This window comes from Microbacterium sp. 2216-1, from assembly GCF_046507855.1.
GTDB classification, from domain to species: domain Bacteria; phylum Actinomycetota; class Actinomycetes; order Actinomycetales; family Microbacteriaceae; genus Microbacterium; species Microbacterium esteraromaticum_C.
In genome coordinates this window covers 1,483,923-1,540,751 of record NZ_JBKFTM010000001.1, presented here as the reverse complement: position 1 = coordinate 1,540,751, position 56,829 = coordinate 1,483,923, and the positions used below count along the sequence as shown (strand labels likewise).

Here is a 56,829-nt window from a genome sequence, read left to right as displayed (position 1 = left end):
CGCGGATCGGCCCGGCCCTGGCCCAGCGCATCATCGACTGGCGCGAAGAGAACGGACGGTTTCGCTCGGTCGACGACCTGCAGGCGGTGCCCGGCATCGGTGAGAAGCTGCTGGCCGGTGTGCGCGACAAGGTGCGCGTGTGAACGACCTGCGCAGTTCGGTGCTCGCGCTCGTGCTGTGGGGTGTGGCGCTCGCGCTGGTGTACATGCCCGGATCGGCATGGGCGACCGCAGGCGCGGCAGCAGGCCTGGCGGCGCTTGGTGCGATGGCCCTGCGCCGCCGCAGCGGAGCGGGCCTCATCGTTCTTGCCCTGTTGTGCGGGGCCGCCGTGGCCACGACGGTCGCGGGCGCCCAGCCGCAACGGGAGATGCTCGCCGAGAACGACGGGCACGTGGTCGAGGCGCTCGTCGAGGTGACTTCGTCGACCACCATCGGAAGTGATGGTCGGTTGTGGTTCGACGCGCAGACCGTGAACATCGGTCCGCCGCAGCAGGCGGAGAACACCTCGGCGCCGGTGCGCGTGGGCATTGAACCGATCGACGGCGCTGTCCTGGGTGCGCAAGTACGAGTCACCGGGCAGGCCAAGGCGACGGATGCCGGAGAACGCGCCGCGCTGGTGATCTTCGGCACGCGCGCAGAGATCGCCCGGCCCGCGACGGGCATCTTCGCGATTGCGGCAACGACGCGCGCCGACTTCATCGTCCGCGCCACCCGGCTGCCCGAACCCGGTGCAGGGCTCCTCCCGGGACTCGCCGTCGGCGACACACGTGCGGTCTCGAACGAGCTGAACGCGGCGATGCTGGCATCCGGACTCAGCCACTTGACCGCGGTCAGCGGCGCGAACTGTGCCATCGTCGTCGCCGCGGTGTTCTGGGTGGTGTCGTTGCTCGGGGGAAGCCGCCGTCTGAGAGTGGGGCTCGCGCTGCTCGCTCTCGGGGCGTTCGTCGTGCTCGTAACCCCCGAGCCCAGCGTGATCCGCGCCTCGGTGATGGCCGCGCTGGCGATGCTGACCATCTTGCTCGGGCGCCCGAGCGCGGGCCTGGCGATGCTGTCGCTGGCCGTGTGCGGACTGCTGGTCGCCGACCCCTGGTTGGCGGCAACGCCCGGCTTCGCGCTGTCGGCGGCGGCGACCGGGGCGCTACTGGTGCTTTCTCGTCCGCTGATGCGCGGCCTCGGTCAATGGATGCCCCAACCGCTGGCGCTGGCGCTTTCGGTACCGCTGGCGGCGCAGGTGGTCTGCGGGCCGATCGTCGCGTTGTTCTCCGACCAGCAGTCGATCGTCGGCGTCGCCGCGAATCTGCTCGCGGCGCCGGCCGCGCCCGTCGCCACCGTGATCGGGCTGCTTGCCTGTCTCGCCGCTCCGGCACCCCTGCTGGCCGACCTGTTCGCGGCGGCCGCGTGGCTGCCGGCGGCGTGGATCCAGACCACCGCGACGGTCAGCGCCAGCCTTCCCGGTGCGGCTGTCGGGGTCGTCGCCGGTCCGCTCTCAGCGGCGGTCGTCGCGGTGCTCAGCATCGCGGCGACCCTCGTGCTCGTGCGACCGCGCTCGGTGCTGCTCAGGCGCAGCGCCGCCGCGGTCGTCATCGTCGCGCTCGCGATCGCCGGAGGGAGGGCGTTGCTGGCGGGGCCGCTCGCGGCGATGCGCACACCACAGGCATGGTCGATCGCGATGTGCGATGTGGGCCAGGGCGATGCGCTGCTCATCCGCTCGCAGGGACGCACCGCGCTGGTCGACACCGGACCCGATCCGACCGCGCTGCAGAAATGCCTCGCCGCGACGGGCACGACGCGCATCGACCTGCTCGTGATCACCCATTTCGATCTCGATCACGTCGGCGCCGCCGGGACGCTCGAAGGCCGCGTCGGCACGGTTCTGCACGGCCCATCCGCAGAAGCGCAGGATGAGCAGACGCTGCAGCGTCTGGCATCCGCTGGTGCGACGCTGGTTTCCGCCGCCGCGGGGATGCACGGCCGCCTCGGCGACGCCGAGTGGCGCGTGCTGTGGCCGGAACGCGCCTCGGCGGCGTACCCGCCGGGCAACGACGCCAGCGCGGTGATCGAGATCGGTGGCGGGGGAGTACCGCGGATGCTGATGCTCGGCGATCTGTCCGCGGCACCGCAGCGTGCGCTGTTGGCCCGTGGGATCGGACGCTATCCGGTGGTGAAGGTCTCACATCACGGCAGTGGTGATCAGGAGCCTGCGCTGTACGCCGCTGTTGGTGCGCGGGTGGCGTTGATCGGTGTCGGCGAGGACAACGACTACGGGCACCCCCGGGACGACACGCTGCGCATTCTTCAGGCGACCGGCACCCGCGTGCTGCGCACTGATCACCACGGCCTGGTACTGCTCGGGCAGGATGACGGGCGCATCGCGATCTGGGCCGAGAACCACGGCCGGGAGTAGGGCCCCGCGCCGTGGGGTGTCGGCACCCGCCGGTAGGCTGGATGTCATGCCTGCCGCTCGCTCGTCCGCCCGAAGCTCCGGGGCGCGCGCCGGCGCGGCCAAGGGGACGAAGATCCCCCAGGTGCCGTGGCGCGAGCCGCGTCCGGCATCCATCGTGTTGGTCTCCGGGCCTGAAGAAGTGCTCGCCGAGCGGGCCATCGCCGGCGTGCGTGACTATCTGCGGACCGAAGATCCCGCCGTCGAAGTCAGTGATCTGCGGGCCGATGACTACGAAGCCGGCACCCTGTTCGCGCTCACCTCACCCTCGCTGTTCGGCGAGCCGCGCCTGGTGCGCGTGTCGGGGGTCGAGAAGTGCTCGGATGCCTTCCTGATTGAGGCGCTGAAGTACATCGAGCACCCCCAGGAGGGTGCGACCGTCGTGCTCCGTCACACCGGTGCGACGGTGCGCGGCAAGAAGCTGCTCGATGCCATCCGTGCGGGCACGGGCGACGGCATCGAGATCCCGTGCGCCGCGGTCAAGCGCGACAGCGACCGAGTGGACTTCGCCGCGGGCGAGTTCAAGGCCGCACGCAAACGCATTCAGCCGTCGGCACTGCGGGCCCTGGTCTCAGCGTTCGCCGACGACCTCACCGAACTCGCCGCTGCCTGCCAACAGCTCATCGGCGATGTTGAGGGTGACATCACTGACGACGTGATCACGAAGTACTACGGCGGCCGCGTCGAGGTCTCGGCCTTCGTCGTCGCCGACACGGCGATCGCCGGGCACCACGGCGAGGCGCTCATCGCGCTGCGGCACGCCCTGGCCTCGGGCGCCGACCCCGTGCCGATGGTGGCCGCCTTCGCCATGAAACTGCGCACCATGGCACGTGTCGCAGGCAACCGTGAGCCGAGCCGGCAACTTGCGCAACGCCTGGGTATGAAGGACTGGCAGGTCGACCGCGCGCGCCGCGACCTCGCCGGCTGGAACGACCGTTCTCTCGGCATGGCGATTCAGGCGACGGCCCGCGCCGACGGCGAGGTCAAGGGCGCTGCGCGCGACCCGATCTTCGCTCTGGAGCGCATGGTCACCGTCGTGGCGACGCGACAGTCGTACGGCGCCTGATCCGATACACGGCGCGCCGGTAGCATCCGACGTCCTCGACGTGCGCCGATGCCACGGGGCGGAAACGCAGAAGGCCCGCCCCCACCGGGGACGGGCCTTCAAAAGTCTCTGTGGACTCAGAGCGCGGCAACCTGCTTGGCGATCGACGACTTGCGGTTCTTCGCCTGGTTCTTGTGCACGACACCCTTGCTGACGGCCTTGTCGAGCTTGACGGACGCGACCTTCAGCGAAGCCTCAGCGGCCTCCTTGTCGCCGGCTGCGACAGCCTCGCGGGTCTTGCGGACGAGGGTCTTCAGCTCGCTCTTGACGGCGCGGTTGCGCTCCTGAGCCTTCAGGTTGGTCTTGTTGCGCTTGATCTGCGACTTGATGTTTGCCACGTGTGGACGCTTTCTGTCTGGATTGTATTCGGATGCTGCCGACGGGAGAGGGGCGTCGCACAGCGGTCGTGAGGGACAAACCCACACGCAAGCCAAGAGTCAATGTTACCAGCAACGGGCCTGCTCCGGTGCCAGCACGCAGACCACGGAGCGTCGCGATGACTCAGTTCGCCTCGCTGACGACCGCCAGCGCCAGCTGCAGCACCGCATTGAAGACCCGCGGGCGCATCGCCGTGACGAGGTGCGAGGTGCGCGGCACGACAATCAGTTCGGCCTGCGGAGCAAGCCGGGTGAACAGCGACTCATGGGTGCGCAGCTGATCGAACTGCCCGTTGACCAGCCACAGGGGCACATCGATGCGGCCCAGCGCGCTGGTCAGATCCAGCGAGGCGAGACTCCTGAGCGCGACATCCTGCGCATCGAGCGCGTAGCCGCCCGCGGCGAAGTCGGGGCGCGTCTCGGGCGGGATCGTCGCGTTGAGCACCTGCTCGGCCAACCAGATGCCGCGATCAGGCAACCGGTCCAGCGCCCCGGCGAGTGTGCGATAGGTCTGCAGGGCGGCACCGCGGGGGAGTGCAGTGCACGAAGCCGCGATCAGACCGGCGACCGGCGGCCGAGACTCACTCCCGACGTACTCCAGGCTCAGCAGGCCGCCCATGGAATGCCCGACGAGCAGCACGGGTCCGCGCGTGGCGGCCTCGCGCACGGCATCATCGATCGTCGCGAGCGCGCTGTCGAGGGCGAAGGGCTCGGCCATGCGGGTGCCGTGCCCGGGCAAATCGACAGCATGAGCCGGAACGTCGTGCTCGGTCAGCCACGTCAGTTGCGATCGCCACATCGTCGCCGACGTGCGGATGCCGTGTACCAGGACGACCTGGACGGGCTGATGGGGAGAAGCGCTCACCCCACCAGCATAGGAACCCGTCACCGCCAACAGAGAAGCGGGGCCGGTGGATGAACCACCGACCCCGCTTCGGGAAGAGCGAAGTGCTTACTTCTCCCAGCCCATGTTCTCGACCGGCTGAACGCCGAACAGGTCAAGACCCGTGTAGGGCTCGGGGGTCAGGTTGGCCAGACCCTCCTTGACCGCCGAGATCGACGGACCGTTGTACAGCGGGATGATGCCCCAGTCCTGGAAGATCTCGACCTCGAGGTCCATCGCGGCCGCGGTCTGCTCGACCGGGTCGGTGATCGACTCGACCTCGTTCTTGATGCGCTCGTCCATCTCAGGCGTCTGCACGCCCGACAGGTTCAGGCCCATGTCCTGGCAGTACAGCTGGCAGAACCACGCAGCACCGAACGGGTCGGAGGAGGTGAAGCGCAGACCGGCGACATCCCAGTTCTTCGAGGTGTAGTCCTCGGCGAACTTGTTCGAGGGGCGCACGTCGACCTGAAGGTCGATGCCGACAGCCTTCTGCATGGTCTGCAGCGACTGCGCGAGCGCCTTCTGGGTCGGGTCGTCGCTGAAGATCGGGTAGACGACAGACAGCTTCTCGCCGTCCTTCTCGCGGATGCCGTCTTCGCCCTCGGTCCAACCGGCTTCATCCAGCAGGCCCTTGGCCTTCTCGACGTTGAACTCGTAGCCGGCCTTCTCCAGCGAGTTGTGGTAGCCGGGCTGGAACGAGAACAGCGTGAGCGAGCCGGCCGGGTCCTCGGTGTAGTCGAGGCCGTTCCAGGCGATCGTCTTCTGCTGCTCGATGTCGATGGCGAGGAAGAACGCCTCACGCACCTTGACGTCCTCGAACTGCGGCTTGTCGGCGTCAACCTCGAGCAGAGTGTTCGCGGTCTGCTGCGCACGGTGGATCGTGATGCCGTCCATGTCGGCGACCTGTGCCAGACGGTCCTTGGTGCCGACGCTGACCATGTCGACCTCGCCGTTCTTGAAGGCGTTGATCGAGGCCTGGGCTTCCATGCCGGTGAACGTGACCTTGTCGAGCAGCGGCTTCTCGCCCCACCACATCTCGTTCGGCTTGAACGAGATGTAGTCCTTGTTCGCGTCGAACTCGTCGACCGTGTACGGACCGGCGCCCCACTCGGCGTGCGGGTCGTCGATCATGCCGTTGTTGAAGTTCTCGGGGTCGGCCATGTCGGGGTGGATGACGCCCGTGAGGAACGGCATCTGCGGCCAGGCGAACTCGCCCTTGAAGGTGACGATAGCGGTCTTGGGGGTGTCACCCTGCTCGACCGTCTCGATCTCCTTGTAGCCGTCGGTGGCGTTGGGCACGAAGCCCTCGTCCGTCGAACGGCTGGCCTTCCAGGTGGCGTCGATGGCGGTCCAGTCCATCGGCGTGCCGTCGTTCCAGGTGGCCTCTTCGGTGAAGGTGAAGGTGATCTGGGTCTTGCCGTCGACCGTCTCGATCTTCCACTCGTCGAGGTACGCGTCGTGCTTGTACGGCGTGCCGTCCGGCTCCTGCAGCAGGATCTGCGGCTTGTACCAGGCAGAGACGCGCGCGGTGTCGGCGCTGCCGTCTCCGTGGAACGAGTTCAGCTGCTCGGGGATCTCGTTGATCGGGAAGTTGACCGTGCCGCCTTCCTGAAGGTTCTCGCGGGGCTGGGGGTTGTAGTCCGCGGCCGACGTCTCTGCCGACTGCCCTCCGTTGTCGCCATTGTCACCGGTGTTGCCGGAGTCAGTGGCGCAGCCCGTCAGGACGAGTGCGAAAGCGCCGGTGAGTGCCAGCGCTCCCATCAGCTTCTGCTGCTTCATGGTGCTCCTTTCGCCTTGCGGCGTGTCATAAGGGGAGAATAGTTCGCGATCTCGGGGTTCACGTTCGGTGAGAGTGAATCCCGCCTAACTGTTATCGGACGGTGATGCGTCGTTGCACGACGGAGATCCCCGCGTTACCCGATGGTGACCTCAGGCGTTCGCGGGCTTGGTCGTCATCGTCTCCGGATCGAACACCACGCGCTGACGGGTGCGCTCGATGTCGGGGTCCGGCACAGGGATGGCTGACAGTAGTGCCTGGGTGTACGGGTGCTTCGGGTTGTCGAAGACCTCGTCCACGTCGCCGTGCTCGACGAACTCGCCGAGGTACATCACGGCCACACGGTCGGCGATATGACGGATCACCGACAGGTCGTGCGCGACGAACAGGTACGACAGCCCCAGCTTGACCTTCAGCTCGTCGAGCAGGTTGATCACGCCGGCCTGGATCGACACGTCAAGGGCCGAGACCGGCTCATCGAGCACGATGATCTTCGGGTTGGTCGACAGCGCCCGAGCGATACCGATGCGCTGGCGCTGACCACCCGAGAAGGCACCGGGGAAGCGATCGCGATGCGCGGGGTTCAGACCCACGAGGTCCATCAGCTCCTGCACGCGCGCGAGCACCTGGTCCTTCGGCATGCCGATGGCGCGCATCGGCTCGGCGATGACATCAGTGACGGTCATACGCGGATCGAGAGCGCCCATCGGGTCCTGGAACACGATCTGGATATCGCGGCGCAGCGCACGCTCGAGCTTGCGGTCGTGCAGACCGTTGATGCTCGTGCCCGCGATGACGATGTCGCCCTCGGGCTGCTTGACGAAGTCCATGATCTGCAGCAGTGTCGTGGTCTTGCCCGACCCCGACTCGCCGACGATCGCCATCGTCTCGCCCTCGCGCACGTCGAAGCTGATGCCCTTGACCGCGTGCACCTCGCCGACCTTGCGCTTGAGGAAGGCCCCCTTGGTCAGCGGGAAGGTCTTGACCATGTTGCGCACTTCGAGCGTCACCGGGCGCTGCTCACGCGGAGTGTGCAGCAGGTCGCTGTCCGGAGCCTTCTGCACCGGGTAGACGGGCAGGCCGCCGATCATTCCGTCGTCATCGATTTCTTCGGCACGGATGCACGCGGCCAGGTGCGGGTCACCGCTACCGGTGGTGACGGGCGCCAGATCGGGTTCACGCGTGGTGCACGCCGCGACGGCGATCGGGCAACGCGACGCGAACGGGCACGCATCGGGCAGGTCGATCAGCAGCGGCGGGTTGCCCTTGATCGGGGTCAGCGGCTCCTTCTCGACCTTGTCGACACGCGGGATCGCCCCGAGTAGACCGATGGAGTAGGGCATCCGGGTGCGGTGGAACAGCTCGTGCGCGGGTGCGTGCTCGACCGGACGACCGGCGTACATCACCATCACGTCGTCGGCGGTGCGCGCGACCACGCCCATGTCGTGCGTGATCATGATCACGGCGGCGCCCGACTCACCCTGCGCCTTCTCGATCAGGTCGAGGATCTGCGCCTGGATGGTGACATCCAGCGCCGTCGTCGGCTCGTCGCAGATGATCAGGCGCGGATTGTTGGCCATCGCGATGGCGATGACCACGCGCTGGCGCATGCCGCCGGAGAACTCGTGCGGGAACGACTTCATGCGCTTGACCGGCTCGGTGATGCCCACCAGCGAGAGCAGCTCAAGCGAACGGTCCCACGCCTCCTGCTTGGACATGCCGCGGTGCACGGTGAGTGCCTCGATCAGCTGATCGCCGATGGTGAACACCGGCGTCAGCGAGGTCAGCGGGTCCTGGAAGACCATCGCCATGCCGTTGCCGCGGATCACCGACATCTGCTTGTCGGTCTTGCCGAGCAGCTCCTGACCCTCGAACTGGATCGAGCCGGTGACCTTCGCGTTCTCATCGAGCAGACCCATGATGGCCAGCGATGTGACCGACTTGCCGGATCCGGATTCGCCGACGATGCCGAGGGTCTTTCCCGCTTCGAGGTCGAACGAGACACCGCGTACGGCGTCGACACGGCCGGCCTCGGAGGCGAAGCTGACCTTCAGGTCGCGGACGGAGAGGACGGTGTCCTTCGTGGTGCTCATGCGCGGCCTCCTGCCGAAGAAGTGGGATCAAGGGCGTCGCGCAGGCCGTCGGCGACGAGCGCCATCGAAACGGTCAGCAGCGTGAGCGCGGCGGCGGGGAAGTAGAACAGCCACGGCGCGCTGGTCACGCTCGCCGCGCCCTCGCCGATCAGCGACCCGAGCGATACGTCAGGGATCTTCACGCCCATGCCGATGAACGACAGTCCGGTCTCAGTCATCACGGCTGCCACAACACCGAGCGTGAAGTTGATCACCAGCAGCGAGCCGATGTTCGGCAGCAGGTGACGCATGACGATGCGCATACCGCGCACGCCCATGTAGCGGGCGGCGTGCACGTACTCGCGCTCGCGCAGCGAGAGCGCCATGGTCCAGATAACGCGGGCGGGGAAGAACCAGCCGACGAAGATCAGCGCCATCGAGATGACGCGCCAGTCGCCGCCGGAGTCGTTCGAGACGAGGGCGAGGATCAGGAAGGTCGGGATCACCATGAAGAAGTGGATGATCACCAGCGTGACCCGCTCGAAACGACCGCCGAAGTAGGCGGCCGCGGTGCCGACGATCGCCGAGATCGCAGTGATGCCGACCGAGACGATCACCGCGATCATGAGCGAACGCTGAAGACCGACGAACGTCTGGGTGAACGTGTCGTTGCCCGACGCGTTCGTGCCGAACAAGTGCTCGGTCGAGGGGCCGGTCGACAGGTTCAGGAAGTCCATGTCGGTGACGGTGTACCGCGACACGAGCGGAACGATGATCGAGCACAATGCCAAGATCACGAAGATGATGATGCCAGCGACAGCGGGCTTGTTGCGCATGAAGCGACGGGTGTACAGCGTCCACTTGGACAGCTGCTTGGCGGGAATGCGCTCCGCCGTCGTGTCGGGGCCGACGGGCGGCTGCACGGACGGGTCAATGGTGTCGGCGCTCATATCAGCTCACCCTCACTCGCGGGTCGAGAACCACGACGGCGATGTCGGCGAGGATGGCGCCGATGGCGGTCAGCAGGGCGCCGAAGGCCGCGACGGCGACAACGCCGTGCACGTCGTTGGTGTTGATGGTGGTCAAGAAGTAGCGGCCCATGCCCTGCCACGCGAAGATCGTCTCGGTCAGCACCGCACCGGTGAAGATCGCGGGGATCGAGAAGGCGACCTGCGTGGCGACCGGGATGAGCGAGGTGCGCAGCGCGTGCTTGCGGATCGCCTGCTGCTTGGTCAGACCCTTCGCCCGCGCCGTGCGCACGTAGTCGGCCTTGATGTTGTCGAGCAGCAACGACCGCTGCAAGAAGTGCGTTCCCGCGTAGCTGATGATCACCAGCGCGATGGTCGGGAGGATGAGGTGCTGCAGCGTGTCGATCAATACGGGGAAGAACCCGGTGACGCCGGGGCTCGACGAACCGGTGACGTAGAACACGCGGGTGCCGACCCAGTTGTTGAAGTTGATCGCGAGGATCACGATCGCCAGGCCCGCCACGATGATGTTGATGTTCATCGTCACGATCGACACCGCCTGCCACACGCGGTCACCGAGCTTGTACTGGCGTGATGCGGTGTAGACACCGATCCAGATACCGAGCAGCGTCGCGATGATCGTGGCCCCGAGCACCAGCTCGGCGCTGACCCACATGCGGTACGCGACCTCGTCGTTCACCGAGCCGCCCGTGGGGCTCACACCCCAGTCCCAGCGGAAGAGGATTCCCGAGAACCAGGTCCACCACCGTTCGATCAGCGGTGTGGACTCGCTGAGATTGCGAGGCCCGAGCAGACCTTCCATCTGCTCTTCGGTCAGGGGAGGCCTTCGGCCTACGTAGTTGCTGCGGGGATCCAGGAACGACCACGCCAGGAAGTAGGTGACGTTGGTCGCGACCACGATCATCAGCAGCCAGCCGAGTGCCCGGCGCACGAGATACTTGATCAAGGTGTTGATTCTTTCTCTTCTACAGCCGTGCCCGGGATCTCCGACGCGCCGCTGAGTCGGGAACACATTCAAGCATCATCCCGCGCTCAGCGCACATCGAGATCACCGACGGCCGTGACGGAGTTCGTCTGCCCGAAACGGGGGGATTTTCGCCCGGGCAACTTCGCGAGACTATCATCGGTCGCGCCGCCGGGCCGACGACTGGGGGAACCGGGCCCCGGAACGTAGACTGATCTGAACCTGCTCTGAAGCATCAAGGACCACATGTCACCCCGCGCTCTCACTCCCTTGTCACCCGCCGCGACCCCGGCCACGCAGATCCGCAACTTCTGCATCATCGCCCACATCGATCACGGCAAGTCGACGCTCGCCGACCGCATGCTCCAGGTCACCGGATCGGTAGCCGATCGTGACATGCGTGCGCAGTACCTCGACCGCATGGACATCGAGCGCGAGCGCGGCATCACGATCAAGAGCCAGGCAGTGCGGATGCCGTGGTCGACCTCCCCATCCGACGGGGAGGGCCTTGAGACCTTCGCGTTGAACATGATCGACACCCCCGGGCACGTCGACTTCACCTATGAGGTGTCGCGTTCGCTTGCCGCATGCGAGGGCGCGATCCTGCTCGTCGATGCCGCACAGGGCATTGAGGCGCAGACGCTCGCGAACCTCTATCTCGCTCTTGAGAACGACCTGCACATCATCCCCGTGCTCAACAAGATCGACTTGCCCGCGGCCGACCCCGACAAGTTCGCCAAAGAGCTCGCCGACCTGATCGGTGGTCGCCCGGAGGACGTGCTGCGCGTCTCGGGCAAGACGGGCGTCGGCGTGGAAGAGCTGCTCGATCGCATCGTGCGCGATATCCCGGCCCCGGTCGGTGACCCGGATGCTCCGGCGCGCGCAATGATCTTCGACTCGGTGTACGACTCCTATCGCGGAGTGGTCACCTACGTGCGCATGGTCGACGGACAGCTCTCGCCGCGCGAGCGCGTGCAGATGATGTCGACCAAGGCGACGCACGAGCTGCTCGAGATCGGTGTGTCCAGCCCAGAGCCGATCCCGTCCAAGGGTTTGGGCGTCGGCGAGGTGGGATACCTCATCACGGGCGTGAAGGACGTACGCCAGTCGAAGGTCGGTGACACCGTCACGACCGTCCGGGGCCCGGCATCCGACCCTCTCCCCGGCTACACCGACCCGAAGCCGATGGTGTTCTCGGGCATCTATCCCATCGACGGCAGCGACTATGCCGAGCTGCGCGAGGCGCTCGACAAGCTCAAGCTGTCAGACGCGTCGCTGCAGTACGAGCCCGAGACCTCGGTGGCGCTCGGGTTCGGCTTCCGCTGTGGCTTCTTGGGACTGTTGCACCTCGAGATCATCACCGAGCGGCTCTCGCGCGAGTTCGGTCTCGACCTGATCACCACCGCACCGAGCGTGATCTACGAGGTCACCACCGACACCGGTGAGACCGTAACGGTGACCAACCCGAGCGAGTACCCTGACGGGCGCGTCGCCTCGGTCTCGGAGCCGATGGTCAAGACCGCGATCCTGCTGCCCAAGGACTACGTCGGCACGGTGATGGAGCTGTGCCAGTCGCGCCGTGGCGCCCTGCTGGGTATGGAGTACTTCTCTGAGGAGCGCGTCGAACTGCGCTATCGGATGCCGCTCGGTGAGATCGTGTTCGACTTCTTCGATCAGCTCAAGTCGAAGACACAGGGCTACGCGTCGCTCGACTACGAACCGGACGGCCGCCAGGAGGCCGACCTGGTCAAGGTCGACATTCTGCTGCAGGGCGACAAGGTCGATGCCTTCAGCTCCATCGTGCACCGCGACAAGGCCTACAGCTACGGCACGCTGATGGCGGAGCGGCTGCGCAAGCTCATTCCCCGACAGCAGTTCGAAGTGCCCATCCAGGCGGCGATCGGTGCGCGCATCATCGCCAGGGAGACCATCCGTGCAATCCGCAAGGACGTGCTCGCCAAGTGCTACGGCGGTGACATCAGCCGAAAGCGCAAGCTGCTCGAGAAGCAGAAGGAAGGCAAGAAGCGCATGAAGATGGTGGGCCGCGTCGAGGTGCCCCAGGAGGCGTTCATCGCCGCACTGTCGGGTGACGTCGAGGGCAAGGAAAAGAAGTAGGGGAGCGGGCGATCACCCAGGTTCGCCTGGGTAGTCTGGAAAACATGCGTCGCGGGACATTCCGAGAAGGCACGGTCGACTATGCCGCGGTCGGGGCCACCCATGCCCCAGACCTCATGCAGTATCCGCCGGAGCGCAGCACCCCCGCCGAGGAGTCCTGGCGGATCGGCAGCGGAGAAGAGCGATTCCGTTCGGCGGCCGAGTCGTTGTTGTCGTGGACGGCGCAGCGCGCCGCCGGACTGCAGATCTCAGACGTGCGCCCGGCTGCGGGTGGCGCGTACACGGGGATCAGCTTCGACGCCGAGGGTGCGCCGATCGCGCCGAACCGCAACCAGCACGAGCAGCGGTTCGACGCCGAGGGCACACCGTTCGCCGCACCCGGCATGACGTTGAAGCTGCACGGACGCGTCAAGGGTATGCGCGCTGACGCCGAGTTGCGGGTGATCTCCGTCACCGAGGAGCGGCGCCGCGTCGGGTTCGTGCTCGGAACCGTCGGCGGTTCGGTCGTCAGTGGCGAGGAATCGTTCGACCTGGACTGGCGTGAGGACACCGACGAGGTGTGGTTCACCGTGCGCGCATTCGACGCGCCCACGGCGGCGCTGTACCGCCTTCCCGGAATGGTGCGCCGGCGTCGTCGCGAGTTGTTCGCGCGGTATCTGCGGGCGATCTCGCCCCTGTACGCGACGCCGATCTGATGCCGGGGGCTCTGCCGCTGGGGGATCCCGCACCCGCTGACGGACGCCTGCCCGCCGATCTGGAGATCGACGCGACGGCCCCGTTCTCGGCCTATCTGCACGTGCCGTTCTGCCGAGTGCGCTGTGGCTACTGCGACTTCAACACCTACACCGCGACCGAACTGCGCGGTGCCAGGCAGGACGAGTACGCCGAGACGTTGATGCGCGAGATCGACCTCGCCCGCGACGTCCTGGACGCAGCCGGTGGGATTCGCCCGCTCGACACGGTGTTCTTCGGTGGCGGAACCCCCACCCTGCTGCCGCCTGGCGATCTGGCGCGCATGCTGGAGCACGCTGTGGACGCCTTCGGCATCCGGAACGGCGCCGAGGTGACGGTCGAGGCGAATCCGGACACCGTGTCGCCGGAGGTCGTGCGGACGCTGGTGGATGCCGGCGTGAACCGCCTGTCGATCGGGATGCAGTCCGCGGTGCCGCACGTGCTGGCGGCTCTGGACCGCACGCATCGTCCCGAGAACGTCGAGACGGCGGTGCACGCGGCGCGCGAGGCGGGTCTCGATGTCAGTGTCGACCTCATCTACGGAGCACCGGGGGAGTCCCTCGCCGATTGGGAGGCCTCGCTCGACGCGGCCCTGTCGCTCGAACCCGACCACATCTCGGCGTACGCCCTGATCATCGAGGACGGCACCAAGCTCGCCCGGCAGATCCGCCGCGGCGAGGTGCCCGCGCCCGATGACGACCTGCAGGCCGATATGTACGAGCTCGCCGACAGCCGTCTCGCCGCGGCGGGTTTCGACTGGTACGAGGTCAGCAACTGGGCGCGTGGCTCCGAGCAGGGGAGCGTCTCGTCGCATGCCTCGCGGCACAACCTGGCCTACTGGCGGGGCTCGGACTGGTGGGGTTTCGGGCCTGGAGCGCATAGTCACGTCGCCGGACTTCGCTGGTGGAATGTCAAGCACCCGGCGGCGTATGCGCAGCGCCTGCACGCGGGGGAGTCACCTGCGGCGGGACGTGAACGGCCTGATCACGAGGCGCAGACGCTCGAACGTGTGCTGCTGCAGAGCAGGCTCGCCGAGGGTCTGCCGATCTCTGAGATCGCCGAGAGCCACCGCTCCCGGGTCGCCGAGCTGATCTCGGACGGACTGGTCGATGCCGCCGCCGCCGTGCGCGACCGCCGCGTGCGGCTCACGTTGCGCGGGCGGCTGCTGGCGGATGCTGTCGTGCGCGCTCTGACGGAGTGACTCCGCGCTAGGACGAGTGCCGGGCGTGTGCCCTGCTCAGTCGGGGAGCAGGTCCAGGCCGGTGGTACGTCGCTGCGGAACCGTCGCGCTCTGTGCGTCCAGCACCCGGGTGCTGCGCTCTGCGCCGAAGGGGGCCCACCCGGGGTCGCCGGTCGTGATGAACGCGATCCACGCGTCGCGCATCTCGTCGGCGAGGTGCTGAGGGGCATCCGACCCTGCCATGCGCCGGGCTTCTGCCGAGGCGAGTTGGTCGAATACGAAACCCAGCTCGAGCGCGTGCGCGGCGCGCAGATCGCGCACCGGACTGCGCCAGGCGAACTCGTACACGTAGGTGGGCGCCGGGCGGGATGCGGCCGCGCGGGTCAGCGGGGCCCGCAGCAGCAGGTCGGTGGCGACCTGACCGTAGATCTCGCCGGTGGACGCCCCGGGGAATGCTGCTCGGTAGGCGGCGATCGCGCGGCGGGGAATGCGCAGGGCGAGCCGGGCGAGCAACAGATGCCAGGATGTGAGCCTGCTGAGCTGCTCGGGGGTGAACCACAGGCGGTACTCGTCGGTGTTGCTGCCGATCAGCAGCGGAACGTCGGACTCACCCAGCACGTCATGTGGAGACCGCGGCAGGGTCTCGGCGTCGATCGCGAACTGGAAACCCGGGGCTCCGCCGAGCGGCGAGGAACCGGCTGCGTGGGTGCGTCGAGCCTCGAGGAGCTGGTCTGGCGTGACGGCGGCGAACGCCTCGCGCTCCGCGGGGATGCCCAGCAGCTTCGCCAACTGCGCGGTCACGCGTCCGGCCTTCTTCCGCGGCTGGGCCCGCAACGGACCCGACTGGATGATTCCTCGTGCGATCATCGGCCGCGACGTGTCGAGCGCGAGCAGACCCGCCACGAGGGCCCCGCCCGCCGACTCGCCCATCACGGTGATCTGAGTGGGGTCGCCCCCGAACGCGGCGACCTCTCGATGCACCCATGCCAGGGCGGCGGCCGCATCGAGCAGACCGAGGTTCGCCGGGGCATCGGACAGCACCGAGAATCCCTCAGAGCCGAGGCGGTAGTTGACCGAGACGAAGACGATCCCGGCGCGGGCGAACACGGCGCCGTCGTAGAGCGGGATGGCCGCGGTGCCGCGTTCGAGCGCACCGCCGTGCAACCACAGCACCACTGGGGCCAGCTCTGCCTGTGCCGGAGCCCAGACGTTTGCGGTGAGCACATCGTCGCCGTCGATGATCACCGACCCGAGCAACTCGCCGATCGGACCGGCGTAGGGAACCTGCGGCGACGTGGGCCCGAACGCGGTGGCCTCGCGTACGTCGTCCCACGGGGCGGGCGGTTGCGGTTCCCGGAACCGGTTCTCGCCAAAGGGCGGTGCGGCGTAGGGGATACCAAGGAATCGGTGCACTCCGTCGGCGACGGAGCCGCGGACGGCGCCGTCCGTGAGGGTGGCGATGGGGGCGTCGCTCATGAGCGTCATCCTAGGGGCAGAGCCACCGCGTTCGGCAGGTGCTCGGCTGGGCGGGGTAGGATTGGCACTCGGTAGGTTCGAGTGCCAGTGGGAGGGGCGATGGTCACAGAAAGAGGACTCGAAGTCCTCCGCGCGATTGTGCAGGACTACGTCGAGACCCACGAGCCGGTCGGTAGCAAGTCGATCGTCGAGCGGCACGCTTTCGGCGTGTCGGCGGCGACCATCCGCAACGACATGGCGCTGCTCGAGGACGAAGACCTGATTGTCGCGCCGCACACCTCCTCGGGTCGAGTGCCGACCGATAAGGGGTACCGCGTCTTCGTCAACCACCTGGCGCAGTTGCGTCCCCTCTCGGCGGGACAACGCAGCGCCATCGAGTCCTTCCTCGGCGCTCCCGGTGATCTCGACGACATGATGGCCCGCACGGTGCGCGTGCTCACGCGCCTCACCGGCCAGGTGGCACTCGCGCAGTACCCGTCCTTCGCGCGGGCGAGCATCACGCACGTCGAGTTGGTCGCCCTCGCACCGAACCGGCTTCTGGTGGTGCTCGTCACCGATGCCGGCGGAGTGTCGCAGCGCATCGCGCAGGTACCGATCGACCTCGATGAGAACGATGTGGGGCTCCTGCGGGCGCAGCTGCTCGCCCTCATCGCCGGTCGTGCGGTCAGCGAGGCCACTGAGCGGGTTCGCTCGCTCGGCGAGCCCGCCCCGGCCGAACACCCCCGTCGGCTGCATCCTGCGCTCAGCGCGCTGGCGGCCGTGATCTCGGAAGAACTGGCCGAGTTCCGGCAGGAACGACTGGTGATGGCGGGGGCAGCGACCCTCGCCCGGCGCGAGCAGGACTTCCGCGGTAGCATCCACCCTCTGCTCGAGGCGATCGAAGAGCAGGTGACCCTGTTGCGGTTGATGAGCGAGATGGTCACCGACGAGCACGGCCTGGCGACCAGCATCGGTACCGAGAACGCGCCCTTCGGGCTCGGCGAGGCATCGATCGTCGCGAGCAACTATGACGCGCCGGGCGGCACCGCGCGCGTCGGCGTGATGGGCCCTACCCGCATGGACTATTCGAGCAATCTCGCGGCGGCGCGGGCGGTCGCCCGCTACCTGTCGCGGTTGCTCGAAGACGACGAGGCCGCCCGTTGACGCCGGCGGTCGTACAGAACACACAGACAGACGCACACGCACGCGCAGAAAGGTGATCGTGGCGGACCACTATGAGGTTCTCGGGGTGTCGAAGGACGCTTCGCAGGATGAGATCAAGAAGGCTTACCGCAAGCTGGCGCGCCAGCTGCATCCGGATGTGAACCCGGGAGATGAGGCCGCCGAGCGGTTCAAGCTCGTCACGCACGCGTACGACGTGCTCAGTGACGAGGACTCCCGGCGACGCTACGACATGGGCGGAGACGCGAACGGCGGCTTCGGAGGGTTCGGCGGTTTCGGCGACATCTTCGAGACGTTCTTCGGTGGTGCCGGCGGTGGGCGCGGGGCACGACCCCGCTCGCGTCGCGAGCGCGGGCAGGACGCCCTGGTGCGGGTCGACCTCGACCTGGGCGACGTCGTCTTCGGAGTGCACCGCGATATCGAGGTCGACACGGCCGTGCTGTGCGAGACCTGCGAGGGTGCGTGCTGCCAGCCGGGGACATCGCCGGTCACGTGTGACGTGTGCGGCGGTACCGGTCATGTTCAGCGTCAGGTGCGCAGCCTGCTCGGCAACGTCGTCACCACTCAGCCGTGCGGCAGCTGCGAGGGCTTCGGCACGACCATTCCCTACCCCTGCGGCTCGTGCGCCGGCCAGGGACGGGTGCGTTCGCGCCGCACGGTCGCGCTCGACATCCCGGCCGGTGTCGAGACCGGCCTGCGCCTGCAGCTGCCCGGATCGGGTGAGGTCGGCCGCGCGGGTGGTCCGAACGGCGATCTGTACGTCGAGATCTCGGTCGCCCCGCACCCGGTCTTCAGTCGGGAGGGCGACGACCTGCTCGCCACGCTTGAGGTCTCGGTGACGGATGCCATCCTCGGCACCACCACGACGATCGACAGTCTCGATGGCACCGTCGATCTCGAAGTGCGCGCCGGGGTGCAGTCCGGTGACGTGCTCACGATCAGCGGGCGCGGCATCACACCCCTGCGCGGAACCCAGCGCGGTGACCTGCGCGTCGGCGTGCAGGTGGTCACCCCGACCCGGCTCGACAGCGCGCAGCGACGCCTCATCGAGGAGTTCGCCAAGAAGACGAAGGCGCCGGCTCCCAAGCTCGCACAGTTCCAGCAGGGGCTGTTCTCGAAGCTGCGCGACCGCTTCCGCTCGCACTGATCTCAGAAACGGACCGACATGGCGCTGCACTTCATCGTCCCCTCGTGCTCCGAGGCCGGTGAGGGTGATCTGATCACCCTCACCGGTGCCGAGGCGAAGCACGCCTCGGCCGTGCGCCGCGTGCGGGTGGGAGAGCACATCACGATCGGTGACGGCACGGGCGTTTGGCTGGAGGGTTCCGTCGAGGATGTCTCGGCCGCCGAGGTCACCGTGCGGATCGCGTCGCGCATCACCAGTGAGCGACCCGCATCGCGGATCACCCTCGCTCAGGCGCTGGCCAAGGGCGATCGCGACGAACTCGCCGTGCAGACGGCATGCGAGCTCGGCGTCGACGAGATCGTGCCGTGGCAGGCGGCGCGCAGCGTCTCGCGTTGGGAAGGGGCGAAGATCGCCAAGGGGCGGGAGCGCTGGGCGACGATCGTGCGCGAGGCCGCCAAGCAGGCGCATCGCGCCTGGGTCCCCGAGGTCGCCGAGCTGAGCAGCACCGCGCAGCTGGTTGCGCGCGCCGCTGAACATCGGATGCTGGTGCTCGACCCCACAGCGGACGTCCCGCTCACCGGCATCCGCGATGACGGTCGCGACATCATGCTCGTGGTCGGGCCGGAGGGTGGCATCAGCGCCGAGGAACTCGCGCGGTTCACGGATGCCGGCGCCGAGCGCGTGCGCCTGGGCGACACGGTGCTGCGCACCTCGACGGCAGGACCGGCGGCGATCGCTGTGCTCTCGGGGGTGCTCGGTCGCTGGTGAGCCGGTGTCCGTCGCCCGGGCCCCCAAACTAGACTGACTGATATGAGTGAACCCTCGATCTTCACGCGCATCCTGAACGGGGAGATCCCCGGTGAGTTCGTCGCCCGCACGGAACGGGTGTTCGCGATCCGCGACATCAACCCGCAGGCGCCGTTGCACGTGCTGGTCATTCCGGTGACCGAGCAGTACCGCGACGTCACCGAGCTCGCCGCCGGTGACCCCGGACTGCTCGCAGAGATGGTGGCCCTGGCCAAGCAGATCGCGGCGGAGCACGCGGGCGGCGAGTATCGACTGATCTTCAACAACGGCGCCACGGCCGGACAGACCGTTTTCCACGTCCACGCGCATGTGCTCGGCAACATCGAGGAGGGCAAGCTCGTTGGCTTCTGACGAACCGACACCCCAGTTCCCCGCTCAGCCCGAGCACACCGATCGCGTCTTCGTCGACGGTGTGGCGATGGTGCAGTTGCTCGGCCCGCAGGACCGTCTATTGCGGATGCTCGAGAAGCAGCATCCTCGGGTGCAGGTGATGGTGCGCGGCAATGAGATCGTGCTCGGCGGCGCCCGCGATGACGTCGCGTCGGCGCGTCGGCTCGTGGACGAACTGATCGAGATGACCCGCTCAGGCCATCAGCTCGCGCCCAGCGACGTGGAGCAGTCTGCTCGCCTGCTGCAGCGTTCTGACGGTCCCCGCCCGAGCGAGGTGCTCGGCGAGGCGATCCTGTCGACGCGTGGCCGCGTCATCCGTCCGAAGACGCTGGGGCAGAAAGAGTACGTCGACGCGATCGAAGAGAACACGATCGTGTTCGGCATCGGTCCCGCCGGAACCGGCAAGACCTACCTCGCGATGGCGAAGGCCGTGCAGGCGCTGCAGCGCAAAGAGGTGCAGCGGATCATCCTCACCCGGCCCGCGGTCGAGGCAGGGGAGCGTTTGGGGTTTCTGCCGGGCTCGCTCAACGACAAGATCGACCCGTACCTGCGCCCGCTGTACGACGCGCTCAACGAGATGATGGACCCCGAGGTGGTGCCCCGGCTGATGGCCACCGGTACCATCGAGGTCGCGCCGCTTGCCTACATGCGCGGGCGCACGCTGAACGACTCGTTCGTCGTGCTCGATGAGGCGCAGAACACGACGCCCGAGCAGATGAAGATGTTCCTGACCCGCCTCGGGTTCGGCACGAAGATGGTCGTCACCGGAGACATCACTCAGATCGACCTTCCGACGGGATCGTCCGGCCTGCGGCTGGTGACCCGTGTGCTCAGCGACATCGATGACATTCACTTCTCGCGCCTGACCAGTGACGATGTTGTTCGGCACTCGCTGGTCGGACGTATTGTCGACGCCTACAGCGAGTACGACGAGAAACGCGTCGCCGAGCGTCACGAGCGCGAGCAGGCGCACCAGTTCGCCAACCGCGCCGACCGCCGCGGCGGCGCGCGCCAGAACCCCAGAGACCGGATGCCGAAGCGAGGCCTGTCATGATCGAGATCAACAACGAGTCGGCGATCGACGTCGACGAGACGGTGCTGCAGCGCCTCACCGACTTCAACCTCGCGCAGCTGAACGTCAGTCCGGACGCCGAGGTGGCGATCGTGCTGGTCGATGAGGGCGCGATGGAGTCCCTGCACGTGCAGTGGATGGATGAGCCCGGCCCCACGGACGTGCTCAGCTTTCCGATGGACGAGTTGCGCCCCGGTACTCCCGACAACCCGACTGCACCGGGACTGCTCGGTGACATCGTGCTGTGCCCGCAGGTCGCGGAGTCGCAGGCGCAGACGGCCGGCCACACGCTGCAGGACGAGCTGATCCTGCTGACCACTCACGGGCTGTTGCACCTGCTGGGATTCGACCATGCCGAACCCGAAGAGGAGCGTGAGATGTTCGGGCTGCAGCGGTCGCTGATCGAAGGATTCGCTCAGGTCGAACGACGACGATGACCCCTGCCATTCTGCTGGCGGCCGCAGTTCTGCTGGTCGCCTTCGGCGGTCTCATGGCCGCGGTCGACGCCGCGTTCTCGGTGAGCTCTACCTCGGACCTCGAGTCGCTGGCCTCAGAGGGGCGCAACGCGTCAGCGTTGTCGCGCATCGCTGAGGACCCCGCCCCGCACGTCAATGCCGTGGCGTTCATGCGTGTGCTCGCCGAGACCACCGCCGCCGTGTTCGTCACCGTCGCGCTGGATGCGCTGCTGCCCAGTATCTGGTGGGCGATGCTCGCCGCGGCGGTTCTGATGACGGGGATCACGTTCGTGCTGGTCGGCGCGAGCCCGCGCTCGTTCGGCCGACTGCACGCGGCGTCGATGCTGCGGACGTGGGCGCCGGTCGTGCGTGGCATGCGCATTCTGCTGGGGCCACTCGCGCAGACCCTCGTCCGGGCCGGACAGCGCGTCACCCCGGGAGCGGGACGCACGTCGTTCGCGTCGGAGGAGCAGCTGCTGAGCATGGTCGACGAGGCCGCCTCGCATGATCTGATCGAGCAGGACGATCGCGACCTGATCCACTCGGTGTTCGAGTTCACCGATCAGGTGGTGCGCGCTGTGATGGTTCCGCGCACCGAGATGATGACGGTCGATGCGGCAACCACGGCGACCGAGGCCATGGCGCTGTTCCTGCGCACGGGGGTCTCGCGCATGCCTGTCGTCGATGGCGATGCCGATGACGTCGTCGGGGTGCTGTATCTGAAGGACCTCGTGCAGTTCGCGTACCGCGACGAGAGCGCCTGGCGCACCAGGCCCGTGCGGCCGATCGCCCGACCCGCCGTCTTCGTTCCCGAATCGATGCGTGCCGAGAGCCTGCTGCAGCAGATGAAGCGCGACGCCGTGCACGTGTGCATGGTCATCGACGAGCACGGTGGTGTGTCGGGGCTCGTCACGCTTGAGGACCTGATCGAGGAGCTCGTCGGTGAGATCGCCGACGAGTACGACCGCGGGCCCGCCGACTTCGTCGACCTCGGTGACGGGCGATTCCGGGTGAACTCGCGGTTGCCGCTCGAAGATGTCGGCGACCTCTTTGGGTTGGAGCTCGACGATGAAGACGTCGACTCGGTCGGCGGGCTGCTGGGCAAGGCGCTTGGTCAGGTGCCGCAGCCGGGTGCCACGGCGACCGTCAAGGGCCTGGTGCTGACCGGCGGCGCTTCGCGCGGCCGCGGCCGTGGCATCGCCACGGTGTTCGTGGAGCGGGCGCCGTACACGATGCCGATCGATGTGCGCGATGGAGGAGAACAGCATGACTGAGCAGACACGCAGTGGATTCGTGACGTTCGTGGGCCGGCCGAATGTCGGCAAGTCCACGCTCACCAACGCGCTGGTCGGTGAGAAGATCGCTATCACCAGCGAGAAGCCGCAGACGACTCGTCGGGCGATCCGCGGCATCGTCAACCGTCCCGACGGACAGCTGGTGATCGTCGACACGCCGGGCATCCACAAGCCGCGCACGCTGCTCGGTGAGCGGCTGAACGACCTCGTCGAGCAGGTGCTCGGCGACGTCGACGTGATCGGCTTCTGCGTGCCGGCGACCGAGAAGGTGGGCCCCGGCGATCGTCGCATCGCCGCGTCACTGGACGGCTACCCGCGGGCCAAGAAGGTCGCGATCGTCACGAAGACCGACGCCGCCGACAAGGACGACATCGTCGAACGTCTGATGGAGGTCGACTCGCTGCGCGAGGACTGGGCCGCGGTCATTCCGTTGTCGGCTCTCACCCGCGAGCAGCTCGATGTGCTCGCCGACGAGATGCTGCAGCTGATGCCGGTGGGCCCGCGGCTGTATGACGAGGGTGTGGTCACGGACGAGTCGACCGACGACCGCATCGCCGAGATGATCCGTGAGGCCGCGCTGGAGGGCGTGCGCGACGAGCTGCCCCACTCGATCGCCGTCGTGATCGACGACGTCGAGCCGCGTGAGGACTCCGATCTCACCGATGTGTATGCGTCGATCATCGTCGAGCGCGACAGCCAGAAGGCGATCATCATCGGGCACAAGGGCTCCCGCCTGCGATCCGTGGGCGCGACAGCCCGCGCAGGCATCGAGGAGCTGCTCGGCACGCGGGTGTTCCTGAAGCTGCACGTCAAGGTCGCGAAGGAATGGCAGCGCGACCCCAAGCAGCTCGGGCGCCTCGGCTTCTGAGACCGATGTCGATCGCGCACCGCTGGCTCGCGACGGATTGGGGACCGCCGGAGCACTGGCGGTTCGCACCGTTCACAGTGTCGGCGCCGAGGGCGGGCGAGGTGACGATCCGGGTGCGCGCGGCCGGCGTGAACCCTGCGGATGCCAAGCACGTCGCGCGTGCGCGGCCGGGTACGGAGCTGCCCGTCGCCATCGGGTACGAGGTCTCCGGGACGGTCATCGCCGTCGGGCCGGACACGCGAATCGTGACGGGACCGGTGACCGTCGGCGACGAGGTGATCGCGTTCCGTGTGCGTGGCGGCTACGCCACCGAGCTCACGGTGCCTGCCGAGAAAGTGCTGCGCAAACCGGCGCCGCTCAGCCACGCACAAGCCGCGAACCTGCTGCTGGCCGGGACCACGGCTGCAGAGATGCTGCACACGGTCGGCGCTCGAACGGGGGAGACGGTGCTTCTGCACGGTGCCTCCGGCGCCGTCGGTGTCAGCGTGCTGCAGCAGGCGGCGTTGCGTGGCATCCGCGTCATCGGCACGGCGCGCAGCGCCCGCCTCGAGACCGTGCGACGGGTCGGCGGGATCGCCATCGAGTACGGAGCGGGGCTCACCGACCGGATCGCCGCGTATCTGGCATCCGAGGGCATCGCCCGGATCGATGCCGCGCTCGATGCGGCGGGAACGGATGAGGCGATCGCGACGTCCTCGGCGTTGGTCGCCGATCCCGGCCGCGTCGTCACGATCGCGGCGCCCCGCGCGGCGTCAGAGCAGGGTTTCCGCGCGATCGCGGGGTCGATGCCCGAGAGTGCGCGTTTCCGGGACGAGGCGCGGGCACCCCTCGTCGCACTGGCAGAGAGCCGCCGACTGACGGTACCGGTGGGGGCGGAGTTGCCGCTGGAACAGGCGCCAGAGGCGCACCGCATGCTCGCGGCAGGGAGTGTCGAGGGAAAGCTCGCGCTGATTCCGTGATCGCGAGGACACCTCCGTGGTGAGCAGAATGCGAAGTCGGATGCTACGATCGACGCATGCTCTTGGGCGGTCTGCTTCTTCTTAGCTGCCGCGGCGAGTCCTGATCTGACAGGCCTTCTCGTCGCGGCGTTCGTGTTGGCCTGACACACAACTCCTGACGAAGAAGAAGCCTCACCATGAAGAACACCCAGAAGCCCTCGTCGATGCCGGTCCACAAGTACCGGCCGTATCACGAGCAGATCGTCTTCGACCTGCCGGACCGCACCTGGCCCGGCAAGCGGATCGCCGAAGCACCCCGCTGGTGCGCCGTCGATCTGCGCGACGGAAACCAGGCGCTGATCGACCCCATGTCGCCCGAACGCAAGCGGGTGATGTTCGAGCTGCTGGTCAGCATGGGCTACAAAGAGATCGAGGTCGGTTTTCCCTCGGCCAGCCAGACCGACTTCGACTTCGTGCGCCAGCTGATCGAAGAGGGGCTGATCCCGGATGACGTGACCATCCAGGTGCTGACCCAGGCGCGCGAGCACCTGATCGCGCGCACCTACGAGTCGATCGCGGGCGCCAAGCAGGCCATCGTGCACTTCTACAACTCCACGAGTGTGCTGCAGCGCGAGGTCGTCTTCCGGTCCGACCGTGAGGGCGTCAAGCAGATCGCGCTGGAGGGCGCCCGCCTGTGCCGTCAGTACGAGAAGACCATCCCCGGCACCGAGGTCTACTACGAGTACTCGCCCGAGAGCTACACCGGTACCGAACTGGAGTACGCCGTCGAGGTGTGCAATGAAGTACTCGAGATCCTGGAGCCGACGCCCGACCGCAAGGTGATCATCAATCTGCCGGCCACGGTCGAGATGGCGACGCCGAATGTCTATGCCGACTCGATCGAGTGGATGCACCGCCACCTGGCACACCGAGAGAACGTGATTCTGTCGCTGCACCCGCACAACGACCGAGGCACCGCGGTCGCGGCCGCCGAACTGGGTTACCTCGCCGGTGCAGATCGGATCGAGGGCTGCCTGTTCGGCAACGGTGAGCGCACCGGAAACGTCGATCTCGTCGCGCTGGGCATCAACATGTTCACGCAGGGTGTCGACCCGCAGATCGACTTCAGCGACATCGACAACGTCAAGCGCACCGTCGAGTACTGCAACCAGCTGCCGGTACCCGAGCGCAGCCCGTGGGCGGGCGACCTGGTGTTCACCGCGTTCAGCGGCTCGCATCAGGATGCCATCAAGAAGGGCTTCGAAGCGATGGCCGCGAAGGCCGCGGCTGAGGGCGTCACGGTCGACGACATCGAGTGGGCCGTGCCGTACCTGCCGATCGACCCGAAGGACCTGGGACGCTCGTACGAAGCCGTCATCCGCGTCAACTCGCAGTCCGGCAAGGGGGGCGTCGCGTACCTGCTGAAGGCCGACCACGCACTGGATCTGCCGCGCAAACTGCAGATCGAGTTCTCGGGGGTCGTGCAGGCCAAGACCGACGCCGAGGGTGGCGAGGTCACCAGCGAGCAGATCTGGTCGATCTTCCACGACGAGTACCTGCCGGCCGACGACGCCGAAGCCAAGTGGGGCCGGTTCGAACTGCTCGGCACCCAGACCCGCAGCGACATGACCGGCGATGTGTCGCTGGACGTGGTGCTGCGTGATGGCGACGAGTCGGTCGCGACCGCCGGCACTGGCAATGGCCCGATCGCGGCGTTCATCGAGGTGCTGCGCGAGCGCGGCTTCGAGATCTCGCTGTACGACTACGTCGAGCACACGATGTCCAGCGGGGGCGACGCTCAGGCGGCGGCCTACGTCGAACTGCAGGTCGGCGACCAGCGGCTGTGGGGCGTCGGCATCGACGGCGACATCTCGACGGCGAGCCTGAAGGCGATCGTTTCGTGCGTGAACCGTTCCATTCGTAGCCGCGAGACGGCACCGGAGCTCGCAGCGGTCTGACGCGGCCCCGAGGACGCTGACGCCTGATGTCGGGGGAGCGGGGGATAATCGAGAGGTGCCCACCTATCGAGACGAAGCGGTGATCCTGCGCACCCACAAGCTGGGTGAGGCGGACCGCATCGTCACGATGCTCTCCCGACGTCACGGCAAGATCCGCGCGGTCGCCAAGGGCGTGCGGCGCACGTCGTCGAAGTTCGGCTCCCGCCTGGAGCCGTTCATGGTCGCCGATGTGCAGCTGTACCAGGGGCGCACGCTCGATATCGTGCAGCAGGCCGAATCGCTCGGTGCGTACGGTGCCGATATCGCCGTCGACTACGAGCGGTTCACCGCGGCCAGTGCAATGGTCGAGGCCGCCGACCGGTTGAACGAGGCCGAGGCGACGACCGAGCAGTACCTGCTGCTCGTCGGCGGCCTCCGCTCACTTTCGCGGGGAGAGCACGTGGCGCGCAGCATCCTCGATTCCTATCTGCTGCGGGTCATGGCGCTGTCGGGCTGGGCGCCCGCACTCGACCACTGCGCCCGCTGCGCTGCACCTGGTCCGCATGCGTTCTTCGGCGCACAACTGGGCGGATCGGTGTGCGCGGCATGCGCCCCGGCCGGCAGTCCGCAGATCCCGGGCACGGCTCTCGCCCTGTTGCGCGCGCTGATGGGTGGGGACTGGACGCTGGTCGACGCGGCCGCGCACACCGATCTCGCTGCGGCATCCGGCACCGTCGCCGCGTATGCCCAATGGCACCTCGAACGTGGCATCCGCTCGCTCGAACACGTGACCCGGCCGCCCCACGCGGTCTCCCGTCCCCTCTCGACCCCGCAAGGAGCCCGGTGAGTCCCAAGCCGTACACCCACAAGGACGCCGTGCCGTTCCGCCCGCTCGACTGGACGGGAGCGCAGCCGCCCGCGTTCCCCGCCGTGCCGAACCATGTCGCCGTCGTCATGGACGGCAACGGCCGATGGGCCAACCGCCGGGGCCTCAACCGCATCGAGGGGCACAAGGCGGGAGAGGAAGTGCTGCTCGACGTGGTCGCCGGTGCCATCCAGGCCGGTGTGAAGCATCTGTCGGTGTACGCGTTCTCGACCGAGAACTGGGCACGTTCGCCCGAAGAGGTGCGGTTCCTGATGGGGTACAACCGCGACGTGCTGCACCGCCGGCGTGACCAGCTCAACGAATGGGGTGTGCGGGTGCGCTGGGCCGGTCGCAAGCCGCGGCTGTGGGGATCGGTGATCAAAGAGCTTCAGTTCGCCGAGCAGCTCACCCGTGACAACGACGTGCTCACACTCACGATGTGCGTCAACTACGGCGGGCGCGTCGAACTCATCGACGCCATGCGCGCGATGGCCGAGGACGTCAAGGCCGGGCGCCTCAAGCCCAGTGCGATCACCGAGAAGCAGCTGCGCAAGCACCTCTACGTGCCCGAGATGCCCGATGTCGACCTGTTCCTGCGCAGTTCGGGCGAGCAACGCACCTCGAACTTCCTGCTGTGGCAGTCGGCGTACGCCGAGATGGTGTTCCTCGACACGCTCTGGCCCGACTTCTCGCGCGAAGAGCTGTGGCGTGCGATCGGCGTCTACCTGTCGCGCGACCGCCGCTTCGGGGGCGCGATCGACACCCCCGACGCCACCAACTGAGGCCTTACCGGCCGAGGCGTCCCAGCCAGCGCTCGGTCTCTGTCGGGTCCCCGAGGCGCACGAACCTCAGATGCGGAAAGCGCGCCTCATGCCCCGGCATCCGCTCCCGCCACACATCACGGGTCTTCGTCTGCCACCGCAGCACGTTCTCTTCGGGCGCGGTCGTCGTCGCCAGCCGCCAGATGTTCGGCTCGCGATTGCCGTTCCACAGCTCGCGGCGCAGGATGCTGCGGGCGAGCGTCCGGCGCCACAGGCGTGCGCGCACCAGGCGATCCGGATAGTCCAGCCACACGCACAGGTCGGCGCGGGGAGGCAGGATCTCACTGACACCCTTCGACGTGTACTGCCACTCAGTCACCCACCGCTCGGAGGCTGCGAAGGCGCGGACATCGTCGAGGAACTCGGGCCGCGGCGTCCACTCGGGGCCGTGATGCAGGGCGTCGAGTTCGTGCCGGGGAAGATTCAGCAACCGGCTCATGCGCGTGACGAGCGTGGTCTTTCCCGCACCCGAGACGCCGCAGACCAGCACCCGCGATGGGCGGAAGGGCAGGACGTCATCGCAGGTGAGCACCTGTAGATGCTAGACGAGGAATACACGCGACATGCATGCGGTTGGATGAGAACGTGAGCGAACCCATCTCTATCGACATCTGGTCCGACATCGCCTGCCCCTGGTGCTACATCGGCAAGCGCAATCTTGAAGCGGGCATTGCGGCGACCGCGTCCGACGAGGACGCCCCGCAGGTCAACATCACCTTCCACTCGTTCGAGCTGGCCCCCGATACCCCGGTCGACTTCGACGGCGACGAGATCGACTTCCTCTCCGGACACAAAGGCATGCCGCGTGAGCAGGTCGAACAGATGCTGGCGCACGTCACCGATGTGGCGGCCCAGGCCGGCCTGCAGTACCGCTTCGATCTGCTGCAGCACACCAACACCGTCAAGGCCCACGAGGTGCTGCACTTCGCCAAGAGCAAGGGACTCCAGCACGAGATGGAGGAGCGCCTGATGTCGGCCTACTTCACCGAGGGGCGCCACGTCGGACGCATCGACGATCTCGTCGCGCTCGCTGTCGAGGTCGGCCTCGATGAGGACGAGACCCGCACCGCACTGGAGTCGAACGCGCACCTCGACGCCGTGCGCGCCGACCAGGCGCAGGCACGCGCCTATGGCATCAACGGCGTGCCGTTCTTCGTGATCGACGGTCAGTACGGCGTCTCGGGGGCTCAGCCGGCCGAGACCTTCGCCAACGTCCTGCGCGATCTGTGGGCCAAGCGCGGCGTCGAGACGCCGGTCGCCTGACGCCGACCTGATCAGCGGACGAGCGCTGCCTCGATCGCCGCGACGATCTCGGGGGAATCCGGCTTCTGCTTCGGGCGGAACCGCTGCACGGCGCCGTCGGGTGCGACGAGGAACTTCTCGAAGTTCCAGCTCACGCGACCGGCGGAGCCCTCGGCGTCGGGAGTCTGCTTGAGCGCCTTGTAGAGGTCGGCGGCGTTCTTGCCGTTGACCTTCACCTTCTCGTTCACCGGGAACGAGACGCCGTAGGTGGTGGAGCAGAAGTCGAGGATCTGCTCCATCGATCCCGGCTCCTGACCCAGGAACTGGTTGCACGGGAATCCCAGTACCGTGAAGCCGCGGTCGGCGTACTCACGCTGCAGCTGCTCGAGCTGCGCGTACTGCGGTGTCAGACCGCACTTCGACGCCACATTGACCACGAGCACCACGTCGGCGCCCACGTCATCGAGGGTCCGCTCCGCTCCGGAAGCATCGACGAACGGGATCTGACGCACAGGAAGATCACTCATATCCACAGCCTATGTCTGTGCGGACCGGCGCAGGCGCGGTCTGGGACAATGGAAGGAATATGACTGCTGCCACTGCCCCCGCGACCGCCCTGCGCATCGGCCCGATCGAACTCGACGTGCCGGTCGTCCTGGCACCCATGGCCGGGATCACGAACACCGCGTTCCGCAGGCTGTGCCGTGAGTACGGTGCCGGCCTGTATGTCAGCGAGATGATCACCTCGCGCGCACTCGTCGAACGCAACGCGATCACGATGCGGCTGATCCAGCACCACGAGTCGGAGACGCCGCGTTCGATCCAGCTCTACGGCGTCGACCCCGGCACCATCGCCGAAGCCGTGCGGATCATCGTCGCCGAAGACCACGCCGACCACATCGATCTGAACTTCGGATGCCCGGTCCCCAAGGTCACCCGCAAGGGCGGTGGCGCGGCGTTGCCGTGGAAGATCGGTCTGTTCTCGGACATCGTCGACCAGGCCGTCAAGGCCGCCGGCTCGGTGCCGTTGACGGTGAAGATGCGCAAGGGCATCAACGACGACCACCTCACCTTCCTCGAGGCGGGGCGTGCGGCCGAGGACGCCGGTGCCGCAGCCGTGGCGCTGCACGCGCGCACCGCTTCGCAGTACTACTCCGGGCACGCCGACTGGAACGCCATCGGTGAGCTCAAGCAGACCGTCACCAGCATCCCCGTGCTCGGCAACGGTGACATCTGGTCGGCCGATGACGCCGTGCGGATGCTGGCGCAGACCGGCGCCGACGGCGTGGTCGTCGGCCGCGGATGCCTGGGGCGACCCTGGCTGTTCGGCGAACTCGCCGCGGCGCTCGGCCCGAAGGACGCGGTGACGGCACCGCCGGTCGATGCGACCCTGCAGTTCGTGGCATCCGCCTTCCGGCGCCACGCCGAACTGCTCGTGGAGTTCTTCGAAGACGAGGACCGCGGATGCAAGGACGTGCGCAAGCACGTCGCCTGGTACTTCAAGGGATACCCCGTCGGTGGTGAGCTGCGCGCGGCGCTGGCGAAGGCGTCGACGCTGCAGGAGATCGATGATCTGCTCGGTACGCTCGGCGACGCGCCGTACCCAGGCGTCGGCGCCGAGGGGCAGCGCGGACGCGCCGGTTCGCCGAAGCGCACGGCACTGCCCGAGGGGTGGCTCGATTCGCAGGAGATCGGCGAGGGCATCGGAGAGATGATGCGCGGAGCGGAGACCGAGAACGATGGCGGCTGACTCCTCATCAGCACCGGTGGGACACACGGCCGGCGGGTACACGGGCGCTGATACGGAACGCTTCTTCGCCGAGACGCACCGCTCCGAGCGTGATCACTTCTCGCGCGACCGCGCGCGGGTACTGCACTCCGCCGCGTTGCGTCGCCTGGCGGCCAAGACACAGGTGTTGAGCCCCGCGAGCACCGCCGACTTCGCCCGCAACCGGCTGACGCACTCGCTGGAAGTCGCGCAGGTCGGCCGCGAGCTGGCCGCGGCGCTGGGCGTCTCGGCCGACGTGGTCGACACGGCCTGCCTCAGCCACGATCTCGGGCATCCGCCCTTCGGACACAACGGCGAGCGCGCGCTGAACGAATGGGCGGAGCCCATCGGCGGTTTCGAGGGCAACGCCCAGTCGTTGCGTATTCTGACGCGGCTCGAGGCGAAGGTGCTCGATGATCGTGAGCACTCCGTCGGGCTCAACCTGACCCGGGCGACGCTCGACGCGACGTGCAAGTACCCGTGGACCGTGGATGAGCCGATGCCCGATCCGGGCGGACGTCTGAAGTTCGGTGTGTATCCCGAGGACGAGGCCGTCTTCCGGTGGATGCGCGCGGACGCCCCCGGGCGCATGCGGTGCATTGAGGCCGAGATCATGGACCTCTCGGACGACATCGCCTACTCGGTGCATGACTTCGAGGACGCGATCGTCAACGGCTACGTCGACGTCGCTCAGCTCTCTGATCCCGTCGAGCACCACCCGCTGGTCGGTCGCATCCAGCAGTGGGTCGGATACGACTTCACGCGCGAGGAACTCGCCGATGCGCTGTACCGGCTGACCCGGCAGCCGATGTGGTTGAAGTCCTTCGATCGTTCGCGGCGAGACCTGGCGAAGCTGAAGAACCTGACCAGCGACCTGATCGGCCGGTTCGCTCGTGCTGCGGTGACCGCGACGCGGGAGGCCTATCCCGGAAGCACGCTGGCGCGCTACAGTGCGCACGTGGTCGTACCGCGTGTCGTCGAAGCCGAGATCGCCGTTCTCAAGGGCATCATGGGGCAGGCCATCGTGACCCTCGACGCCCGCCGCGGCGTCTACAAGGAGCAGCGGCGTGTTCTCGTGCGGTTGGCGGATGCGCTGTGGTCGACTGATGCGCTCTGGTCGGCGGGAGCCGATGTGCTCGAACCCGCTTTCGAGGCGGATTTCCTCGCCGCAACGTCGGATGCCGAACGTGCCCGCGTCGTGGTCGATCAGGTCGCCAGCCTCACCGACCAGACCGCCGTCGACTGGCACAACCGGCTGGTCGGCGAGATCGATCCGGCCGAGGTCGGAATCTGGACGCCGCGCCACGCCCGCCCGGGCGGGCACCGTCATCCGCATCCCCAGCCTCAGGTGGTCGTTGAAGGAGCGCGCTGATGCCGCGGATTCTTCAGGCGGACGTCGAAGAGGTCAAGACGCGAACGAACATCGCTGACATCGTCGGCGAGCGCGTCGCCCTCAAGTCGGCGGGGGTGGGGTCCATGAAGGGTCTGTGCCCCTTCCACGACGAGAAGAGTCCCAGCTTCCACGTCCGTCCCCAGGTCGGCTACTACCACTGCTTCGGCTGCGGCGCCTCGGGAGACGTGTACTCGTTTCTGCGCGAGATGGATCACGTCAGCTTCACCGAGGCGGTCGAGCGGCTCGCGGCTCGCGTCGGATACTCGCTGCATTATGAGGACGGCGGTGCTGCGCCCGAGAGCAGCGGACGCAGCCGTCTGTATGCGGCGAACTCGGCGGCGGGGGAGTACTTCCGCTCGCAGCTGCTGAGCCCGGAAGCGGAGACGGCGAGGCGGTTCCTGGGCGAGCGCGGCTTCGACGCCGGTGCGGCGGCGCACTTCGGCGTCGGATATGCCCCGCGCGGCTGGGAGAACATGCTCAAGGCGCTGAGCGCGCAGGGCTTCACCCGTGATGAACTGACGGCGGCGGGACTGGTCTCTGCCGGCCAGCGCGGCGTCTACGACCGATTCCGTGGGCGTCTGGTGTGGCCGATCCGTGACGTCACCGGGCAGACCATCGGCTTCGGCGCGCGCAAGCTGTACGACGACGACCAGGGGCCGAAGTACCTGAACACCCCCGAGACGCCGATCTACAAGAAGGCGCAGGTGCTGTACGGACTCGATCTGGCAAAGCGCGACATCGCGCGCGGCGACCCGCGCCGGGTGGTCGTCGTCGAGGGGTACACCGACGTGATGGCCTGTCACCTGGCCGGGGTGACGACGGCGATCGCCACTTGCGGCACGGCGTTCGGCGCCGAGCACATCAAGGTGCTGCGCCGGGTGATGGGTGATGACTCGGCAGCCGGCGAGGTCGTCTTCACTTTCGATGGTGACGAGGCCGGTCAGAAGGCCGCGCTGCGTGCCTTCTCGGAGGACTCCCGCTTCACGGCCCAGACGTTCGTGGCGGTCGCTCCCGACGGTCTGGACCCGTGCGATCTGCGCTTGCAGCGCGGGGATGCCGCCGTGCGCGGCCTGATGGACGCCAAGGTGCCGATGTTCGAGTTCGCGATCGACCGTAAGCTCGCCGCCTACGACCTCGCCACCGTGGAGGGGCAGGTCGGCGCGCTGCGCGCCGCGGCACCGATCGTCGCCGAGATCCGTGATGAGCTGCTTCGGCCGGGGTACGAGCGCGTGCTGGCGCGCCGTTTGGGCATGGACCCGACGTCCGTGCACCAGCAGGTGCAGCGCGCTGCACGTGGCGGCCGCGAGGCGCCGCACGTGCGGTCCGAGCCGGTGGCATCCGCACCCGACGGCGATGCGACGGCGCCGGTGCGCCTGCGCGACTTGCCGCGCACCGCCGAGGTCGCGCTTGAACGGGATGCGCTGATGGGCGTACTGCAGTACGGCCACCGTATCGATCCCGCCCTGCTGGCGCGGGCGCTCACCGAGCCGTTCCGAAACCCGGCGCTGGAGGCGGTGCGCCGGTCGGTGGCATCCGTCGCTGATCGCGCGCGCGTCGGCTGGGCGACGGGAGCGGCGGATGCCGTGCGCGAGCCCTATCGTGCGCTGGCCGGCGAACTCCTGATGATGCCGTTCCCTGCACGGGATGAGGCGGGTGCGCTCGCCTCGGCGACGGATATGTGTCGTCGGCTGATCCTGCGCAGCATCGAACGCGAGAAGCACGAGCTCCTGGGAGCCGTTCAGCGGGTACCCGCGGACTCGGAAGGTGGTCGGGCGCTGCGGATGCGCCTGCGTGATGTCGACGCGGAGCGACTGCAGTTCATCGAAACGTGACGGCGACCGCGTGAACCGGGCAGGATGGAGACATGCCTGCCGACAGTGACGCCGCGATCGACTGCCATGACCTCGTCATCGATCGGATCGGGCACGGCGGCACCACCCGTGCCGTCGACGGCGTGACATTCACTCTGCAGCCGGGTGAGCTGATGTGCATCGGCGGTTCGACCGGATCGGGCAAGTCGTCGCTGGTGACTGCGCTGGCGGGCATGGGGGACGCCTCGCTCAAGGTCGCCGGCGGGCGTGCCGAGGTGTGCGGGGTGAACGTGCGTCGGCCCGGGCGCCGACGTCGCGTGCTGACAGCACTCACCGGATTCGTGCCGCAGGGGGCGGGCGGGTCGTTGCCGCCGCGCCTCACGGTCGGCGAGGCGATCTCGGAGCCGGTCACCTCGCGCGAGAAGAAGGTCAACAGTCGGGCACTCGCGATGCGCGTCGCGGCGCTGCTCGACGAGCTGCACCTGCCGCTGGGGATGGCGACGAAGTTTCCGTATGAGCTCAGCGCAGGCATGCGCCAGCGCGTCGCGATCGCTCGCGCACTGATGCTCGAACCTCACGTGCTCATCGCCGACGAACCCCTCGCGAACCTCGATCTGGAGGTCCGCCCGGTGGTCTTCGGCGCGATCACCCGGCGCCGAACCGAGCGTGCGATGGCGGCGCTGATGGTGACCAACGACGCCGACTTCATTCGCGAGCTCGATGCGGAGACCCTGATCCTGCGTGGCGGTCACGTGGTCGCCCGAGGGGTCGGGCGCAACCTGCTGTGGTCGCCGGATGCCGAGCCGAACGGAGCGCGCTGACGCGCCACGCCCGGGCGGTCGCCCGTGTTCGGAGAGGTCGTGGGAGTTTGCTAAGCTAGACGAGTTGCCCGCACAGCGAGCACATTCCCCTGTAGCTCAATTGGCAGAGCAGCCGGCTGTTAACCGGCAGGTTGTTGGTTCGAGTCCAACCGGGGGAGCAACAGAGAAGAGCCCCGTCCTCAGGACGGGGCTCTTCTGCGTGTTCCGCGTGGTCGGACGCGCGTGGTGCGGGGCCCGGTCGGCCCCGCTCCACGCGGTACGTCCTAGAGCATCTCGGCGCGCAGATGCTCGGGCGACTTCGGCGAGAGCAGCCCCGGGGCGACGTCGAACGGCGTCTTCGCGCCATGATCGCCGGATGCCGCCAGCCGGGCGGCCGCGCGGGCGTAGGCGACGAGAACGCTGGCCGTGAACTCGGGGTTCGACTCCAGGGCGAGACGGTAGTCGATCGTCTGCGTGGTGCCGGCGGACGTCTCAGCGCTGCGGATCACGAAGCCGCCGTGGGGGACACCCGCGTGATTCGTTGCGAGCTCCTCCGCCGAGATGAAGGTCACCGTCGTGTCGTACGGTTCGAAGTAGTCCGGCATCGTCACGATGGCCTCGCGCACAGCATCCGCGTCCGCGCCCTCGGCGAGCACGACGAAGCACTCACGCGTGTGCTTGTCTCGTGTGGACAGCTCGGGGCGGGCCCCCGAGTGCACACGCTCGATCGCGTCGTCCGAGGGGATCGTGTACTGCACGCCGGCCGCGACGCCGGGAACACGACGGATCGCGTCGGAGTGCCCTTGGCTGAGCCCCCGCCCCCAGAACGTGTAGGTCTCGCCCTGCGGCAGGATGGCCTCGCCGTACAGGCGCTGCAGCGAGAACAGCCCGGGATCCCAGCCGGTCGAGATGATCGCCGTGGTGCCGGCGCCGCGTGCCGCGGCGTCGACGGCGGCGAAGTGCTGCGGGATGCGCGCGTGGGTGTCGTAGCTGTCGACGACCGTGAAGGCGGATGCCAACGCCGGCGTCTGCTCAGGCAGGTCAGACTTCGAGCCACCGCACAAGATCAGCACGTCGATCTCATCGCGCATGCCGTCAAGGGCTTCCAGGCCCTGCACGGCCGTCGTCTCGGCCAGTGGGCGAACCGTCGCCGGGTCGCGGCGGGTGAAGACGCCGACGAGGTGCATGTCGGGTGTCAGCGTGAGCGCGGTCTCAACCCCTCGACCGAGATTTCCGTAGCCGACGATGCCGATGCGTGTGCGCGCAGTCATGGGTGCCTCTTCGAGAGTTCGGGGGAGCGGGGGGAGTCCCTCCAAGCCTAGAGGGAGCGCCCCCGCCGTCTGCGCGGCGTGACGCCGCGCAGAGTCAGCGCGCGGCGCCGGCGAGCGTGCCCGTGACCTGGCCCTCGGGGTCCCAGATCACGCACTGCACGATGCGGTCGTCCGCCTGCTCCCACGTTCCCTGTGTCGGGTAGATGGCGAAGAACTCCAGCGCGGATTCCTCCCAGGGCATCCCGACGAATTCGCCGAACGATTCCACGCAGTAGGTCTCGGCTTCGGCCTGGATGGCATCGACACCCGGGAAGTCGCCGTCGGCCATCGCGAACTCGTCGTAGACCTCTTCATCGTGCGGCTCATCGCACGGGACGACGGTGGTGTCGAGGATCTCGCCGCTCTGGTCCTCCATCTTGCAGTCGCCGACCTGGAGGTTGAAGATACCGATCTCGGAGGTGGACTGCACGCTGCCGGCTCCGTCACGGTCTGCCTCGCCGGTGAGCATGCTCGCGATGTCGGACGGCAGGCTGCAACCGGTGAGCGCGATCGCCAGTGCTCCCGTCGCGGCAACGGTCCCGATCGTACGGCGGGTGCCCGTGGTGGCCATGATGAGTTCCTCCTCGAAGTGGGGTGCGGGTGCGAACGCACCCGAAGGAGGAACCTAGTCAGTGAACCAGCTGAGAGTCAACTTTGTGCTCTCTGTGAGCGAGGTGATTACGCGCCCTCGAGGTCGTCCACTCCGGGCATCCAGCTGTGCCCACCGCGGATCCAGCCGCGCTTGCGTGCGATCTTCTGCGCGGTCTTCCAATCGCTGTCAGAGAGCCGATCGACGTACAGCACACCGTCGAGGTGATCGAACTCGTGCTGCATGATGCGCGCGCGCCAGCCGTCGACCTCGATGCGCACCGGCGCACCCTCAAGGTCAGTCCCGGTGACCAGGACGCGATCCGAGCGCCGCAACGGGAACCGCTCGCCGGGGAACGACAGGCATCCCTCAGCCTCCTCATCCGGATCGGGTGAGCCGGGTTCGAGCGGGGTCATCCACAGCGTCGGATTGATGATCTCGCCGCGCCACGGCTGGTCGTCGTCATCCACGTACGAGTACACGTAGATACGCAACGCGACCCCGACCTGCGGGGCGGCGAGCCCGACTCCGGGGGCGAGGTCCATCGTCTCGTACATGTCGGCGACGAGCGTGCGGATCTCATCGGTCACCGCGGTCACCTCACCCGCGGGAGAGTGCAGAACAGGGTCGCCCATGATACGGATCGCAAGAACAGCCACGGCACAACCCTACTTGCTCACCTGCGCCCGATAAGGTGAGACAGTGCAAAACGGGGTGGGTTTCGCAGTCGATGTCGGCGATCAGCTGGTCGGCGTCTTCGCCAACCCCGGGCTGTTGATGGGCATCCCGTTGGCACTGGCGGGTGCGGTGTTCATGTCGCTGGGTGCGCAGTACCAGCACCGAGGCGTCGAGAAGGTCGAGCGCATCACCGGTGTCGAGGGCACGACAGGTCTGAGTTCGGCTCAGTTGAAGGCGTTGCTGACCCGACCGTCGTGGCTCATCGGAACGCTGATGCTCGGGCTGGCGATCGTCTGCCAGCTCAGTGCGATCGCCATCGCCCCGCTGATCGTGGTGCAGCCGCTCGGCGCCGTCGCGCTCGTCGTCACCACACTGCTCAACGCCCGCATCTCGGGGCACTCGCCGACCAGGCAATCGCTGATCGCGATCGCCGCATGTATCGGCGGCATCTTCCTGTTCGTCAGCCTGGCGGCGCTCTACGCCACGGAACGCCCCATCCGCGATCAGGATCTCTTCATGATCCTGACCATCCTGCTCCTGGTCATCATCGTCTTCGGCGCAGGATGGCTCATCCTGCGCCATCGCATGCGCGCGATGTTCTACGTCACCGGCGCTGGTGTGCTCTACGGATTCGTTGCCACACTCGCCAAAGCGGTCATCAGTCGCATCCAGGCGCAGAACTTCGACTGGCTGACCGTCGCCTGCCTGATCGCCCTCATCGCCGCTGCCGCGGTCGGCGCCTACTTCGTGCAGACCGCGTACAGCTCGGGGCCGCCCGATCTCGTCATCGCCGGACTCACCGTCATCGACCCGATCGTCGCCGTGCTGATCGGTGCCCTGGTGCTCGGTGAGGCCGACGCCGCACCGGTGTGGGTGCTGATCATGTTCGTGGTCGCCGGGGCGATCGCCGTATGGGGCGTGTTCGGGCTGGCCCGCTATCACCCCCAGGTGCTCAGCGAGAGCCAGGAACTCGGGATCACCCGCGGCAGCGGCCCGGCACCGGCCGTCGAATCACCGGGCGCCGAGCCTGCGCAGCGCGGCGAGGCCCGCACACAGCGCGGGCCGGATGACGGTGACGCGCCGCTCGGAACGTAGTCCGATCTCAGTAGTCGCGGTCGATCAGATCCGGTGAGACCTCTGCCGCGGCCGCTTCGTCGACGAAGAACACCGTGCGCCGTTGGCCCTTGGCGCCTGCGGCCGGCACACCGGCATAGCTCGCTCCCGCAAGCGCGAGGCCCAGTGCCGATGCCTTGTCGGCACCGGTCAGCACGAGCCAGACGCGCTTGGAGGCGTTCAGCACAGGGCGCGTGAGCGTGATCCTTTCGGCCGGCGGTTTGGGCGAGTCGCGCACCGGCAGGACAGCGGCATCGGTGACGGTCACCTCGGGACGGTCCGGGAACAGCGAGGCGATGTGCCCGTCCGGGCCGACGCCGAGGAAGCACACCGCGAAGGACGGCCACGCCGCGTCATCCGTACTGAATCGTGCGAGCTCTTCGGCATAGGCCCGCGCGGCCTCGTCGAGCGTCAGGCCGTCCGACGGGGCCGCGGCCTCGTGGATGTTCTGGGCGGGAACCGGGATCCGGTTCAGCAGCGCATTGCGTGACTGCAGCGAGTTGCGGTCGGCGCTGTCGCGCTCGACGAAGCGCTCGTCGCCCCACCAGAAATGCACCAGCGACCAGTCGATGTCGGCCACGCGCGCATCCGCCGCGGTCGCAGCCAGCACCGCCCCACCCATCGAGCCTCCTGTGAGGCAGACATGGGCGAGACGGCCGTTGCGCGTGCGCGCGATGAGCCGGGTCAGGAAGCGATCCGCGACGCGCGTCGCGAGCGCCGCGGGGGTGGGTTCCACCACCACGGTCTTGGTCGTTCCCTGCACCTTCATCGGTTCACTCTCCTCGCTCGGGCGGACCGAGGTGCGACCAGCCCTCGGTGATGACTCGACCGTAGAGCAGATCGGCATCCAACCGACGCAGCTCCTCGGCGAGGCACTCCCGCACCGTGCGGCGCGGAAGATGCAGTTCGTGATCGGGCTGTCCCGGCTGGGTCAGGATCGCGACGGCCGCCGACGGACGCTCCAGCAGGATGTCACCGGACGCGCGCGACAGCCGCACCGATTTGATCCCCTCCTGCCAGTCATCCGGATGCTCGTACGACCAGGACACCGGAACATCGAGCGCCATCTGCAGCCAGGCCGCGAGCAGCGCCGTCGACGGCGATGCTGCGGCGCCGCGCACCTCGACGGCGGTGACCGGCTCGAACGGCGGCTGATCGAGAACGGCAGCCAGCTGCTCGCGCCAGTGCGTAAGCCGAGTCCAGGCGAGATCGGTGTCACCGGGGGAATGCGTGCGCCCCAGCAGTGAGAGCCGGTCCCGCACGTCGGTGGTCGTGGCGGCGTCGGTGATGCGCCGTTGCGCCATGCGTCCCAGCGGCGAAGCTGCGGCATCCGTCGGTGCCTCATCCGGCCACCACACGACGACGGGTGCGTCAGGCAGCAGCAGACCGGTGACGAGGCTCTCGGCGTTGCTTGCGGCGTCGCCGTAGGCGCGCAGCACGACCACCTCGCTCGCACCGGCGTCGCCGCCGACGCGGATCTGCGCATCCAGTCGTGCCGTGCCCTCGGCGGTGGTCACGACGATGACGCGCATCGGATGCTCGCGCGAGGCGTCGTTGGCGGCGACGATGGCCGCCTCGGCGACACCGCTGCCGGCGGCGATGATCAGCGTCAGGACCCGGCCCAGTGCGACGGCTCCGCCGTCTTCACGCACCTTCTCGAGCTGCTTGGCGACCTGGCTGACCGTCGTGTCGGAAAGGTCGATGATCACGGGCGTCTCCAGACTCGTCCGTCGCGGGCAAGAAGGGCGTCGGCGGACTCGGGTCCCCAGGAGCCAGGTGCGTACTGCTCGGGCGGCGTGTCCAAGCTCGCCCAGTACTCCTCGATCGGGTCGAGGATCTTCCACGACAACTCGACCTCTTCGTGCCGCGGGAACAGCGGCGGGTCGCCGAGCAGCACGTCGAGGATAAGGCGCTCGTATGCCTCGGGGCTGGCCTCGGTGAACGCATGACCGTAGCCGAAGTCCATCGTCACATCGCGCACCTGGGTGCCGGCGCCCGGCACCTTCGAACCGAATCGGATGGTGACGCCCTCGTTGGGCTGCACGCGGATCACCAGGGCGTTCTGCCCGTGCTCCGAGGTGCGTCCCAGCAGGTGCTGCGGGGCGCGCTTGAACACGACCGCGATCTCGGTCACCCGGCGGCCCAGACGCTTGCCCGTCCGCAGGTAGAAAGGCACGCCCGCCCAGCGTCGCGTGGCGATCTCAAGCTTGAGGGCCGCGTACGTCTCGGTGTGCGACTGCGGGTTCATGCCGTCCTCTTCGAGGAAGCCGTTGACCTTCGCGCCGCCCTGCCAACCGCCGGCGTACTGTCCGCGCGCCGCGGCGAGCGAGAGATCCTCGGGCAGCTGAACCGCCTCGAGCACCTTCTCCTTCTCGGCGCGCAGGTGCTCGGCCGACATGCTGATCGGCTCCTCCATCGCGGTGAGCGCCAGCAACTGCAGCAGGTGGTTCTGGATCACATCACGCGCCGCGCCGATGCCGTCGTAGTAACCGGCGCGGCCACCCACACCGATGTCCTCGGCCATGGTGATCTGCACGTGGTCGATGTGGTTGCGGTTCCACAGCGGTTCGAAAAGCTCGTTCGCGAAGCGCAGCGCGAGGATGTTCTGCACCGTCTCCTTGCCGAGGTAATGATCGATGCGGAAGATCGAGTCGGCCGGAAACGCCACCTCCAGCGCCTCATTCAGGGCGCGCGCGGATTCCAGGTCGTCTCCGAACGGCTTCTCGATCACGACGCGCCGCCAGCACGAGTCGTCGTCCTCGTCGTCACCGACGAGTCCCGAGTCCTTCAGCTGACGTGCGACGGTGGGGAAGTCCTTTGGTGGGATCGACAGGTAGAACGCGTGGTTGCCCATCGTGCCGCGTTCGACATCGAGCTTCTCGACGGTCTCACGCAGGCGCCGGAACGCGTCGGGATCGTCGAACGTGCCCTGCACGAACCGGATGCCCTGCAGAAGCTGCTGCCAGGTCTCTTCACGGAACTCGGTGCGCGCGTGCTGACGCACGGCTTCGCGTACGACCTCGGCGAAGTCCTGGTCCTCCCAGTCGCGTCGGGCGAAGCCGACCAGCGCGAATCCCGGTGGCAACAGGCCCCGGTTCGCGAGGTCGTACACGGCGGGCATGAGCTTCTTGCGCGACAGGTCGCCGGTGACCCCGAAGATCACCAGCGCGCTGGGGCCGGCGATGCGGCTCAGTCGGCGATCATCGGGGTCGCGGAGCGGATTGCGTCCGCGGGAGATGGGGACAGTCATCGGTGGGGGATATCTCCTGGAGAGGCGGAAGAGGTTACTGAGCGGCTTCGAAGAGCGTCAGGATATCTGCAGCGTCGGTGATGGTGAGGGAAACGACGGGTCGGCCGTGCGCGGCGAGCACGGCGGCGTCACCGGCGGCCTGTGCTTCGATGAGCTGGCCGAAGGTGAACGGGCGGCCGGGGATCTCCAGATCGACATCAGTGCGTTCCAGGACCTGCAGGAAGACGCCCTGTGCGGGGCCGCCCTTGTGGTACTGGCCGGTCGAGTGCAGGAACCGCGGACCCCATCCGAACGTGGTCGGGCGGCCGGAGTCGGCGGCGATCATCTCGCGCAGCCCCAGCAGCTGGCCCATCGTGCTGCGGTCGACATAGGCCTGAACGGCCACGTAGCCGTCCTCGCCCAGACGTGCCCACAGAGCATCCATCACGCCCTCAAGCGTTCCGGATGCCGTCAGCTCGGGGTCGGTGGCGCGCACCTCGATGCCGTCCTGCACGAATGCGGGAGCGGTCGGCTCGGGACGGGCGTCAAGCAGGCCGCGGGCCGCGCTCTTGGCCGACTCGACGTCGGGCTGGTCGAACGGGTTGATGCCCAGCAGGTGTCCGGCGATGGCCGTGGCGTACTCCCACAGCAGAAACTGTGCGCCCAGCGTTCCGCTGACCAGGATCTCGCCGGGGTGGTGCTCGGACAGATGGAACTCGTTGGCGTCGTCGACCAGACGCACGACCTGCAGGTCTGCCGGCGGGGCCTCGAGCTCTGGGGAGACGGGCAGCATCACCACGGGGAGGATGCCCGTGCCCGCCTTGCCGGTGGACTCGGCGATCAGCTGCTCGATCCAGTCCGGGAGACCGTCGATGTGGGTGCCGTCGCTGACGAGGGCGAGCTTGTCGCGGCGCGGCGCGGTGCCGGTGATCGCGGCGGCCAGGCGCAGCGCCGGGTTGTCGGCCGCGTCGACGGCGAACTGCAGCATCGAGGCCTCTGCCTCGTCGAGCAGTTCGGCGATGTCGACTCCCGCCAGCCCGACCGGTACGAGCCCGAATGCGGTGAGCGCCGAGTAGCGTCCGCCGACGTTCGGGTCGGCGGAGAAGACCCGGTACCCGGCGTCACGGGCTGCGGTCTCCAGGGGGGAACCCGGATCGGTCACCACGACGATCCGGCCGACCGGATCGATACCGAGGTCGCTGAAGGCGGCCTCGAACGCGCGGCGCTGCGAGTCGGTCTCGACGGTCGACCCCGACTTGGAGGAGACCACGAGCACCGTGTCACTGAGATCATCGTCGATGGCGTCCAGCACCTGCGCGGGAGCCGTCGAATCCAGAATCGTCAGGCGTGCTCCGGCCGTGTTCGCGATCACCTCGGGGGCGAGCGACGAGCCACCCATCCCCGCCAGCACGACGCGCGTCACTCCCTGCGCGGTGAGCTCTTCACGCAGCGCGATGATCTGCGGCACCAGCGGGCGCGAGACCGACACGGCCTCGACCCAGCCCAGGCGCACCGAGGCCTCTTCTCGGGCATCCGGTCCCCACAGTTCATCGTCGCCAGCCGTGAGACGCGAGGCGACGAGGTTCGCGACCAGGCCGGGCACGAGCTCGTCGACGGCGACCTTCGCGGCCCCCGAGACGTGCACCGAGACAGTCATCGTGCGGCGTCCAGGCCTTCGGCCACCTGCGCAAGCAGGTCGTGCCACGAGTCGATGAACTTCGCCACGCCCTCGTCTTCGAGCACCTGGGTGACGTCATCGAAGTCGATTCCCACGGCCTTGAGCCCGGCGAAGACCTCGTGCGAGGCGGCGTAGGTGCCGGTGACGGTGTCTCCGGTCACCTCGGCGTGGTCGAACGTCGCTTCAAGGGTCTTCTCGGGCATCGTGTTCACGACGCCGGGAGCGACCAGTTCGGTGACGTAGAGCGTGTCGGGCAGGTTCGGGTCCTTGACGCCGGTGGATGCCCACAGCGGGCGCTGCAGGTTCGCACCTGCGGCGATCAGCTCCTGAGCGCCGGCGTCGGCGAACCGCTGCTCGAACAGCTCATACGCCAGGCGGGCGTTGGCAAGGCCGGCCTTGCTCTTGAGCGCCAGCGCCTCAGCGGTGCCGATGGCGCTCAGACGCTTGTCGGTCTCGGTGTCGACGCGCGAGACGAAGAACGACGCGACCGAGTGGATGCCGCTCAGGTCGATGCCGGCATCCTTCGCCTTGCGCAGACCCGCCAGATACGCGTCGATCACTGCGGCGTACCGCTCGAGGCTGAAGATCAGGGTGACGTTGACGCTGATGCCGGCACCGATCGCCTCGGTGATCGCGGGCAGGCCCGCCTTGGTGGCGGGGATCTTCACCAGCAGGTTCGGGCGGTCGATGCTGTTCCACAGCTCTTTCGCCTGCGCGATCGTGCCCTCGGTGTCGTGCGCCAGATCGGGGGAGACCTCGATCGAGACACGGCCGTCGACGTGGTCGGTGGCCTCCCAGACCGGACGGAAGATGTCGAGCGCCGCCTGAACGTCCTGCGTCGTGGCGGCGAAGACGGCCTCTTCGGCAGAGGCGCCGGATGCGGCGAGCTCACGCACCTGTGCGTCGTACGAGGTGTCGTTCGCATCGGTGATGGCGCCGGCGAAGATCGTCGGGTTGGTGGTGACGCCGACGACGTTGCGCGTCTCGATCAGCTGCTGCAGGTTGCCGGACTGGATCCGATTGCGCGAGAGATCGTCGAGCCAGATGCTGACTCCGGCCGCGGAAAGCTCTGAGGTGGGGGTGCTCATGCGTTGCTCCTTGTGCTGCTCGGTGAATCGTGTGGCGCTCAACGGTCTGCGACCGCGGCGATGGTCTCACGCGCGGCGTCGATGACGGCCTCGGTGGTGATCCCGAACTCCTGGAAGAGGGTCTTGTAGTCGGCGGAGGCGCCGAAGTGGTCGATGCCGATGGAGCGTCCGCGGTCGCCGACGATGTCGCGCCACCCGACGATGGATCCCGCCTCGACCGACACACGTGCGGCGACGGATGCCGGCAGCACCGACTCGCGGTAGGCGTCGTCCTGCTCGGCGAACCACTCCAGAGAGGGCGCCGACACGACACGGGCGTTCACGCCCTCGGATGCCAGTGCCGCGCGGGCCGCGACGGCCAACTGCACTTCCGATCCGGTCGCGATGAGGATGACATCGGGAGTGCCGCTCGGTGCCTCGGCCAGCACGTACGCGCCGCGGGCCGTTCCGCTCGCCGAGGCGAAGACCTCGCCGGATGCCGCACCTTCGCCGCGTTCGAACACCGGGATGTTCTGGCGGGTCAGGGCGATCCCCGCGGGGCCCTCGTGACGGCGCAGGATCTCCAACCAGGCCGCGGCGGTCTCGTTGGCATCCGCGGGACGCACGACGGCGAGGTTCGGGATCAGGCGCAGCGACGCGAGCTGCTCGATCGGCTGGTGCGTCGGACCGTCCTCGCCGAGGGCGACGGAGTCATGGGTCCAGACGAAGACGCTGGGCACGTTCATCAGGGCGGCCAGGCGAACCGCCGGACGCATGTAGTCGCTGAAGATCAGGAACGTGCCGCCGAAGGCACGGGTGGGGCCGTGCAGCACGATGCCGTTGATGATCGCGCCCATCGCGTGCTCGCGGATGCCGAAGTGCATGACGCGTCCGTACGGGTCACCCGACCACTCGTGGGTCGACCACTCGCTCGGGATGAACGACGGTGCGCTCTTGATGGTGGTGAGGTTGGACTCGGCAAGGTCGGCGGAGCCGCCCCACAGTTCGGGAAGCTCGTCGGCGAGCGCGTTGATGACCTGTCCGGAAGCGGCGCGGGTCGAGACGTCCTTGCCGGCCTCGAATGACGGCAGGGCATCAGCGATGTCGGCAGGCAACTGGTGCGCCTCGACGCGGTCAAGCAGCGCCTTGCGCTCGGGGTTGGCCGCGGCCCACGCGTCGAACGAGGTCTGCCACTCGGCGCGTGCCTCGGCGGCGCGCTCGGCCAGACCACGAGTGTGGGCGATCACGTCGTCGGCGACGACGAAGTGCTGCTCGGGGTCGAATCCGAGCACCTTCTTGGTCGCGGCGAGTTCGTCGGCGCCGAGCGCCGAGCCATGGATCTTGCCGGTGTTCTGCTTGCCGGGTGAGGGCCAGCCGATGATCGTCTTGAGAATGATGAGCGACGGCTTGGACTGCTCGCCCTTGGCGGCTTCGATAGCGGCGTTGAGCTCGGCGACGTCCTCGACGTACTCACCCGTGCGCTTCCAGTCGACGGTCTGCACGTGCCAGCCGTAGGACTCGTAGCGTGCAGCGACATCCTCGGTGAACGCGACGTTGGTGTCGTCCTCGATGGAGATCTGGTTGGAGTCGTAGATCGCGATGAGGTTGCCCAGCTGCTGGTGGCCGGCCAGCGACGAGGCCTCGCTCGTGACGCCTTCCTGCAGGTCGCCGTCGCCAGCGATCGTGTAGACGAAGTGATCGAACGGGCTGGTGCCCGCGGCGGCCTCGGGATCGAACAGGCCGCGCTCGTAGCGAGCGGCGTACGCGAAGCCGACCGCCGACGCGAGGCCCTGGCCCAGCGGACCGGTGGTGATCTCGACGCCCTTGGTGTGGCCGTACTCCGGGTGCCCCGGGGTCTTGGAACCCCAGGTGCGCAGCGCCTTCAGGTCGTCGAGCTCCAAGCCGAAGCCGCCCAGGTACAGCTGCACGTACTGCGTAAGCGACGAGTGGCCGACCGAGAGGATGAAGCGGTCGCGCCCGAGCCAGTCGGTGTCGGTGGGATCGTGGCGCATCACCTGCTGGTAGAGCAGATACGCAACGGGGGCGAGGCTCATAGCCGTTCCGGGGTGGCCGTTGCCCACCTTCTCGACGGCGTCCGCCGCCAGGATGCGGGCGGTGTCCACCGCACGACGGTCGATCTCATCCCACTGCAGTTCTGCCACGGCAATACTCCTTCTGACTGTTGCGAAGGCGCCCTGTTCCTGCGCGGTCCGCGTCGTCACGGAGAGTGCTGCTGCGCCGGGCGCGCGAGTTGTTTCAGCATACCGGCGCTGTAGCATCCGGCGTCGGTGTGTTGCGTATGGGTGCGAAGTGTGGGCAAACGCTTTCCCATGAATGGATCGGCTCCGCCCCGTGTCACTGCCGCGGAGGCCGCCGCGACACGCCGGGTGGCATAGAATGAAGGGCAGTTTTGTCTGTGCCCGCTCAGAAGGAGGCGATCGCGATCTCGACGACATCGCAGACCACCGAGACCACGTACTCGTTCGGTCAGAAGATCCGCGGCTACATCGCCCTCACCAAGCCGCGGGTGATGGAACTCCTGCTGGTCTCCACCGTCCCGGTGATGTTCCTGGCCGCCGGCGGACTGCCGAACCTCTGGCTCGTGTTCGCCACGGTGATCGGCGGCGCGATGAGCGCGGCATCGGCGGCATCGTTCAACATGTACCTCGATCGCGACATCGATGTGCACATGAAGCGCACCGTCAACCGTCCACTGGTGACCGGAGAGGTCTCGCCCCGCGGCGCGCTCGTCTTCTCGTGGGTCCTCGCCGTCGTCTCGACGATCTGGCTGCTGGTGACCACCAACTGGCTCACCGCCGCGCTCTCGGCCGGAGCGATCTTCTTCTACGTCGTGATCTACACGATGATCCTCAAGCGCCGCACCGAGCAGAACATCGTCTGGGGTGGCATCGCCGGCTGCTTCCCGGTGCTCATCGGCTGGTCGGCCGTCACAGGCTCGCTGGACTGGCCCCCGTTCGTGCTGTTCGTGCTGATCTTCCTGTGGACCCCGCCGCACTACTGGCCGCTGTCGATGAAGTACAGCGCCGACTACGACGACGTCGACGTGCCCATGCTCGGCGCGACCCGCTCGCCGTCGCAGGTCGGCCTGCAGGTCATCCTGTACGCATGGGCGACGGTCGCGTGCTCGCTGCTGCTGATTCCTGTGGCAGGCATGGGCCTGGTCTACACGGTCTCGGCGGTGGTGTTCGGCGGCTGGTTCATCTACGAGTCGCACCGGCTCTACAACCGCGCCGTGCACGGCGACGAGGCGCGACCGATGCGCGTGTTCCACGCCTCGATCACCTACCTCACGCTGCTCTTCCTCTCGGTTGCAGTCGACCCGCTGCTGCCCTTCTGATCCGAGCGGTCACAACCGCAACGCAATCGCCCCGGCGCTCGTCACGAGCACCGGGGCGATGGCGTTGGAACAGCGGATCAGCCGGCGGTGGGGCGCTTGAGCTTCAGCACGACGACCGTGTAGTTGGCTGCCGTCAGTGCTGCCAACACCATGTGGATGCCCACCAGCAGAGCGGGAAGGCCTTCGCGTGCCTGCCAGACGCCGACGAGCACCTGGACGGCGACGGCTGCCACCAGCAGCAGCATCCATCCGCGCACCGGCAGGCGCTGGATCCACGCGGCCGCCGTCAGTGCGACGACAAGCCCCGCCAGGATGTAGCCCGGCCAGGAGTGCACGTGGGCCAGCACGGTGGCATCGAAGCCCTCGCGCACGACGTTGACGTCGCCGGAGTGCGGGCCGGAACCGGTGGTGAGGATGCCGACGACGATCGTCACTGCCATCGCGAGACCCGTGACGTGCGTGAGGATCGCGAACCAGACCGGAACGGCGCGTTCGCGTGCGCCGGCCGGTTCACGCATGCGCACCAGATAGGCGGCCGTGACGCACACCAGCGCGAGGGACGCCGCGTAGTGGAACCCGACGATGAACGGGTTCAATCCCGTCAGCACCGTGATGCCGCCGACGAAGGCCTGGGCGATCACGCCGATCAGGACGATCCACGCCAGTACGGGCAGGTCTTTGCGTCCCGGGGTCGTGCGGAGCGAGTGCGCCGCCGCGAAAATGGTGACGAGCAGCAGTGCGGCTGCGAAGAACGGGAACGCCTCGGCGCCCGCGGCTGCGGCGATCGCGTAGGCGATCAGCCCGGCTCCGACACCCACGAGCGCGAACCACACGGCGTTCGTGAACGCGCGGCGCCCACCGATCGCGTGCAGGGTGAACAGCAGGACGACGATGGCGAGGATGCCGACGACCCCAGTGATCGTGCGGTTGCCGAACTCGATGACGCCGTGGATGCCCTGTTCCTGAGTGGGGACGAGTGATTCCGGGGTGCACAGCGGCCACTCGGAGCATCCGAGGCCTGAACCGGTCAGGCGCACCGCGCCACCGGTGCCGATGATGAAGACCTCGAAGAGGAACGACAGCCACGCGAACACGCGCACGCGTGCATCGATGCTGCTCGGCATCCAGCCGAAGAACCTGTCGCGCAGGCGTGCGGGGGTGGGCGTCGTCTCGGGCGCGACGATGTCAGTCATGGGGCCTCCGGGGTTCCGCGGTGGAGCACGGCGCAGGGCCCGTCCAGCAGGGGAACCTGTAGAATCGGATTGTTGTGATGGTCGCGCACTGCGTGCCGTCCACCACTGACAGTTTAGGCGCGCGCCGCGCGTCGTGATGAGGGCCCATGAGCGGCATCCGATCTCCGCAGACTCGACGGGGTTCGGTGTGCCGGGGCGGATGACACCGTCTGGGTCCATGTTGAGGAGAGTGTGCCATGTCGGATGTGCTGATCGACCGCCCGGAGCTGGACAGTCTGGGGGTGTACGAGTTCGGCTGGCACGACCCCGACGCGGCCGGTGCCAGCGCACGGCGCGGTCTGTCTGAAGCGGTCGTCCGCGACATCTCCGGTCTGAAGAACGAGCCCGAGTGGATGCTGAAGACGCGCCTGAAGGGTCTGTCGCTCTTCGAGCGCAAGCCGATGCCGACCTGGGGTGCAGACCTCAGTGAGATCGACTTCGACAACATCAAGTACTTCGTGCGTTCGACCGAGCGTCAGGCGCAGTCGTGGGAGGACCTCCCCGATGACATCAAGAACACGTATGAGCGCCTGGGCATCCCCGAGGCCGAGCGTCAGCGCCTGGTCGCCGGCGTCGCCGCGCAGTACGAGTCCGAGGTCGTCTACCACCAGATCCGTGAGGACCTGGAAGAGCAGGGTGTCATCTTCATGGACACCGACACGGCGCTGCGCGAGCACCCGGAGTTCTTCGAGGAGTACTTCGGCACCGTGATCCCCTCCGGCGACAACAAGTTCGCCGCGCTGAACACGGCCGTCTGGTCGGGTGGTTCGTTCGTGTACGTGCCGAAGGGCGTGCACGTCGAGATTCCGCTGCAGGCATACTTCCGCATCAACACCGAGAACATGGGCCAGTTCGAGCGGACCCTGATCATCGCCGATGAGGACAGCTACGTCCACTACATCGAGGGCTGCACCGCACCGATCTACAAGTCGGACTCGCTGCACTCGGCGGTCGTCGAGATCATCGTGAAGAAGAACGCCCGCGTTCGCTACACGACCATCCAGAACTGGTCGAACAACGTCTACAACCTGGTCACCAAGCGTGCCGTTGCGCACGAGGGCGCCACCATGGAGTGGGTCGACGGCAACATCGGCTCCAAGGTCACGATGAAGTACCCGTCGATCTACCTGATGGGTGAGCACGCCAAGGGCGAGACGCTCTCGGTGGCTTTCGCCGGGCCCGGTCAGCACCAGGACGCCGGCGCGAAGATGGTGCACATGGCGCCGCACACGCAGTCGTCGATCGTCTCGAAGTCGATCGCCCGCGGAGGTGGCCGCTCCGGCTACCGCGGTGAGGTCCGGGTGGATCCCGCCGCGCACCACTCTGCGAACTCCGTGGTCTGCGATGCGCTGCTGGTCGACACGCAGTCCCGCTCCGACACGTACCCGTCGATCGACATCCGTGTCGATGACGTGCAGCTCGGCCACGAGGCCACCGTCTCGAAGGTCAGCGCCGAGCAGCTCTTCTACCTGCAGTCGCGCGGCATCGATGAGACCGAGGCAATGGCCATGATCGTGCGTGGGTTCATCGAGCCGATCGCGCGCGAGCTGCCCATGGAGTACGCGATGGAACTGAACAAGCTCATCGAGATGGGCATGGAAGGATCGGTCGGCTGATGACGGCCCCCACACAGGCGCCCGCCGCGGCGCCGCAGACGAACGCGCACATCGACCCGGCCGCACAGGTCACCGGCGCCGGTTTCGTTCCGGTGCAGACCCGCTCCGAGCGCCCCCGGTCGTTCGATCCCGAGGACTTCGGTGCGCCCACGGGACGCGAGGTCAACTGGAAGCACACGCCGGTTGCGCAGCTGAAGGCGCTCTTCGAGACCAGTCCGGTCAATGACGGCGTCGAGACCACCGTCAGCCACACGCAGTACGTCCGTCCGGCACTCGCTCACGGCACGGCGCCGCGCGGCGAGTTCTTCACCCCCGAGGACATCGTTTCGGCTGTGGCGTGGCAGGGAGCGTCGGATGCCCTCCACCTCAGCATCCCCGCCGATGAAGAGGTCACCGAGCCGATCGTCGTGCAGATCGACGGCAAGGGCGGACGCGCCGACGCCCACCTGGTGATCGAGGCGGGCCGCCACAGCGTCTCCACCGTTGTTCTGCGCCACACCGGCACGGCACAGTACGCGCAGAACGTCGAGATCATCGTCCGCGACGGTGCCAAGCTGAAGCTCGTCACCGTGCAGCAGTGGGAAGACGACGCGATCCACGCGTCGGCTCACCAGGCGCGTGTCGACCGCGACGCCGAACTGACGCACATCGTCGTCAGCCTGGGCGGTGGCATTGTGCGCGTGAACCCCAACCTCGAACTCGCCGGCACCGGTTCGGAAGGCTACCTGTACGGTCTGTCCTTCGCCGATTCGGGTCAGCACCTCGAGAGCCAGGTGTACCTGCACCACAAGGGTGCGCATACCACCGGTGATGTGCTCTACAAGGGAGCCCTCAACGGTGCCAGCGCGCACAGCGTGTGGATCGGTGACGTGCTGATCGGCCGGGACGCCGTCGGCACCGACTCGTACGAGGCGAACCGCAACCTGGTGCTCACCGAGGGCGCTCGCGCCGACTCGATCCCGAACCTCGAGATCGAGACCGGTGACATCGCCGGTGCCGGTCACGCCAGTGCCACGGGGCGCTTCGACGACGAGCAGCTGTTCTACCTGCAGGCTCGCGGTATCACCGAGGACGAGGCGCGACGCCTGGTCGTGTTCGGATTCCTCACCGAGGTCATCCAGCGCATCGGCATCCCGTCGGTGCAGGACGAGCTGCTCGCCGCCGTCGAGGCCGAGCTCGCCGCGGTCGACCCGCAGGCCGTTCTGGGCGATCGCGAGGCCGCCCAGTGAGTGCGCAGCGCGCGTGCGGCGTCAGTGAACTCGAGCAGGACACCCCGCTGCGCGTCGAGATCGACGGCGTCGCCATCGCACTCGTGAAGGACGCCGACGACGTGATCCACGCGATCGGCGACCGCTGCACGCACGGCGACATCTCGCTGGCCGAGGGCTTCGTGGAAGGCAAGACGCTGGAGTGCTGGGCCCACGGCTCGGCGTTCTCGCTCGAGACCGGCCACCCCCTCAACCTCCCCGCTTACGAGCCCGTCCCCGTTTACGCCGTCACGATCGACGGTGACGACGTGCTCATCGACCCCACTGTCACTAAGGAAGTCTGAATGTCTGTTCTCGAGATCCGCGACCTGCACGTAACGGTCGAGACCGATCAGGGCACTTCGCCGATCCTCAACGGGATCGACCTCACCATCAAGACCGGTGAGACGCACGCGATCATGGGCCCGAACGGCTCGGGCAAGTCCACCCTCGCCTACACGATCGCCGGTCACCCCAAGTACACCGTCACCCAGGGCACCATCACCTTCGACGGTGAGGACGTGCTCGAGATGAGCGTCGACGAGCGTGCCCGCGCCGGCCTGTTCCTCGCCATGCAGTACCCGGTGGAGATCCCCGGCGTCACGGTGACGAACTTCCTGCGCACGGCCAAGACCGCGATCGATGGCGAGGCGCCCTCGATCCGTCAGTGGACCAAGGACGTCAAGTCGGCCATGAGCAACCTGCGCATGGACCCGAAGTTCGCTCAGCGCAACGTCAACGAGGGCTTCTCGGGCGGCGAGAAGAAGCGCCACGAGATCATGCAGCTCGAGGTGCTCAAGCCGAAGTTCGCCGTGCTCGACGAGACCGACTCGGGTCTGGACGTCGACGCGCTGAAGATCGTGTCCGAGGGTGTCAACCGTGCGAAGGAGGCCACCGATCTGGGTGTGCTGCTGATCACGCACTACACGCGCATCCTGCGGTACATCCGCCCGGACTTCGTGCACGTGATCGTGGCGGGCAAGATCGTCGAAGAGGGCGGTGCCGAACTGGCCGACCGTCTGGAGGACGAGGGCTACGACCGTTTCATCGACCCCGCAGCCCCGATCGAAGCGTAGGCTGAGGGCATGACCGCGACCCTCACTCCCGAGAAGTTCGACGAGGTCACCGAGGCTCTCAAGGACGTCATGGATCCCGAGCTCGGGATCAACGTCGTCGACCTCGGTCTGATCTACGACCTGTCGTGGGATGACGAGAACGATGCACTGGTCATCCACATGACCCTGACCAGCGCTGGCTGCCCGCTCACCGACGTGCTCGAGGAGCAGACCGCTCAGGCGCTGGACGCCGTGGTCGATCAGTTCCGGATCAACTGGGTGTGGATGCCGCCGTGGGGCCCGGAGCGGATCACCGACGATGGGCGTGACATGATGCGCGCCCTCGGCTTCGCTATCTGACCCGGAGCCGAACTGACATGGCTGCGCCCATTCAGGCCCTGAGCTTGGAGCAGTTGCGCCGCCGAACGAGCGAGAAATGGCGGGAGTACCCCGAAGGGGTGCTCCCGTTGTTCGTCGCCGAGACCGATTTTCCGCTCGCCCCGCAGATCACGGCGGCGCTCGAGCGTGCCGTGCGGGACGGCGACACGGGGTACGTCGCCTCGCGCACACCGCTGGCGGCGTCGTATGCGGCATTCGCCGATCGCCGTTTCGGGTGGGTCCCCGACCCTGCGGGCATGCGCAGCACCGCGGACGTCAGCATGGGCATCGTTGAGATCCTGCGCCGGGTGATCGCGCCCGGCGAACGCGTGATCGTGAATCCGCCGGTGTACCCGCCGTTCTTCGAGCTGGTCGAAGAGGCCGGCGGCGTCGTCGAGCGGGTGCCTCTGCGCGATATCGGTTCGGGCTGGGAGCTCGACCTGGAGGGGATCGCCGGGTCACTGGCATCCGGGGCCCGCGCGGTGCTGCTGTGCAACCCGCACAACCCGACCGGCACCGTACACTCGGCGGCGTCCTTGCGGGCATTGGCCGAACTCGCCGCGCAGCACGGCGCCGTTGTCGTGTCGGACGAGATACACGCGCCCCTGGCGCAACCCGGCACGGGATACACGCCGTTCCTGGCCGCCGGAGATGCCGCTGCCCAGGTGGGGTTCGCGGTCGTCAGCGCGAGCAAGGCGTTCAACCTCGCAGGGCTCAAGTGCGCTCTGATGGTCGCCGAGAGCGCCGCGCATCGACGCGTGCTGCGCCGGCTTCCGGTCGAAGTCGAGTGGCGTACCGGACAGTTCGGCCTGCTCGCCGCAGTGGCGGCGTTCGCGCCCGAGAGCGACGAATGGCTCGACGGCCTGCTGCTGACTCTCGATGCCAACCGTCGCCTGCTCGGTGATCTGCTGGCCGATCGACTGCCCGAGGCGCAGTATCAGATGCCCGATGCCGGCTATCTCGGCTGGATCGATCTGAGCGCACTCGGCTGGGGTGCCAACCCGGCCAAGCGCATTCTGCGCGAGGGGAAAGTCGCGTTGCACTTCGGTCCGGCGTTCGGCGCCGAGGGTGCGGGACACGTGCGGCTGAACTTCGGCACCAGCCCCGAGATCATCACCGAGGCCATCGAGCGCATCGTCGCGATCCGCTGAACGACGGTGCCCCTGCTGTGTGGGAATAGGCCGTGTCGCGTTCAGACACGTACGCCCGCGGTGAGTGCTCGGATGCCGGTGCAGAACACCGCGTCGGAGTGCGCGGTCGGATCCTGAGCGTCGGGCTCGACGGCCCCGATGCTCTGTGCGTGCATGCGCTGCTGCAGCAGGGTGGCATGCCCCAGGATGAACTCGAAGACGGCGTCGGCGAGGACGTCGCTGTCGGGGTGCGGGGTCAGTGACGCGGCAAGCGCCTGCTGTGCGCGCGGGGTACCGAGGCGCAGCGCGTAGCTGCTCATGACGATCTCGGCGCCGTCGCGATAAGCCAGCAGGGCGTCGAGGATGGCGTGCGCGACCTGCGAGGTGTCGCGGGATGCATCGGGGGCCGGTACAGCAGAGAGGATGCGATCGGCCACACCTGCCAGCAGCGCCTGCTTGTTGGGGAAGTGCCAGTACAGCGCGCTGGGTTGCACCTCGAGCTCGGCGGCGATGCGGCGCATCGACAGATCGGGAAGGCCGATGTCATCGAGTAGGCGCAGGGCGCAGTCGATGACGCTGTGTCGATCGTGTCGGGAGGGGGCCATACGGCCAGTATAGTGAACAGCGTTCAGGTGAACACTGTTCAGGTGAACGATGTTCAGGAAATCTCCGAGAGGAAACCCATGTCTGCTGTCCGTCGCCCCCTCAGTGCCGATCTCGCTCGCATCGCGCTGTTCGCCGCGCTGATCATCGTGCTCGGCACCGTCATGGTGCCCCTGCCCGGAGGCGTGCCGATCACGGGGCAGACGCTGGGCGTCATGCTCGCAGGACTCATCCTGGGGGCCCGTCGCGCCCCGCTGGCGATCCTCATCGTGCTGGCGCTGGCCGCCGTCGGCCTTCCCGTACTGGCCGGTGGGCGTGGCGGCCTCGGGGCCTTCGTCGGGCCCACGGCGGGCTACCTGCTGGGCTGGGTCGTCGGCGCGATCGTGATCGGGGTCATCGCGCACTCCGGGCGGTTCACCTGGTGGCGTGCGGGTATCGCCACCCTCGTCGGGGGCATCGCCGTCGTGTATCTGTTCGGCATCCCCGTCCAGTCGTGGGTCACGGGCGTCCCGCTCGACCTGACCGCCGTGTCGACCCTCGCATTCCTGCCGGGCGATCTGATCAAGGCCGGTGCGGCGACGGCGCTGGCCGTGGCATTGCGTCGCGCCTACCCGCGCGCATTCCCGCAGCGGGTCGTGCACGTCGCATCCGCTGCATCGTGACGGCCGCCGACATCTCGCTCCGGGGGGTCGGGTACGAGGTGGAGGGTGTTCGCGTGCTGCACGACGTCTCGGTGACGTTGTCCGCGCGCCGCACGGCCGTGATCGGGGCGAATGGGTCGGGCAAGTCGACCTTCGCCCGCCTGCTGAATGGTCTCCGAAAGCCGACGGCCGGCACGATGCGCGTGCTCGGACTCGACGTCATCGACCACGCCGACCACCTGCGGGCCCGCGTCGGGTTCGTCTTCACCAATCCCGAGGCGCAGATTCTGATGCCGACACCCGGCGAAGACCTCGCGCTCTCGCTGGGGCGGGTGGGCAAGCGCGAGCGCGCCGCACGCATCGACGAGCTTCTCGCACGATACGGGTTGGCGGGCCGTGCAGACCAGCCCGTCGCCAGCCTCTCGGGCGGGCAACGGCAGCTGCTCGCCGTCGCTGCGGTGCTCGCCACGGCCCCCGACCTCGTCGTCGCCGACGAACCGACCACACTGCTCGACCTGCGCAACACCCGTCGCATCGGCGACCTGTTGCTGAACCTCGACGTGCCGGTCGTGCTCGTCACCCATGATCTCGAACTCGCGGCGCAGTGCGATGAGGTCGTGCTGTTCGTCGACGGCGCTGTGCACGCGGTCGGCGAACCCGCCGATGTGATCGACCAGTACCGGCGAAGAGCGGCATGATCTCGCTGTACCGGCCCGGCACGGGCATCCTGCATCGCAGGTCGGCCGGTGCGAAACTCGGTCTACTCGCGGCGTTGGCGCTGTGTGTGTCGGTGCTTCCGCTGGGGACGACCGGCACCGCGATACTGGTGGCCGCCGTCTCGTCACTCTACGTCGTTGGCGGGCTGGGGTGGCGTCTGCTGGCAGAGTCCTGGTGGCGACTGCGCTGGCTGATCATCGTGCTCGCCGGAGCGCTGTGGATCTTCGTCGGCCTCGACGAGGCCGTGCGCAACGCCGGGCGCGTGGTGGCACTGATCCTGCTCGCCGACCTCGTCACCCGAACCACCCGCATGGGCGACCTGCTCG

54 protein-coding genes and 1 tRNA gene (2 of these 55 running past the window's edge) are annotated in these 56,829 nt (G+C 67.7%); 35 read left to right on the top strand and 20 right to left on the bottom strand.

Annotated elements, in window-relative coordinates; translation table 11 throughout:
• The 3 genes in view from ACLD0U_RS07175 to holA are tightly spaced (at most 46 nt apart) and all read left to right on the top strand, a layout consistent with a single transcriptional unit that may run on beyond the window.
• Positions 1-143: the final stretch of a helix-hairpin-helix domain-containing protein gene (locus ACLD0U_RS07175; protein ID WP_410340178.1), read on the top strand. Its footprint begins 487 nt before the window's first position; only the last 143 of its 630 coding nucleotides appear in the window; its start codon lies beyond the left edge, outside the window; its stop codon occupies positions 141-143.
• On the top strand, positions 140-2,404 hold the full coding sequence (locus ACLD0U_RS07170; protein WP_410340177.1) for a ComEC/Rec2 family competence protein: 2,265 nt from the start codon (positions 140-142) through the stop codon (positions 2,402-2,404). The genes ACLD0U_RS07175 and ACLD0U_RS07170 overlap by 4 nt, the downstream gene beginning before the upstream one ends.
• A gap of 46 nt (positions 2,405-2,450) precedes the next feature.
• A complete protein-coding gene (gene holA / locus ACLD0U_RS07165) occupies positions 2,451-3,506 on the top strand; it encodes a DNA polymerase III subunit delta (RefSeq protein WP_410340176.1) in 1,056 nt (351 codons plus the stop codon).
• Between the two features lie 116 nt (positions 3,507-3,622).
• Here holA and rpsT read toward each other — a convergent pair whose 3' ends face one another.
• The 6 genes from rpsT to ACLD0U_RS07135 all read right to left on the bottom strand — a co-directional run bounded on the left by rpsT (position 3,623) and on the right by ACLD0U_RS07135 (position 10,592).
• On the bottom strand, positions 3,623-3,883 hold the full coding sequence (gene rpsT, locus ACLD0U_RS07160; RefSeq protein ID WP_179410616.1) for a 30S ribosomal protein S20: 261 nt from the start codon (positions 3,881-3,883) through the stop codon (positions 3,623-3,625).
• A gap of 163 nt (positions 3,884-4,046) precedes the next feature.
• Positions 4,047-4,787: an alpha/beta fold hydrolase gene (locus ACLD0U_RS07155; protein WP_410340175.1), complete on the bottom strand. Its 741-nt coding sequence runs from the start codon at positions 4,785-4,787 to the stop codon at positions 4,047-4,049.
• A gap of 87 nt (positions 4,788-4,874) precedes the next feature.
• A complete protein-coding gene (locus ACLD0U_RS07150; protein WP_206549654.1) occupies positions 4,875-6,587 on the bottom strand; it encodes an ABC transporter family substrate-binding protein in 1,713 nt (570 codons plus the stop codon).
• Positions 6,588-6,737: 150 nt separating this feature from the next.
• Positions 6,738-8,678 (bottom strand): dipeptide ABC transporter ATP-binding protein, encoded by a 1,941-nt coding sequence (locus ACLD0U_RS07145; protein ID WP_410340174.1) that lies wholly within the window; start codon positions 8,676-8,678, stop codon positions 6,738-6,740.
• Complete coding sequence (locus ACLD0U_RS07140) at positions 8,675-9,607, bottom strand: ABC transporter permease (RefSeq protein ID WP_206549656.1); 933 nt, start codon at positions 9,605-9,607, stop codon at positions 8,675-8,677. Before ACLD0U_RS07140 ends, ACLD0U_RS07145 begins: the two co-directional genes overlap by 4 nt.
• A 1-nt stretch (position 9,608) precedes the next feature.
• Positions 9,609-10,592 carry an ABC transporter permease gene (locus ACLD0U_RS07135; RefSeq protein WP_179410620.1) on the bottom strand — a complete coding sequence of 328 codons (984 nt, stop codon included), beginning with the start codon at positions 10,590-10,592 and terminating at the stop codon, positions 9,609-9,611.
• A gap of 264 nt (positions 10,593-10,856) precedes the next feature.
• On the opposite strand from ACLD0U_RS07135, the gene lepA reads away from it, so the two are divergent.
• The 3 genes from lepA to hemW are packed head-to-tail and all read left to right on the top strand — an operon-like array spanning position 10,857 to position 14,658.
• Positions 10,857-12,725: a translation elongation factor 4 gene (gene lepA / locus ACLD0U_RS07130; protein WP_179410621.1), complete on the top strand. Its 1,869-nt coding sequence runs from the start codon at positions 10,857-10,859 to the stop codon at positions 12,723-12,725.
• Positions 12,726-12,769: 44 nt separating this feature from the next.
• On the top strand, positions 12,770-13,420 hold the full coding sequence (locus ACLD0U_RS07125; protein WP_179410622.1) for a DUF1990 family protein: 651 nt from the start codon (positions 12,770-12,772) through the stop codon (positions 13,418-13,420).
• Entirely contained in the window at positions 13,420-14,658 is a 1,239-nt protein-coding gene (hemW, locus tag ACLD0U_RS07120; RefSeq protein ID WP_410340173.1) for a radical SAM family heme chaperone HemW, read from the top strand. Before ACLD0U_RS07125 ends, hemW begins: the two co-directional genes overlap by 1 nt.
• 36 nt (positions 14,659-14,694) lie before the next feature.
• On the opposite strand, the gene ACLD0U_RS07115 is transcribed toward hemW, so the two are convergent.
• Positions 14,695-16,113 (bottom strand): carboxylesterase/lipase family protein, encoded by a 1,419-nt coding sequence (locus tag ACLD0U_RS07115; RefSeq protein ID WP_410340172.1) that lies wholly within the window; start codon positions 16,111-16,113, stop codon positions 14,695-14,697.
• A 99-nt stretch (positions 16,114-16,212) separates the two neighbouring features.
• Between ACLD0U_RS07115 and hrcA the strand changes: the two genes are divergently transcribed.
• The 12 genes from hrcA (at position 16,213) to ACLD0U_RS07055 (ending at position 27,809) form a co-directional block, all read left to right on the top strand.
• The gene (hrcA, locus tag ACLD0U_RS07110; protein WP_179410625.1) at positions 16,213-17,256 is read left to right on the top strand and encodes a heat-inducible transcriptional repressor HrcA; all 1,044 of its coding nucleotides are present in this window, start codon (positions 16,213-16,215) and stop codon (positions 17,254-17,256) included.
• A 58-nt stretch (positions 17,257-17,314) separates the two neighbouring features.
• Positions 17,315-18,421 (top strand): molecular chaperone DnaJ, encoded by a 1,107-nt coding sequence (gene dnaJ, locus ACLD0U_RS07105; protein WP_206549661.1) that lies wholly within the window; start codon positions 17,315-17,317, stop codon positions 18,419-18,421.
• 18 nt (positions 18,422-18,439) lie between these two features.
• On the top strand, positions 18,440-19,168 hold the full coding sequence (locus tag ACLD0U_RS07100; RefSeq protein ID WP_410340171.1) for a 16S rRNA (uracil(1498)-N(3))-methyltransferase: 729 nt from the start codon (positions 18,440-18,442) through the stop codon (positions 19,166-19,168).
• A gap of 42 nt (positions 19,169-19,210) precedes the next feature.
• Positions 19,211-19,558 (top strand): HIT domain-containing protein, encoded by a 348-nt coding sequence (locus tag ACLD0U_RS07095; RefSeq protein ID WP_179410628.1) that lies wholly within the window; start codon positions 19,211-19,213, stop codon positions 19,556-19,558.
• A gap of 67 nt (positions 19,559-19,625) precedes the next feature.
• Positions 19,626-20,651: a PhoH family protein gene (locus ACLD0U_RS07090; protein ID WP_224818008.1), complete on the top strand. Its 1,026-nt coding sequence runs from the start codon at positions 19,626-19,628 to the stop codon at positions 20,649-20,651.
• On the top strand, positions 20,648-21,106 hold the full coding sequence (gene ybeY, locus ACLD0U_RS07085; protein ID WP_179410630.1) for an rRNA maturation RNase YbeY: 459 nt from the start codon (positions 20,648-20,650) through the stop codon (positions 21,104-21,106). The genes ACLD0U_RS07090 and ybeY overlap by 4 nt, the downstream gene beginning before the upstream one ends.
• Positions 21,103-22,398, top strand: a complete 1,296-nt coding sequence (locus tag ACLD0U_RS07080; protein WP_179410631.1) for a hemolysin family protein — start codon at positions 21,103-21,105, stop codon at positions 22,396-22,398. The genes ybeY and ACLD0U_RS07080 overlap by 4 nt, the downstream gene beginning before the upstream one ends.
• The gene (gene era, locus ACLD0U_RS07075; protein WP_206549663.1) at positions 22,391-23,287 is read left to right on the top strand and encodes a GTPase Era; all 897 of its coding nucleotides are present in this window, start codon (positions 22,391-22,393) and stop codon (positions 23,285-23,287) included. The genes ACLD0U_RS07080 and era overlap by 8 nt, the downstream gene beginning before the upstream one ends.
• 5 nt (positions 23,288-23,292) lie before the next feature.
• Positions 23,293-24,246: an NADP-dependent oxidoreductase gene (locus ACLD0U_RS07070; RefSeq protein WP_410340170.1), complete on the top strand. Its 954-nt coding sequence runs from the start codon at positions 23,293-23,295 to the stop codon at positions 24,244-24,246.
• A gap of 176 nt (positions 24,247-24,422) precedes the next feature.
• Positions 24,423-26,183: a 2-isopropylmalate synthase gene (gene leuA, locus ACLD0U_RS07065; protein ID WP_410340169.1), complete on the top strand. Its 1,761-nt coding sequence runs from the start codon at positions 24,423-24,425 to the stop codon at positions 26,181-26,183.
• Positions 26,184-26,238: 55 nt separating this feature from the next.
• Entirely contained in the window at positions 26,239-27,009 is a 771-nt protein-coding gene (gene recO, locus ACLD0U_RS07060; protein WP_179410635.1) for a DNA repair protein RecO, read from the top strand.
• Positions 27,006-27,809 carry an isoprenyl transferase gene (locus ACLD0U_RS07055; RefSeq protein ID WP_206549666.1) on the top strand — a complete coding sequence of 268 codons (804 nt, stop codon included), beginning with the start codon at positions 27,006-27,008 and terminating at the stop codon, positions 27,807-27,809. The genes recO and ACLD0U_RS07055 overlap by 4 nt, the downstream gene beginning before the upstream one ends.
• Before the next feature lie 4 nt (positions 27,810-27,813).
• On the opposite strand, the gene ACLD0U_RS07050 is transcribed toward ACLD0U_RS07055, so the two are convergent.
• Positions 27,814-28,380 (bottom strand): AAA family ATPase, encoded by a 567-nt coding sequence (locus ACLD0U_RS07050; RefSeq protein ID WP_410340168.1) that lies wholly within the window; start codon positions 28,378-28,380, stop codon positions 27,814-27,816.
• A 53-nt stretch (positions 28,381-28,433) separates the two neighbouring features.
• Between ACLD0U_RS07050 and ACLD0U_RS07045 the strand changes: the two genes are divergently transcribed.
• Positions 28,434-29,111, top strand: a complete 678-nt coding sequence (locus ACLD0U_RS07045; protein WP_410340167.1) for a DsbA family protein — start codon at positions 28,434-28,436, stop codon at positions 29,109-29,111.
• A gap of 11 nt (positions 29,112-29,122) precedes the next feature.
• Here ACLD0U_RS07045 and ACLD0U_RS07040 read toward each other — a convergent pair whose 3' ends face one another.
• Positions 29,123-29,617 (bottom strand): glutathione peroxidase, encoded by a 495-nt coding sequence (locus tag ACLD0U_RS07040; protein ID WP_179410639.1) that lies wholly within the window; start codon positions 29,615-29,617, stop codon positions 29,123-29,125.
• Between the two features lie 59 nt (positions 29,618-29,676).
• Between ACLD0U_RS07040 and dusB the strand changes: the two genes are divergently transcribed.
• The 5 genes from dusB to ACLD0U_RS07015 all read left to right on the top strand — a co-directional run bounded on the left by dusB (position 29,677) and on the right by ACLD0U_RS07015 (position 35,041).
• Positions 29,677-30,840 carry a tRNA dihydrouridine synthase DusB gene (gene dusB / locus ACLD0U_RS07035; protein ID WP_179410640.1) on the top strand — a complete coding sequence of 388 codons (1,164 nt, stop codon included), beginning with the start codon at positions 29,677-29,679 and terminating at the stop codon, positions 30,838-30,840.
• Positions 30,830-32,230 carry a deoxyguanosinetriphosphate triphosphohydrolase gene (locus ACLD0U_RS07030; RefSeq protein ID WP_179410641.1) on the top strand — a complete coding sequence of 467 codons (1,401 nt, stop codon included), beginning with the start codon at positions 30,830-30,832 and terminating at the stop codon, positions 32,228-32,230. The genes dusB and ACLD0U_RS07030 overlap by 11 nt, the downstream gene beginning before the upstream one ends.
• The gene (gene dnaG, locus ACLD0U_RS07025) at positions 32,230-34,083 is read left to right on the top strand and encodes a DNA primase (protein WP_410340166.1); all 1,854 of its coding nucleotides are present in this window, start codon (positions 32,230-32,232) and stop codon (positions 34,081-34,083) included. Before ACLD0U_RS07030 ends, dnaG begins: the two co-directional genes overlap by 1 nt.
• A gap of 32 nt (positions 34,084-34,115) precedes the next feature.
• Positions 34,116-34,883, top strand: a complete 768-nt coding sequence (locus tag ACLD0U_RS07020; protein ID WP_179410643.1) for an ATP-binding cassette domain-containing protein — start codon at positions 34,116-34,118, stop codon at positions 34,881-34,883.
• Positions 34,884-34,968: 85 nt separating this feature from the next.
• Positions 34,969-35,041: transfer RNA gene (locus ACLD0U_RS07015), tRNA-Asn, on the top strand.
• A 105-nt stretch (positions 35,042-35,146) separates the two neighbouring features.
• On the opposite strand, the gene ACLD0U_RS07010 is transcribed toward ACLD0U_RS07015, so the two are convergent.
• From ACLD0U_RS07010 to def, 3 genes are all read right to left on the bottom strand, one after another.
• Complete coding sequence (locus ACLD0U_RS07010; RefSeq protein WP_410340165.1) at positions 35,147-36,133, bottom strand: diaminopimelate dehydrogenase; 987 nt, start codon at positions 36,131-36,133, stop codon at positions 35,147-35,149.
• A 94-nt stretch (positions 36,134-36,227) separates the two neighbouring features.
• The gene (locus ACLD0U_RS07005; RefSeq protein ID WP_224817938.1) at positions 36,228-36,743 is read right to left on the bottom strand and encodes a septum formation family protein; all 516 of its coding nucleotides are present in this window, start codon (positions 36,741-36,743) and stop codon (positions 36,228-36,230) included.
• 107 nt (positions 36,744-36,850) lie between these two features.
• Positions 36,851-37,420 (bottom strand): peptide deformylase, encoded by a 570-nt coding sequence (gene def, locus ACLD0U_RS07000; RefSeq protein WP_206549672.1) that lies wholly within the window; start codon positions 37,418-37,420, stop codon positions 36,851-36,853.
• 118 nt (positions 37,421-37,538) lie between these two features.
• On the opposite strand from def, the gene ACLD0U_RS06995 reads away from it, so the two are divergent.
• Positions 37,539-38,534 (top strand): multidrug DMT transporter permease, encoded by a 996-nt coding sequence (locus ACLD0U_RS06995; RefSeq protein ID WP_410340278.1) that lies wholly within the window; start codon positions 37,539-37,541, stop codon positions 38,532-38,534.
• Between the two features lie 7 nt (positions 38,535-38,541).
• Here the strand turns inward: ACLD0U_RS06995 and pgl are convergent, their stop codons facing one another.
• The 6 genes from pgl to tkt are packed head-to-tail and all read right to left on the bottom strand — an operon-like array spanning position 38,542 to position 46,688.
• Entirely contained in the window at positions 38,542-39,321 is a 780-nt protein-coding gene (pgl, locus tag ACLD0U_RS06990; protein ID WP_410340164.1) for a 6-phosphogluconolactonase, read from the bottom strand.
• A 4-nt stretch (positions 39,322-39,325) separates the two neighbouring features.
• Positions 39,326-40,261 (bottom strand): glucose-6-phosphate dehydrogenase assembly protein OpcA, encoded by a 936-nt coding sequence (locus tag ACLD0U_RS06985; RefSeq protein WP_410340163.1) that lies wholly within the window; start codon positions 40,259-40,261, stop codon positions 39,326-39,328.
• Positions 40,258-41,802, bottom strand: a complete 1,545-nt coding sequence (zwf, locus tag ACLD0U_RS06980; protein ID WP_179410649.1) for a glucose-6-phosphate dehydrogenase — start codon at positions 41,800-41,802, stop codon at positions 40,258-40,260. The genes ACLD0U_RS06985 and zwf overlap by 4 nt, the downstream gene beginning before the upstream one ends.
• A 34-nt stretch (positions 41,803-41,836) precedes the next feature.
• A complete protein-coding gene (locus tag ACLD0U_RS06975) occupies positions 41,837-43,438 on the bottom strand; it encodes a glucose-6-phosphate isomerase (RefSeq protein ID WP_410340162.1) in 1,602 nt (533 codons plus the stop codon).
• Positions 43,435-44,547 (bottom strand): transaldolase, encoded by a 1,113-nt coding sequence (gene tal, locus ACLD0U_RS06970; RefSeq protein ID WP_224817935.1) that lies wholly within the window; start codon positions 44,545-44,547, stop codon positions 43,435-43,437. Before tal ends, ACLD0U_RS06975 begins: the two co-directional genes overlap by 4 nt.
• Positions 44,548-44,585: 38 nt before the next feature.
• The gene (tkt, locus tag ACLD0U_RS06965) at positions 44,586-46,688 is read right to left on the bottom strand and encodes a transketolase (RefSeq protein ID WP_410340161.1); all 2,103 of its coding nucleotides are present in this window, start codon (positions 46,686-46,688) and stop codon (positions 44,586-44,588) included.
• 275 nt (positions 46,689-46,963) lie between these two features.
• On the opposite strand from tkt, the gene ACLD0U_RS06960 reads away from it, so the two are divergent.
• The gene (locus tag ACLD0U_RS06960) at positions 46,964-47,884 is read left to right on the top strand and encodes a heme o synthase (RefSeq protein WP_206821643.1); all 921 of its coding nucleotides are present in this window, start codon (positions 46,964-46,966) and stop codon (positions 47,882-47,884) included.
• A gap of 77 nt (positions 47,885-47,961) precedes the next feature.
• On the opposite strand, the gene ACLD0U_RS06955 is transcribed toward ACLD0U_RS06960, so the two are convergent.
• The gene (locus ACLD0U_RS06955; protein ID WP_410340277.1) at positions 47,962-49,008 is read right to left on the bottom strand and encodes a COX15/CtaA family protein; all 1,047 of its coding nucleotides are present in this window, start codon (positions 49,006-49,008) and stop codon (positions 47,962-47,964) included.
• Between the two features lie 305 nt (positions 49,009-49,313).
• Between ACLD0U_RS06955 and sufB the strand changes: the two genes are divergently transcribed.
• Genes sufB through ACLD0U_RS06925 form a run of 6 tightly spaced genes read left to right on the top strand, consistent with a single transcriptional unit; the run spans position 49,314 to position 54,563 of the window.
• Positions 49,314-50,732, top strand: a complete 1,419-nt coding sequence (sufB, locus tag ACLD0U_RS06950) for a Fe-S cluster assembly protein SufB (RefSeq protein WP_179410654.1) — start codon at positions 49,314-49,316, stop codon at positions 50,730-50,732.
• A complete protein-coding gene (gene sufD / locus ACLD0U_RS06945; RefSeq protein ID WP_206823969.1) occupies positions 50,732-51,961 on the top strand; it encodes a Fe-S cluster assembly protein SufD in 1,230 nt (409 codons plus the stop codon). The genes sufB and sufD overlap by 1 nt, the downstream gene beginning before the upstream one ends.
• Entirely contained in the window at positions 51,958-52,284 is a 327-nt protein-coding gene (locus ACLD0U_RS06940; protein WP_410340160.1) for a non-heme iron oxygenase ferredoxin subunit, read from the top strand. The genes sufD and ACLD0U_RS06940 overlap by 4 nt, the downstream gene beginning before the upstream one ends.
• Positions 52,285-53,055 (top strand): Fe-S cluster assembly ATPase SufC, encoded by a 771-nt coding sequence (sufC, locus tag ACLD0U_RS06935; protein WP_179410657.1) that lies wholly within the window; start codon positions 52,285-52,287, stop codon positions 53,053-53,055.
• 9 nt (positions 53,056-53,064) lie between these two features.
• Positions 53,065-53,394 (top strand): metal-sulfur cluster assembly factor, encoded by a 330-nt coding sequence (locus ACLD0U_RS06930; RefSeq protein WP_179410658.1) that lies wholly within the window; start codon positions 53,065-53,067, stop codon positions 53,392-53,394.
• A 17-nt stretch (positions 53,395-53,411) separates the two neighbouring features.
• Complete coding sequence (locus tag ACLD0U_RS06925) at positions 53,412-54,563, top strand: MalY/PatB family protein (RefSeq protein ID WP_410340159.1); 1,152 nt, start codon at positions 53,412-53,414, stop codon at positions 54,561-54,563.
• Positions 54,564-54,604: 41 nt separating this feature from the next.
• Here the strand turns inward: ACLD0U_RS06925 and ACLD0U_RS06920 are convergent, their stop codons facing one another.
• A complete protein-coding gene (locus ACLD0U_RS06920; RefSeq protein WP_179410660.1) occupies positions 54,605-55,147 on the bottom strand; it encodes a TetR family transcriptional regulator in 543 nt (180 codons plus the stop codon).
• A gap of 78 nt (positions 55,148-55,225) precedes the next feature.
• On the opposite strand from ACLD0U_RS06920, the gene ACLD0U_RS06915 reads away from it, so the two are divergent.
• The 3 genes in view from ACLD0U_RS06915 to ACLD0U_RS06905 are tightly spaced (at most 53 nt apart) and all read left to right on the top strand, a layout consistent with a single transcriptional unit that may run on beyond the window.
• The gene (locus ACLD0U_RS06915; protein WP_410340158.1) at positions 55,226-55,807 is read left to right on the top strand and encodes a biotin transporter BioY; all 582 of its coding nucleotides are present in this window, start codon (positions 55,226-55,228) and stop codon (positions 55,805-55,807) included.
• Between the two features lie 53 nt (positions 55,808-55,860).
• The gene (locus ACLD0U_RS06910) at positions 55,861-56,484 is read left to right on the top strand and encodes an ABC transporter ATP-binding protein (protein ID WP_307858816.1); all 624 of its coding nucleotides are present in this window, start codon (positions 55,861-55,863) and stop codon (positions 56,482-56,484) included.
• Positions 56,481-56,829: the 5' portion of an energy-coupling factor transporter transmembrane component T family protein gene (locus ACLD0U_RS06905; protein ID WP_410340157.1), read on the top strand. It continues 248 nt past the right edge of the window; only the first 349 of its 597 coding nucleotides appear in the window; it begins with the start codon at positions 56,481-56,483; the stop codon falls past the right edge of the window. Before ACLD0U_RS06910 ends, ACLD0U_RS06905 begins: the two co-directional genes overlap by 4 nt.

Bases quoted from the DNA above. Each gene is read 5' to 3' on its own strand.
- dusB (WP_179410640.1), top strand. From the start codon at position 29,677: ATGACTGCTGCCACTGCCCCCGCGACCGCCCTGCGCATCGGCCCGATC.
- ACLD0U_RS07125 (WP_179410622.1), top strand. From the start codon at position 12,770: ATGCGTCGCGGGACATTCCGAGAAGGCACGGTCGACTATGCCGCGGTC.
- leuA (WP_410340169.1), top strand. From the start codon at position 24,423: ATGAAGAACACCCAGAAGCCCTCGTCGATGCCGGTCCACAAGTACCGG.
- ACLD0U_RS07070 (WP_410340170.1), top strand. From the start codon at position 23,293: ATGTCGATCGCGCACCGCTGGCTCGCGACGGATTGGGGACCGCCGGAG.
- pgl (WP_410340164.1), bottom strand. From the start codon at position 39,321: ATGAAGGTGCAGGGAACGACCAAGACCGTGGTGGTGGAACCCACCCCC.
- ACLD0U_RS07150 (WP_206549654.1), bottom strand. From the start codon at position 6,587: ATGAAGCAGCAGAAGCTGATGGGAGCGCTGGCACTCACCGGCGCTTTC.
- holA (WP_410340176.1), top strand. From the start codon at position 2,451: ATGCCTGCCGCTCGCTCGTCCGCCCGAAGCTCCGGGGCGCGCGCCGGC.
- ybeY (WP_179410630.1), top strand. From the start codon at position 20,648: ATGATCGAGATCAACAACGAGTCGGCGATCGACGTCGACGAGACGGTG.
- ACLD0U_RS06920 (WP_179410660.1), bottom strand. From the start codon at position 55,147: ATGGCCCCCTCCCGACACGATCGACACAGCGTCATCGACTGCGCCCTG.
- ACLD0U_RS07005 (WP_224817938.1), bottom strand. From the start codon at position 36,743: ATGGCCACCACGGGCACCCGCCGTACGATCGGGACCGTTGCCGCGACG.
- zwf (WP_179410649.1), bottom strand. From the start codon at position 41,802: ATGACTGTCCCCATCTCCCGCGGACGCAATCCGCTCCGCGACCCCGAT.
- hrcA (WP_179410625.1), top strand. From the start codon at position 16,213: ATGGTCACAGAAAGAGGACTCGAAGTCCTCCGCGCGATTGTGCAGGAC.
- ACLD0U_RS07080 (WP_179410631.1), top strand. From the start codon at position 21,103: ATGACCCCTGCCATTCTGCTGGCGGCCGCAGTTCTGCTGGTCGCCTTC.
- hemW (WP_410340173.1), top strand. From the start codon at position 13,420: ATGCCGGGGGCTCTGCCGCTGGGGGATCCCGCACCCGCTGACGGACGC.
- sufB (WP_179410654.1), top strand. From the start codon at position 49,314: ATGTCGGATGTGCTGATCGACCGCCCGGAGCTGGACAGTCTGGGGGTG.
- ACLD0U_RS07095 (WP_179410628.1), top strand. From the start codon at position 19,211: ATGAGTGAACCCTCGATCTTCACGCGCATCCTGAACGGGGAGATCCCC.
- ACLD0U_RS07040 (WP_179410639.1), bottom strand. From the start codon at position 29,617: ATGAGTGATCTTCCTGTGCGTCAGATCCCGTTCGTCGATGCTTCCGGA.
- dnaG (WP_410340166.1), top strand. From the start codon at position 32,230: ATGCCGCGGATTCTTCAGGCGGACGTCGAAGAGGTCAAGACGCGAACG.
- ACLD0U_RS06975 (WP_410340162.1), bottom strand. From the start codon at position 43,438: ATGACTGTCTCGGTGCACGTCTCGGGGGCCGCGAAGGTCGCCGTCGAC.
- tal (WP_224817935.1), bottom strand. From the start codon at position 44,547: ATGAGCACCCCCACCTCAGAGCTTTCCGCGGCCGGAGTCAGCATCTGG.
- era (WP_206549663.1), top strand. From the start codon at position 22,391: ATGACTGAGCAGACACGCAGTGGATTCGTGACGTTCGTGGGCCGGCCG.
- ACLD0U_RS07145 (WP_410340174.1), bottom strand. From the start codon at position 8,678: ATGAGCACCACGAAGGACACCGTCCTCTCCGTCCGCGACCTGAAGGTC.
- ACLD0U_RS07030 (WP_179410641.1), top strand. From the start codon at position 30,830: ATGGCGGCTGACTCCTCATCAGCACCGGTGGGACACACGGCCGGCGGG.
- ACLD0U_RS06955 (WP_410340277.1), bottom strand. From the start codon at position 49,008: ATGCCGAGCAGCATCGATGCACGCGTGCGCGTGTTCGCGTGGCTGTCG.
- ACLD0U_RS06930 (WP_179410658.1), top strand. From the start codon at position 53,065: ATGACCGCGACCCTCACTCCCGAGAAGTTCGACGAGGTCACCGAGGCT.
- ACLD0U_RS07010 (WP_410340165.1), bottom strand. From the start codon at position 36,133: ATGACTGCGCGCACACGCATCGGCATCGTCGGCTACGGAAATCTCGGT.
- ACLD0U_RS07020 (WP_179410643.1), top strand. From the start codon at position 34,116: ATGCCTGCCGACAGTGACGCCGCGATCGACTGCCATGACCTCGTCATC.
- ACLD0U_RS06995 (WP_410340278.1), top strand. From the start codon at position 37,539: ATGGGCATCCCGTTGGCACTGGCGGGTGCGGTGTTCATGTCGCTGGGT.
- sufD (WP_206823969.1), top strand. From the start codon at position 50,732: ATGACGGCCCCCACACAGGCGCCCGCCGCGGCGCCGCAGACGAACGCG.
- ACLD0U_RS06925 (WP_410340159.1), top strand. From the start codon at position 53,412: ATGGCTGCGCCCATTCAGGCCCTGAGCTTGGAGCAGTTGCGCCGCCGA.
- ACLD0U_RS07140 (WP_206549656.1), bottom strand. From the start codon at position 9,607: ATGAGCGCCGACACCATTGACCCGTCCGTGCAGCCGCCCGTCGGCCCC.
- sufC (WP_179410657.1), top strand. From the start codon at position 52,285: ATGTCTGTTCTCGAGATCCGCGACCTGCACGTAACGGTCGAGACCGAT.
- ACLD0U_RS07090 (WP_224818008.1), top strand. From the start codon at position 19,626: ATGGTGCAGTTGCTCGGCCCGCAGGACCGTCTATTGCGGATGCTCGAG.
- lepA (WP_179410621.1), top strand. From the start codon at position 10,857: ATGTCACCCCGCGCTCTCACTCCCTTGTCACCCGCCGCGACCCCGGCC.
- ACLD0U_RS07100 (WP_410340171.1), top strand. From the start codon at position 18,440: ATGGCGCTGCACTTCATCGTCCCCTCGTGCTCCGAGGCCGGTGAGGGT.
- ACLD0U_RS07115 (WP_410340172.1), bottom strand. From the start codon at position 16,113: ATGAGCGACGCCCCCATCGCCACCCTCACGGACGGCGCCGTCCGCGGC.
- ACLD0U_RS06915 (WP_410340158.1), top strand. From the start codon at position 55,226: ATGTCTGCTGTCCGTCGCCCCCTCAGTGCCGATCTCGCTCGCATCGCG.